We start from the raw sequence: 51,721 nt of genomic DNA, 5'->3' as shown, positions 1-51,721 counted from the left end.
GGTATGCGCGATCTCCTTCCGAGCGCGCCCGGCCCCCGCATCCGGAGGAGATCTGCGTACCGGAGGAGATCTGCGCACCGGAGGACGAACTCGCGAAGTTGATCCTCCCTTCCGTAGATCTCCTCCGCATCGAACGCGCCCCGCACATCCGCCTTGCTCAATCGAACGATTAACGATAGATTTCTGCTGTTGTTCGATGAGAGGTGGAGTCATGGCGAAGTCGACGATCATCGTGCTGCGGGTCGTGATCGAGCTGGCGCTGGTCGGATCCGTGGCCGTGCAGGCGCTCATCGTGCCGCTGCTGTGGCTCGACCTCGCCGACGAAGAGCTATGGGGGCGGATCGCCTTCGTGTCGATCGTCGTCCTCGGGGTCGGCACTCTGCAGGTCTTCGGCATCTGCGTGTGGTTGCTGCTCACGAAGGTGCGTCGCGGATCGATTTTCTCGACCTCGTCGTTCCGCTACATCGACGTGATCATCGGCGCGATCCTCGTGGCCGCGGCTCTTCTGTGGATCCTCGCGGCGATCCTCGCTCCGGGCTCGGCAGCTCCGGGTCTCGTCGCGCTCATCGGCGGAGCCGGCGTGGTGCTCGCCGGCGTCGCCCTGCTGGTCGCGGTGATGAAGGCGCTGCTGCGGCAGGCGATCGACCGCGATGTCGAGGCGCAGGCGCTGCGGTCCGAGCTCGACAACGAGGTCATCTGATGCCCGTCGTCGTCGACATCGACGTGATGATGGCGCGACGCAAGATGGGTGTCGGCGAGCTGGCCGAGCGCATCGGGATCACGCCGACGAACCTGGCCGTGCTGAAGAACGGGCGGGCGAAAGCCGTGCGGTTCTCGACCCTCGACGCACTGTGCGAAGTGCTGGAATGCCAGCCTGGCGACATCCTGCGCTGGGAGGCGTGAGGGGACCTCTTTCGTCGCGGCACCCACACACCCACACACCCACGCACCCACGCACCCACGCACCGGAGGAGTTCTGCGCTTCGGAAGGCCAGATCCCGGGATTCTCTCCTTCGGAAGCGCATTTCTCCTTCACAATGCGTGATGCGCGCGCTTCGAGACCTCGACACGGCAGCCATCGCACTCCTACGGTGCGGAGGAGAACAGCGCACCGGAGGATGGGATCGTCGATACGGCCCTCCGCATCGCAGATCTCCTCCGCATCGACGAGGTCAGCAAGAGAGGGACAGCACTGGATGCCGGACGTCGAAGCCCCCGGAGGCCGACGCCTACCGCCGCGCGAGCAGGTCGCGCAGTCGCGCGGCCTCGCCCTCGGGCATCCCGTAGCCGTGCTCGGGCGCCGGGTACTGCCCGCCTCGCACCTCGTCGGCATAGGCCGCGACCCCCGCGATGGACACACCGCGCACATCGGCGTAGCGCTTGACGAACTTGGCGGCCCCGCCGGCGTAGATGCCGAGCAGGTCGTGGAAGACGAGCACCTGGCCGTCGGCATCCGCTCCGGCTCCGATGCCGATCAGCGGAATGCGCAGCAGGGGCGCGAGAGCGGCGGTGACCTCGGACGGCACTGCTTCGATCACGAGCAGCGAGACTCCGGCATCCTGCAGTGCGAGGGCGTCATCGATCACTGCGAGCGCCGCCTCGGCGGTGCGTCCCTGGGCGCGGTATCCGCCGAGCGAGGTCGCAGTCTGCGGCGTGAGTCCGACATGGCCGACGACGGGGATGCCGGCATTCACGAGCGCTCGAGCACGGTCGACCGTGGTGCCGCCGCGCTCGATCTTGACCAGGTCGACGCCGGCCTCCTTGATGAAGCGCTGCGCGGTCGCGAGGGCGAGCTCATCCGACGCCTCGTACGAACCGAAGGGCAGGTCGCCGACGAGCAGTGGCTTCGTGAGTCCGCGCCGCACGGCTTTCGTCAGCATCAGCATCTCGTCGATCGTGACGGGCACGGTGCTGTCGTAGCCGAGCACGGTCATCGCGGCCGAATCGCCGACGAGCACCAGGTCGACGCCGGCCTCCTCGACGATCTGCGCACTCGGGAAGTCGTACGCGGTGACCATGACGATCGGCTCGCCGGCATGCTTCTTGGCGTCGAGATCGCGCAGGGTCAGTCGCTTCGTCGGGGCGGCGTGGGCGCTCATTGCGTGAACCCTCTCAGCAGGTGGTTGTCGATCAATCGGGCGGCGCCGACACGGGCGGCGACGAGCAGCAGGGCGTCGCGGTCGATGCGGGTGACGGGCTGAAGCGTCTCGGCATCCCGGAGTTCCAGGTACTCGACGTCGATTCCCGCCTCGGCGAGAACATCCCGGGCAGCGGACAGGATGCCATCGCCATCGCCGATACCGTCCCCGTCGCCCGAACGGTGCGCGGCATCCGCCGCGTCGAGCGCACGGTTCAGCGCGGTCGCCCGGGCGCGAGCATCCGCGTCGAGGTACACGTTGCGCGAGCTCATGGCGAGTCCGTCGGGTTCGCGGACGATGGGGCACGCCTCGATGCGGACGTCGAGGTTCAGGTCACGCACGACCCGGCGGACGACGAGCACCTGCTGCGCATCCTTCTGCCCGAAGTACGCGACGTCGGGCTGCACGATGCCGAACAGCTTCGTGACGACGGTCGCGACGCCGTCGAAGTGGTGGGGGCCGCGGCTCGCGCCGTCGAGCACCTCGGTGATGCCCGCCACGTGAATGTTCGTGGCGAAGCCGTCGGGGTAGATCTCGGCCGGCTCGGGGGCGAAGAGGATGTCGACGTCCTCCGCTTCAGCGAGCGCGGCGTCACGCGCTTCGTCGCGCGGGTAGGTGCTGAGGTCTTCGTTCGCGGCGAACTGGGTCGGATTGACGAAGAGCGAGACGACGACGAGGTCGTTCTGCGCCCTCGCCGCGCGCAGGAGCGAGAGGTGCCCCTCGTGGAAGGCGCCCATGGTCGGGACGAGCCCGACAATCCCGCCGTCACCGCGGGCGTCTCGAACCGCGGTGCGCACCTCGGCGATCGTACGGAGGATTCTCATGACCGGGGCTTTCTGTCGGCGACCGCTCGGGTGGCGGCGGCGAGTGCGTCGAAGAGGTCGGCGACGTCGGCGGATGCTGCGCGCTGCCGCGCGACGGTCGCCTCGTCGCCGCGAGCGATCGGACCGGTGAGGGCCGATGCCGCGCCGGACGCCACCCAGTTGTCGACCGTCTGCTGCACGAGCGGTGCGAGATGGGCGCGATCCAGCCCGGAGGGAGCCGCGAGGCGCTCGGCGGCGTCGAGCACCGTGAGCACGAAGTTCGAGGCGAAGGATGCGGCCGCGTGATACTCCGCGCGGTGGGCGTCTTCGACGCGGAAGGGTGTCGCACCGAGCGCTGCGGCGAGCTGCTCGGCCACCGCGAGCGCCTCGGGTGTGCGGCCGTCGACCGCGACGCCGATTCCGCGGAAGACCTCGGGCGTCTCGGTGCCGGTGAAGGTCTGCAGCGGGTGGATGCTGAAGTCGACGTCGGCGAGCGGCGTCGCACCTGAGACATGCGCGACGAGTCGAGCATGCGGTCGCGCGGCGAAGGCCACGGCTGCGATCGCCGAATCGGGAACGCAGAGCAGCGCGAGATCGGCATCCGGCATCCGGTCGTCGCGACGAAGCGGTCCGCGGACGCCGAAGCCCGCTGCGCGCAGGGCCCGGGCGAGAACGCCGCCGAGACGGCCGGCGCCGACGATGGCGATGGTCGTGTCAGGGGCGAGAGCAGGGGTGCTGTGCATGTCGATTCCCCGGCCGAGAAGGGCGGCGCGGATGGGATGAGTATCCGCCCGAGACCGGGTACGCGCAAAATCTCGGAGCATCGTGACAATCCCAACGCGCCCCGCCCTTGTCACTCTGCTGCACAGAACACGCAGATCCCTGCTCGCAATGACCTCTCGATCTCGCCACCCTCCCGCGACCCCACCGATCCGGAGGGGATCCTCGATACGGAGGGCCGATTCCCGGCATCCGCCCTCCGCACTGCAGAAATCCTCCGCATCGAGACCGAGGTCTTACGCTGGAACGTCTGCCCCATCCCCGGGCACCTTCTCTGGAGCATCCCCATGTCTGCACTCGCGGTCGACGATCGCGCCCGCTATCGGGCGAATCCCACTGTCCTCCAGGCGCTGAAGAGTCCGCGGATGCTGACGCGCGAGGTGCTCGCGGGTCTGGTGGTGGGTCTCGCGCTGATCCCCGAGGCGATCGCGTTCTCGGTGATCGCGGGCGTCGACCCGAAGGTCGGGCTGTTCTCGTCGTTCATCATGGCGGTGTCGATCGCGTTCCTCGGCGGGCGCCCCGCGATGGTGACCGCGGCGACCGGAGCCGTCGCGCTCGTGATCGCACCCGTCGCTCCGACCTACGGGATGGACTACTTCATCGCGACCGTGATCCTCGCGGGCATCTTCCAGGTGCTCCTCGGGGTGCTGGGCGTCGCGAAGCTGATGCGATTCATCCCACGCAGCGTCATGGTCGGGTTCGTCAACGCGCTCGCCATCTTCGTGTTCAGCTCGCAGTTCCCGCAGCTGATCGACGTGCCGTGGCTGGTGTATCCGCTGGTGGCACTGGGAATCGTCGTGATGATCGTGATGCCGAGGATCACCCGGGTCGTGCCGGCGCCACTCGTGTCGGTGATCATCGTGACCGGTGTCGTGCTGGCGTTCGCGATCACCGTGCCGACGGTCGGCGATCAGGGCGAGTTGCCGAAGAGCCTTCCCGAGCTGTTCATCCCGAACGTGCCGCTCACCTGGGAGACGTTCGCGATCATCGCTCCGTTCGCCCTCGGGGTCGCACTGGTCGGGCTCATGGAGTCACTGCTCACCGCCAAGCTCGTCGATGAGATCACCGACACCCACTCGAACAAGACGCGCGAGTCGTGGGCGCAGGGCGTGGCGAACATGCTCTCCGGAATCTTCGGAGGCATGGGCGGATGCGCGGTGATCGGCCAGACCATGATCGGCGTCAAGGCGTCCGGGGCGCGCACCCGCATCTCGACGTTCTGCGCCGGCATCTTCCTGTTCCTGCTGGTCGTCGTGTTCGGTGACTTCGTCGGCACGATCCCGATGGCCGCCCTCGTCGCCGTGATGATCATGGTCGCGATCGGCGCCTTCGACTGGCACAGCGTAAAGCCGTCGACCCTCAAGCGGATGCCGAAGAGCGAGACCTTCGTGATGGTGGCGACCGTCGTGCTCGTGCTCCTCACCCACAACCTCGCGGTCGGCGTCGTCGGCGGGGTGCTGGTCGCATCCGTGCTGTTCGTGCGCCGCGTGGCGCACTTCGTGTCGGTCGACCGCTCGGTCGAACGCGCGGTCTCGGGCGACGTCGCGCGCTACGTCGTGAACGGCGAGCTGTTCTTCGCCTCGAGCAACGACCTCACCACCCTCTTCGAGTACCCCGACGACCCCGAGCATGTCGTGATCGACCTGTCGGGATCGCACATCTGGGATGCGTCGACCGTCGCCGCTCTGGATGCGATCGAGACGAAGTACGCAGCGCTCGGCAAGAGCGTCGAGATCGTCGGGATGAACGAGAGCAGTCAGCGGATGCGGGGACGGTTGACCGGCGGGTTCGAGTAGCGATCCACCCGGACGCGCCTCAGCGCACGAGGGCGGGCCGCTTGCTGTCGAACTGCCAGTCGGGCACGAGGTACTGCATGCCGATCGCGTCGTCGCGGGCGCCGAGCCCGTGCTCGACATACAGCTCGTGGGCCTCGGCGAGCCGCACGCGGTCGATCGTCACACCGAGCCCCGGCCGGTCGGGCACGCGCACCGCGCCGTCGCGGATCTGCGGTGCATCGACCGTCAGCTGCTGACCGTCCTGCCAGATCCAGTGCGTGTCGAGTGCCGTGATCTCGCCGGGCGCGGCCGCACCGACCTGCGTGAACATCGCCAGCGAGATGTCGAAGTGGTTGTTCGAGTGCGAGCCCCATGTGAGGTCGAAGTCGTTGCACAGCTGCGCGACGCGCACCGACCCTGCCATCGTCCAGAAGTGCGGGTCAGCGAGCGGGATGTCGACGGCATCCGATCGGATCGCGTGCGCCATCTCGCGCCAGTCGGTCGCGATCATGTTCGTCGCGGTCCGCAGTCCGGTGCGCCGCCGGAACTCCGCCATCACCTCGCGGCCCGAGAACCGGCCCTCGGCACCGCACGGGTCCTCGGCGTAGGCGAGCACGTCGCGCAGTCGTCGACCGATGCGCACCGCATCCTCCAGCAGCCACCCGCCGTTCGGGTCGAGCGTGATGCGCGCGTCGGGAAAGCGCTGGGAGAGGGCGGTCACGACGTCGGCCTCGATCTCTCCGTCGAGCACGCCGCCCTTGAGCTTGAAGTCCGAGAATCCGTAGCGCTGCTGGGCGGCTTCGGCCAGGCGCACGACGCCCTCGGCCGTCATCGCCTCTTCGCGTCGCACGCTCTCCCAGCTGTCGCCGCTCTCGCGCAGATAGGGGAGGTCGGTCCTGTCGGCATCGCCGACGAAGAACAGATAGCCCAGCATCGGCACGCTGTCCCGCTGCTGACCGTCGCCGAGCAGTTCGGCGACCGGCACGCCGAGGTGCTGCGCATGGAGGTCGAGAAGCGCCGACTCGATGCCGGTGACGGCGTGCACGGTGGTGCGCAGGTCGAATGTCTGCAGCCCGCGGCCACCGGCGTCGCGATCGGCGAAGCGCGTAGCGATCGACCGCAGCAGCGAACGGTATCGGCCGACCGGCTGACCCGAGAGCATCTCGCCGGCCTCGGTGATGGTGCGGCGGATCGGCTCTCCGCCGGGGACCTCGCCGAGACCCTCGCGTCCGTCCGAATCCGTCACGATGACGATGTTGCGGGTGAAGAACGGCCCGTGCGCGCCCGAGAGGTTCAACAGCATCGAGTCGTGGCCGGCGACCGGAACGACCTCGACTCTGTCGACGGTGGGAACGGCGCTCATGCGGACGCCTCGCGCCGCCCGTCGATGAAGCGCGGGACGTGCCACGGGTTGGCGTCGCGCAGCGCCTCGGGCAGCAGCTCGTCGGGGATGTTCTGATAGGCGACGGGCCGCAGGAAGCGCTCGATCGCGAGAGTCCCGACGCTCGTGGTGCGCGAGTCGCTCGTCGCCGGGAACGGTCCGCCGTGAACCATGGCGTGCCCGACCTCGACCCCGGTCGGCCAGCCGTTCGCGAGGATGCGTCCGACCTTGCGCTCGAGCACCGGCAGCAGCGCCGCCGCGAGCTCATTGTCGTCCGCGCTGAGCTGCAGCGTGGCCGTCAGCTGACCCTCGAGACGCGACGCCGCCTGCACCAGCTCGGCGACATCGCCGTACCGCACCACCAGCGATGCCGCACCGAAGATCTCCTCGTGCAGCACGTGGTTCTCCTCGAACGATCCGAGGTCGGCGGCGTGGATCACCGGCGCGGGGGCATGCGGACCCTCTCCGTCGGATCCCCGCGCGAGGATCTCGGCGTTGGCGTCCCTCGTCTCGACGCCCTCGAGCCACGCGGCGGCGATGCTCGGCGAGAGCATGGTCTGCCCTGTGGCCGCGCGCAGCGCCTCGGATACAGCCTGCAGGAAGGCGTCGCCCTGCTCGCCCCGCGGGACGAAGACGATTCCGGGCTGCGTGCACAGCTGCCCGCTGGATCCGGTCGCGCTCTGCACGTACCCCGCGGCGAGTGCTCCGACATCGCCGCGCAGAGCGCCGGGCAGGATGAACACGGGGTTCACCGAGCTCATCTCGGCGTAGACGGGGATCGGCACCGGCCGCGCCTGCGAGGCGCGCACGAGGGCGAGACCGCCTTCGCGGGAGCCAGTGAACCCGACGGCCTGGATCTCGGGGTCGGAGACGAGCGCCTGTCCGACGCTGCGGCCCGGGCCGAAGATGTGCGAGAAGACTCCCGGGTGGAGTCCATGGGCGTCGATGGCACGCGCGATCGCCGCCGCCACGAGCTCGCTCGTGCCGGGGTGCGAGCTGTGCGCCTTGAACACGACCGGGCAGCCGGCTGCGAGGGCGGATGCGGTGTCGCCGCCGGCGGTGGAGAATGCGAACGGGAAATTCGACGCCCCGAACACCGCCACCGGCCCGAGAGGGATCTTGCGCTGACGGATGTCGACGCGGGGCACCGGCGTGCGGTCGGGCTGCGCCGGATCGATGCGCACGCCTCGGTGCTCGCCGGCTCGGACGACCTCGGCGAACAGCCGCAGCTGCCCGGTGGTGCGCGCACGCTCGCCGAGAAGACGCGCCTGCGGCAACCCGGTCTCCTGCATCGCCCGTTCGATCAGCGTGTCGCCGATCGCCTCGATCTCCTCCGCGACCGTCTCGAGGAAGGCTGCGTGGGCCTCGGGCTCGAGGCGCGAGAACGTCACGAACGCCTCGGCGGCGGCCGCCGTCGCCTCGCGGAGCTGGTCGACGTCGATCTGCGAGTAGGGCGGATCGAGCTGCTCGTCGGTGTCGGGCGCGATGGCGTGCAGTGCCGAGCCGGTGCCGGCGACGGAGCGCCCGGCGATCGAGGAATGCCCGGTGAGGACGGGAACGGTCATGTCACTCTCCTTGAATCGAGGGTGGGGATGGTGAGGATCAGACGGGGACGGACTCGAGCAGCCCGGCGCGGTCGAGAAGCTGCAGGAGGTCGGCATCATCCTGCTCCGACAGGTCGTGCAGCGGCGGGCGGACGGGTCCGACGCCGTGTCCGGTGAGACGCAGCCCCGCCTTGACGATCGAGACGCCGAAGCCGCGGCCCCGATCGCGGATCGCGATGTACGGCAGCACGAAGCGTCCCAGCTTCTCGGTCACCGCGACTCGGTCCTGGGCACGCACGTCACGGTAGAACTCGAGGGCGAACTCGGGAACGAAGTTGAACATCGCGGACGAGTAGGTGCTCATGCCCATCTGCAGCAGCGGCAGCGCATACGTCTCCGCCGTCGGCAGCCCGCCCAGGTAGAACAGCCGCTCGCCGTTGCGGACGTAGACCGAGGCGAGGTGCTCGATGTCGGCCGTCGCATCCTTGAAGCCGATGACGTTCTCGTGTCGGTCGGCGAGGATCGCCATCGTCTCGGCCGAGTAGATCGCATTGCCCCGGTTGTAGACGATGATCGCGAGACGGGTCGCTGCGGCGATCGCCGAGACATGCTCGACGAGACCGGGCTGGTCGCACTCGGTGAGATACGGGGGCAGCACGAGGATGCCCTCGGCACCGGCCTCCTCGGCTGCACGAGCGTTCGCGATCGCGTTGCGGGTCCAGCCTCCGGCCGACGCGAGCACCGGCACCTCGGGGCGGGATGCCTGCACGGCCGCGCGGACGACCGCGGCCGACTCTGCGGCATCGAGGCTGAAGCCCTCGCCGGTGCCGCCGGCGGCGAACAGACCGGCGACGCCGAATCCGGCCTGCCACTCGACGTGCTCGCGGTAGCGCTTCTCATCGAACTCGAGCTCCGGCGTGAATGCCGTCGCGGGGAACGAGAGGAGACCTTCGCGAAGGTGGTCGGCCAGCTCGGTGGGCGTGAATCGTGCCACGGTGCACTCCTGGGGTGTCGCGCCGGTGTCCGGCTCGGATCTGAACAATCGTCACGCTATGCGGGAAACGATGCGCCTACAAACCAAATGGTGGATAGATCAATGCACCGCCTGCATCAAAGCGCAGACATCTCCGGCACCGGCGTCGGGAGCGGCTCGCCTGCGAGGTACGCCCGAAGGTTCGCCAGCGTGAGGTCTCGCATGTCGCGCCGGGTCTCGTGCGTCCCGCTGCCGACGTGGGGCAGCAGCGTGACATCGTCGCGGATCAACCGCTCGGGCACGTGCGGCTCCTGCGCGAACACGTCGAGACCCGCCCCCGCGATCTCACCGGCCTCGAGAGCGGCGATCAGCGCGTCCTCGTCGACGACCGAGCCGCGGGCGATGTTGACCAGGAACCCGTCCGGTCCCAGCGCCCGGATGACCTCGGCATCCACGAGCCCCACGGTCGCCGCGCCGCCGGGAACCGCGATGACGAGCACGTCCGATCGGCGTGCGAGTTCGACGGCGGAAGCCACGTGCTCCCACGGCGCCTCCTCGACGGGGCGGCGGGTCGTGTAGAGGATCGTCGCGTCGAATGCCGCCGCGCGCCGGGCGATCGCCTGCCCGATGCGGCCGAGGCCGAGCACGCCGACCGTGCTGCCCGAGAACCGACGCGTCAGCGGGAAGCCGCCGGACTCCCAGCGGCCCTCGCGCAGGAACCTCTCGGATGCCCCGAACCGTCGGAACACGTCGAGCATGAGCCCGAGGGCCGTATCGGCGACGCAGTCGGTGAGCACATCGGGCGTGTGGGTGACCTGGATGCCACGTGCGACCGCCTGAGCCACATCGGTCGTGTCGTAGCCCACCCCGAAATTGGTCACGATCTCGAGGTTCGGGAGCGCAGCCATCAGAGCGGACGGGACACCGTTGCGACCGCTCGTGACGACGGCGCGCACCTTCGCGGCATCCGCGGGATCGAGGGTCGTGAGGTCGTCGGGAAGACGCACCACGGAGTACTCGTCCTGAAGCGTCCGCTCGAGAGAGTCGAGCAGTGGCCCCGCCTGGGCGACGGAGCCGGGGGCGACGGGCGAGGGGGCATCGATGATGTTCGTCATGGCGCGAGACTACGACCCGTCAACGATGCAGTTCCATAAGCGAAGTTGCATGGATTGATGCGTCCGCTGTATTCATCGGGCGAGAACGGCGGAATCCCGCGGATCGCCGCATGTCGCTCCACCGCTGCCGAGCGCCGAGCCCCGGTTCCGCCCGCCGATGCGTGCCGCGCATCGGTTGACGCTCGGGAAGCGGTCTGCGACATTCTGAACGAGCCGACGACCACTCTGGGCCTCGGCCGTCCCCTACCTGGAGGAACCGATGAAGCTTTCTTCCCCCCGACGCAGAGCGGCCCGCGCGTCCGCCGTCACCGCTGGAATCGCGTCGATCGCACTGCTCGCATCCTGCTCGGTCGCGAACTCGGAGTCGCAAGGCGGCGGCGAGGGTGGCACCGAAGACACCCTCCGCGTCGTGCTCACGCAGGAGCCGCCCACGCTCGAGGCATGCGACGCGAACCTCACCTCGACGGGTGTGGTCGTGCGCAGCACGGTGACCGAGCCGCTCGTCGAGCGCAACCCGTCGACCGGAGAGCTCGAGCCGCTGCTCGCCACCGAGTGGGAGCAGACCGGCGACTCCGAGTGGACGTTCACCGTCCGCGATGACGTCACCTTCCAGGACGGCACCCCCTTCGACGCCGAAGCGGCCGCCTACTCGATCGACCGCGCCGTGAACGGCGACCTCGGCTGCAACGTCGAGGGCTACATCTTCGGTGACGACGACCTCGAGGTCGCCGCCACCGATGCCACCACCCTCACCGTGACCACCCCGAGCCCCGACCCGATCCTCCCGCTGAAGCTCTCGTTCATCGAGATCGTCTCCCCCGAGACCTCGAACACCGAGTTCGTGCGCGAGCCCATCGGCACCGGCCCCTACGCGATCGGCGACTGGCAGGCCGGCACGAAGCTCACCCTCGACCGCAACGACGACTACTGGGGCGACGCTCCGCAGTTCGCCGAGGTCGAGTACCAGTGGCGGTCGGAGGGCGCCGTCCGTGCCGCGATGATCACCAGCGGCGAGGCAGACATCGCCCTCGGCCTCAGCGCCGAGGACGGCATCGGCGACTTCGGCGTGAGCTACCCGAACAACGAGACGATCGCACTGCGCTTCTCCGGGCAGACGGCGCCGCTCGACGACATCCGCATCCGCCAGGCGATCAACTACGCGATCGACCGCGAGGGCATCGTCTCCTCCCTCTACCCCGACGGCGACGTGGTCGCCGCGCAGCTGATCCCCGAGGGCATCGTCGGCTTCAACTCCGACCTCGAGCCCTGGGAGTACGACCCCGAGAAGGCGAAGGCCCTCGTCGAGGAGGCTGCGGCTGACGGTGTCCCGACGGACACGAAGATCCTCATGCCGGTGCGCACCGCGCAGTTCCCGAAGGTCAGCGAGCTCGGCGAGGTCCTGCGCGAGCAGCTCGCCGCCGCCGGCCTCAACGTCGAGCTCCGCATGGTCGACACCACGCAGCACCTGCAGTACCAGCTGAGCCCGTTCGTCACGAACGAGGGCCCCATCTCGATGCTCATCCAGCACGGCAACCAGGCGGGTGACGCGCAGTTCACGGTCGAGCAGTACATGCTCACGGGCGGTGCGCAGGCCGAGTTCGGCGACCCGGGTCTAGACGAGCTCATCAACACGGCACGCACCCTGACCGGCGATGAGCGTCAGGCGGCCTACGAGGACGTGTTCGCCTACGAGCGCGAGAACGTCGTGGCCCTCGCCCCGATCGCGCACCAGACGGTCATGCTCGGTCTCGCCGACCGCGTGACGTACGAGCCCAACTCGTCGACCGGCGACGAGCTGCGCATCAAGGAGGTCTCGCTCGCGGGCTGACCGCGAGCGAGAGTGAGAGGCGGGCGACCATGTGGACCTACCTGAGAAAACGGATCCTGCAGAGCGCGCTGCCGCTGATCGCCGTCGTACTGGGTGTCTTCGTGCTCGCCCGTCTCACCGGCGATCCGTCGCAGCTGTACCTTCCGCTGAACGCCACCGACCAGATGCGCGAGGACTTCGCCGCCCGCAACGGCTTCGACCAGCCGCTGTGGAAGCAGATGGGCGACTACTTCCTCGGTGTCCTGCAGCTGGACTTCGGTCAGTCGCTGCGCACCGGGGAACCCGCCGCCGAGATGGCGCTGCGTGCCTTCCCCGCCACCCTGCAGCTCGCCGCGGTGACGATGGTCCTCGCGATCGTCATCGCCATCGTGCTCGGCAGCTGGGCATCGCTGAAGCCGAACGGCATCGCCGACCGCATCGTGAGCTTCTTCTCGATGACGGCGGCCAGCGTGCCCGACTTCTGGGTGGCGATCCTCGGCATCTGGATCTTCGCGATCACCCTCGGCTGGCTGCCGACATCCGGAACCTCCGGCGCTCTCGTCTGGATCCTGCCGGTCGCGACGCTCATGCTGCGACCGGTCGGGGTGCTCGCCCAGGTGATCCGCGGGTCGATGGTGACCGTGCTCGGGCAGCCGTACATCCAGGTCGCCCGCAGTCGCGGCGCCGGCCAGATGCACATCGTCTCGAAGCACGCGCTGCGCAACGCCGCAGCACCCGCCCTGACCGTCGCCGGCGACCTGACCGTCGGACTCATCAACGGCGCGGTCGTGGTGGAGTCGATCTTCGGCTGGCCGGGCATCGGCAAGCTCATGATCGACTCGATCCTGCAGCGCGACTTCGCGGTGCTGCAGGCCGCGGTGCTCATCACCGCTCTGGCGATCTTCGCCCTCAACATCATCATCGACCTCGGTTACGCGCTGCTGGATCCCCGCGTGCGGCCGACCTCGGGAGCCAAGGCCCGTCGCCGCGGTCCCGGGGCACTCTCCGACACGAAGGCAGAGGTGCTGACGAATGTCTGACAACGCATCGACCGTCACCGTCCTCACGCAGAAGGCGCGCGGAGCCCGCTCGTCGGGTCGCGCCAACCTCTGGCAGCTGCTGCTGAAGGACAAGGTCGCCACCGCCGCCGCCATCGTGCTGTCGTTCATCGTGCTCACCGCGATCATCGGTCCGCCGCTGTTCGGCGAGATGGCCCAGCGACAGGACCTCGGCGCGCGCAACATGCCGCCGTTCAGCTTCCAGCTCGGCTGGGAGTACGTCCTCGGCAGCGACTCGCTGGGTCGCAGCCTGCTCGCCCGCATCATCACCGCGGCGGGAACCACGCTCGGTGTCGCGGCGGCCGCCGTGGTCGTCTCGGCGGTCGTCGGCTCGATCTGGGGCATGTGGGCCGGATTCCACCGCGGATGGCGCGAGTCGGTGTCGATGCGCATCGCCGACGTCATCATGAGCTTCCCCTCGCTGCTGCTCGCCGTCGTGATCCTGTACGTGTTCAACCCGAGTGCGGCCAACATCGTGCTCGTGCTCGCGATCACCCGCATCCCTCTCTACCTGCGCACGGCGCGAGCGGATGCCGCCGAGCTGCGCTCGAGGATGTTCGTCGACGCCGCGACGAACTTCGGAGCCACGAACAAGGCCATCGTCTTCCGGCACATCGTCCCGAACGTCCTGCCCACGTTGGTCACGCTGGCGACGCTGGAGTTCTGCTACGTGATGCTGGCCGAGTCGTCGCTGAGCTTCCTCGGCATCGGCATCCAGCCGCCCGATGTCAGCTGGGGCCTCATGGTCTCGCAGGGACGCCAGTACCTCGCCGAGGCGTGGTGGCAGTCGGTGCTCCCCGGTCTCGCGATCGTCATCACCACGGTGTGCGCGAACGTCCTGGCCGCGTGGCTGCGTCTCGCGACCGACCCGGGCCAGCGCTGGCGTCTGCAGAGCAAGAAGCGCCGTCGTATGATCGGCTCGATCGCCCCGCGTCGCTGAGTCCGCGGTGACGCCGCTCGAGTTCGTGCTGCTGGGGGCTGTCATCCTCGTCGCCGGCTGCCTGCAGGGCTCGATCGGCTTCGGAATGGGGATGCTGGCCGCACCGTTCATCGCCCTGATCGACACGACGCTGCTGCCGGTGCTCGTGATCATGCTGGCCATGGTCGTGACGCTGATCGTGGCGGTGATGGATCGCGCGGCGCTCGACCTGCGCGGGGCCGGCTGGGCGTTGGCGGGGCGGGTGCCCGGGACCGTCGTCGGCGCGGGTCTCGTCACCGTGATGTCGACGACCGTGCTCTCCTGGGCGGTCGCGGTCGTCGTGCTGCTCGGAGTCGTCGTCTCGCTGCGGGGCTGGCGCCCGAGAGTGACGAGGACGACGCAGGCGGTGGCCGGGGCACTGTCGGGTGTCATGGGCACGACCACGTCGGTCGGAGGGGCGCCGATGGCGATCATCTGGCAGGGCTCCGACGGGCCGCGGCTGCGCGGCACGATGTCGGCGTTCTTCCTCGTCGGATCATCGCTGTCGCTCGTCGCGCTGTTCCTGTGGGGCGCGGTGCCGACGCACGCGCTCGCCACGGCGGCCTGGATGGCGCCGTTCGCCGTGGCCGGGGTGGTGCTGTCGCGGTTCGTGAACAGGTTCCTCAACCGCCGGCGCACGCGCGCGATCGCTCTCGGAGCATCCGCCCTCGGTGCGGTGACGCTGATCGTCACCCGCCTGTTCGAGCTCGGCTGAGCGGATGCCGGAGCGACCCGCCCACGGCCAGCCGCCTCAGCGCACCTGACGCTCGAGTGGGAGGCCCGCGTCGAGCAGGTCGATGTTGCGGGCGATGTCGGCTGCCCGCGCCGTGAAGACCTCGCGGGCATGACCCGAGTGGTGCGGGGTGAGCACGACCCGATCGAGCGCGGCGAATCTCTGCACGACGGGTGGAGCCTGCGCGCCCTGCGGCGCCTCCCACCACACGTCGATCGCCGCTCCCCCGATGCGTCCTTCGCTGAGGGCCGAGAACAGTGCGTCCTCATCGATGAGCGCCCCGCGGGCGACGTTGATGACCAGGGCGTCGGCGTTCAGCTGCGCGAGCGCGTCGGCGTCGATCATCCCTCGCGTGCTCTCGGTGAGGGGCGCGGTGACGACGACGACATCGCTCTCTCGCAGCAGCGGATGCAGCTGATCCTCGCCGTACACCTGATCGAGCAGCTCGGTTCCGGGGCCGCCCGCATCCGGATGCCGGCGCATCGCGACGACGCGCATGCCGAAGGCCTTCGCGAGGTGGGCGACGGAGCGGCCGATCTCGCCGTAGCCGACCAGTCCGAGGGTGCTGCCGGCGAGCGAGCGATGGTACGAGGCGCCTGCCGTCGCGATCGTCCGCCACTCCCCCCGACGCATCTCGGCATCGGCGTCGATCGCGTGACGGCGCAGCATGAGTGCGGTCATGATCACGTGCTCGGCGATCGCGGCGCCGTGGTGACCGGTGTTGCACAGCGGCACATCGTCGGGCACGGCACCGGCTTCCACCCGGTCGACGCCCGCACCCGTCGCATGCACGAGTCGCACGTGATCGGCGCCGGCCATCTCGGCGACCGTGAGCCGCGAGCAGATCACCACGTCGGCGCCCTCGATCGCCGCTCGCGTCGAACCGGGCACGTCGAGGTCGGCGAACACCCACTCGTGCGGGCGCGCGGTGCGGCGCAGATCGTCGGCGAACGCCGACATGATCGGATCGGTGACCGCGATGCGCAGCGGCGCGTTCACCAGCGGGGGCTCTCGAGCACGTATCCGGGGTCGACGCGCTGCATGTAGCCGGTGTCGTCGCGCTCCCGGATGCCGCCGTCGAGGTACTGCCTGTGCAGCCGCGCGAGCGCCTCGGGGTCGAGCTCGACGCCGAGTCCTGGCGCGGTCGGCACTGCCAGCGATCCGTCCCTGAAGGTCAGGGCGCCGGGGGCGATGACGTCTTCGTCCTCGCGCTTCCACGGCCAGTGCGTGTCGCACGCGTAGCCGACGCCGGGGGTGGCACCGGCGAGGTGGGTCATCGCCGCGAGGCTGATGCCGAGGTGCGAGTTCGAGTGCATGGAAAGCCCCCACCCGAGCGTCTCGGCGAAGCCGGCGAGCAGCCGGGATCGTTCGAGACCTCCCCAGAAGTGGTGGTCGGAGAGCACGATGTCGATCGCGCCGAGGCGCACGGCATCTGCGATGTGCGAGAACGCGACGACGCACATGTTGGTGGCGAGCGGCAGGTCGGTGTGGCGGCGCACCTCGGCCATGCCCTCGAGACCCGGGGTGGGGTCTTCGAGGTACTCGAGCACGTCCTTCAGCGCATCGGCGACCCGCAGCGAGGTCTCGACGGTCCAGGCGCCGTTCGGATCGATGCGCAGGGGGTGGTCGGGGAACTCCTCGCGCAGCGCGAGGATCGCGGCGATCTCATCGTCGGGCGCGAAGACACCGGCCTTGAGCTTGAGCGCTGTGAAGCCGTAGGCGTCGACGATGCGACGCGCCTGCCTGACGATGCCGTCCGGCGTCAGCGCCTCGCCCCATTCGTCGGATGCCTCACCCGGGTGGCCTGCCCACTTGTAGAAGAGGTAGCCGCTGAACGGCACGGCGTCCCGCACCCGTCCGCCCAGCAGCTCACTGGCGGGCATGCCGAGCAGCTTGCCGCGGATGTCGATGGCGGCCACGTCGAACGGCGAGAGCACGCGGTCGCCGGTGCTCGTGCCGGTGACCATGCCCGACATGCCGTGTCCGCCCTGCACCCCGTCGCCGGCCACACTGCGTTCGACCCGCGCTCGCAGGTCGTTCGCGGCGAACACGTCGCAGCCGAGCACGGCGTCGGCGGCGACCCGCAATCGCTGCAGGTGCGCGCTGTCGCCGTAGGTCTCGCCGAGTCCGACGACGCCCGATTCGGTGGTCACCTGCACGATGGCGCGCAGCGCGAGCGGCTCGTGCACGCCGACGGTGTTGAGCAGGGGTGGGTCGTGGAATGCGACCGGAGTGATGCGGACGGACCGCACCGCGTTCTCGGACAACCGCGTGGCAGCCGGGACAGACAGCAGGAACTCTTCGGACATCACGCCTCCGTTGGTGAGACTCCGGGACTCCGCTTCGACGGATTCCGCGTCATCGAGTTTCTCCGACACTATGGTGGGGACAGATGCGCGGACAAACCAAAACTCGCACTGATTGATGTCGGGAGTGGATCGATGATCTCGCTGGTACAGCTCGAATGCTTCATCGCCGTCGCGGAGGAACTGCACTTCGGTGCGGCCGCGACCCGACTCAAGATGACGCAGCCACCGCTCAGTCGGCAGATCCAGCAGCTCGAGCGCGAGCTGTCGACCCGACTGTTCGATCGCACCAGCCGTCGCGTCGCGCTGACTCAGGCCGGGCGCGCGCTGCTGCCCAACGCGCGGCGCCTGATCGACCTCGCGGCGAAGGCGGTCTCGGACGTGCGCTCGGTCGGCGAGGGCGCCGCCGGAACCGTCACGATCGCCTACACCGCGATGGCCGGGCAGGCCGTCGTGCCCGATCTGCTGCGGCGCGCGTCGGCCGAGCTGCCCGGCGTCACCCTGCTGCTGCGCGAACTCGTCTCGCTCGACCAGGTGGAAGAGCTCGAGAAGGGCACGGTCGACATCGGCCTCATGCGGCCACTGCTCGCCCGACCGCAGATCAGCAGCCGCGCGGTGTACCGCGAGCGGCTGGCGGTGGCGCTGCCCAGCGACTCGGCACTGGCACAGCGCGCGGAGCCCGTGAAGCTCATCGACCTCAAGGACGAGTCGCTGCTCATGTACTCCCCGAGCGGCGCGCGCTACTTCCACGACCTGCTGCTCTCGATGTTCGTGGCGAGCGGGGTGCATCCGCACATCGTGCAGTATGCCGGGCAGGTGCCCGCCCTGCTGGCGATGGTCAGCGCCGGCATCGGGTTCACGCTCGTGCCGCAGTCGGCCGAGCGGATCTCTCCCGACACCGTGACGATGCTGCCGATCAGCGAGGCCGATCCGTCGTCGCGGGTGAACAGCGTCGAGCTCGACATCGCGTGGAACTCGGAGTCGCACAATCCTCTCGTCGAACGGCTGCTGAATCTGATCGACGACGTGGATCACGACGACTGATCTATGCAGTGGGCGCATTGCCCAATGCCGATGTAGTGCTTGATCGGGATGAATCCTCACGCCTAGCGTGAACGAGAAGATGATCAGTGCTGATGACACGACCCGTGCTCGACGAGGAGGACGCATGCCGAAGGACATCGCCGCGACCGCCGATGAGTCCGCCCGACTCGGTGAGGCCGTGAACCCGACACCCGGCGGCCGACCCGCCGCGCGTGACGACATCCTGCGCGTCGAGGATCTGCGCGTCGCCTACCGGATCGGCGACCGCGAGGTCGATGCGGTGCGCGGGGTGAATCTCAGCGTGGGCCGCGGAGAAGTGGTCGCGATCGTCGGCGAATCCGGATCCGGCAAGAGCACGGTCGCGCAGTCGATCATGAACCTCCTCGCGCCGAACGCCGAGGTCACCGGCGGGCGCATCGAGTTCGACGGCGAAGACCTGATCCCGCTGAGCGAGCGCCGCTGGCGCAGCATCCGGGGCCGTCTGATCGGGCTGGTCCCCCAGGACCCCGCGCTCTCTCTCAACCCGGTGCGACGCGTGGGGGTGCAGGTGGCGGAGCCGCTGCTCGTGCACGGACTCGCGACCAAGCACGACGCGCATGATCGTGCCGTCGAGCTGCTCGAGATGGCAGGACTGACGTATCCGGCCGAGCGGGCGAAGCAGCATCCGCACCAGTTCTCGGGCGGCATGAAGCAGCGCGCGCTGATCGCGGGAGCGCTGGCCGCGCAGCCGAGCCTGATCATCGCCGACGAGCCGACGAGCGCCCTCGACGTCACCGTGCAGAAGCAGATCCTCGACCACCTCGCGAACCTCACGCAGGAGCTGGGCACCGCGATCCTGCTCATCACCCACGACCTGGGCATGGCGGCCGAGCGGGCCGACCGGGTCGTCGTCATGAAGCAGGGCGAGATCGTGGACTCCGGACCGGCGGCGCAGGTGATGACCGCGCCGACGCACGAGTACACCCGCAAGCTCATCGCCGCCGCACCGCGGCTGAGCGCACACGAGCGGCGGACGGCATCCACCCAGGCCCGCATCGAGTTCGGCGGCGAGCCGATCGTGCGGGTCTCCGAGCTCACCAAGGTCTTCCCGCTGCCCAAGGGCGAGGGCGAGCGCCGCTCGCTGACCGCCGTCGACTCCGTCTCTCTCGAGGTGCGCCGCGGCGAGACGCTCGCCGTCGTGGGCGAGTCGGGGTCGGGCAAGAGCACGCTCGCGCGACTCGTGCTGAGGCTGGAGGAGCCGACCTCGGGATCCATCTCGTTCGCCGGCGAAGACATCACCCACCTCAAGGGCGAGAAGCTGCGTCAGCTGCGGCGGCGGTTCCAGATGGTCTACCAGAGCCCGTTCGACTCCCTGAATCCGCGAATGACGATCGAGCAGCTCATCACCGAGCCCCTGCTGTCGTTCGGCGAGGGCGACCGATCGTCACGGTCGAAGCGCGCCGTCGAGCTGTCGGAGCAGGTCGCCCTTCCCGACGGGATGCTGGGCCGGTTCCCCGACGAGCTGTCGGGCGGCCAGCGGCAGCGCGTGGCCATCGCCCGCGCTCTCGCGCTCGACCCGGAGTTCCTCGTGCTCGACGAGGCCGTCTCGGCGCTCGACGTGTCGGTGCAGGCGCAGATCCTCGCGCTGCTCGACGAACTGCAGCGCGAGCGCGAACTGAGCTACCTCTTCATCACGCACGACCTCGGTGTCGTCGCCGAGACCGCCGACCGCGTCGCCGTGCTCAAGCACGGCAAGCTCGTGGAGTGCGGCGATGCCGCGCAGATCTTCACGAGCCCGCAGGAGGAGTACACGCGGATGCTGATCGAGGCCGTTCCGGCGTTCTCCGCCTGACGCTCGCCCTCGGTTCGACCGGCGGGCGAGTGGCCACTTTCGCACCCCTCGCGGCCATTTCAGGTGCATTACTGACCACCCACGGAACAGGCGTCAGGCGTCAGGCGTCAGGCGTCAGGCGAGGCACAGCGTCGACAGTTCACTTCGCACTCCCCGTGCGTTCACCTCGGACGCCTATCTTGAGTGCGGTCGCGCGAACGCGGCTAAGAATCAGACAGATCGTTGTACGTAAACCACAACATCGCGGTAAAGTCGGATCAGACATACCTCGATGACGAGAAAGGCGACCATGGTCGACATCCGAAAGAAGCGCTGGTCTCTCCTGGGAATCGCTGCGGTGGCGGCCGTGACCCTGACCGGCTGCGCAGGCGGCAGCACCGAGTCCGACGGCGGTTCGAGCGACGGCGGGTCGGATGCGACCCTCATCGTCTACACGAACTCGAACAGCGACGGCCGTGGCGAGTGGATCACCGAGAAGGCCGCGGATGCCGGCATCGACATCGAGATCGTGGGTCTCGGCGGCGCCGACCTCACCAACCGCATCATCGCCGAGAAGAACAACCCCGTCGGCGACGTGGTGTTCGGTCTGAACAACATGTTCTTCGAGCAGCTCAAGGCCGAAGAGGCGATCACCGCCTACGAGCCCGAGTGGAGCGGCGAGGTCCCGGCCGATGCCGGCGACCCCGCTGACGGAGCGTTCTGGCCGCTCGTCGAGCAGGCCATCGTCACGGTCTACGACGAGAACACCATCACCGACGCCCCCTCCGATGAGGAGGACCTGTGGACCGACGAGGAGTACGCGGGCCGCTACGAGGTCAACCCGGCGCTCGGCCAGGCCACCCCGCAGCTCGTGCTCGCCAGCATCCTGTCGCGTCACCTCGACGAAGGCGGAGACCTCGGCGTCAGCGACGAGGGCTGGGACCTGGTGAAGTCGTACTACGCCAACGGATCGCCCGCGGTCGAGGGCACCGACCTCTACGCCCGCATCACGCGTGACGAGATCGACTACGGCGTGCTGCCCTCGAGCGGCATCGCCGCGCGCGACGAGGAGTACGGCACGAAGACCGGCATGATCGTGCCCGACTACGGCGTGCCGTATGTCACCGAGCAGATCGCGCAGATCAACGGCACCGGCAACGAGGAGAAGGCCCAGGAGTTCATCGACTGGTTCGGCAGCGCCGAGGTGCAGGGCGAGTTCGCGGCCGAGTTCAACTCGATGCCCGTCAACGAGGGTGCGGTCGAGCAGGCCAACCCCGAGGTCGTCGAACTCATGGGCACCCTCGACCGTCAGGACATCGACTTCGGCTTCGTGAGCGAGAACCTCGGCGCCTGGGTCGAGAAGGTCACGCTCGAGTACATCGGCTGATCGAGCCCGACACCACCACTCCTCTCGCACTAGCCGGAAAGACACCATGATCCGTTTCGAAGATGTCGAGGTCGCGTTCGGCGATCACCGCGCGGTCTCGCACCTCGATCTGGAGATCCAGGAGGGTGAGTTCTTCACCCTCCTGGGTCCGTCCGGATGCGGCAAGACCACCGCCCTCCGCACACTCGCCGGGTTCGTCGAGCCGACGGGCGGTCGCATCCACATCAACGGCCGTGACGTCACTCGCGTGCCCAGTGAGAAGCGCGGCGTGGGGATGGTGTTCCAGAACTACGCCCTCTTCCCCAGCATGAACGTGCGCGAGAACATCGCGTTCGGGCTGTCGATCCAGAAGACGTCGAAGGCCGAGCAGCGCCGCCGCGTCGACGAGATCGCCGACCGCACGGGCCTCGCGCCGTCGCAGCTCGAGAAGAACGTCTCGGAGCTCTCGGGCGGGCAGCAGCAGCGTGTGGCCATCGCCCGCGCGCTCGCGCTGACCCCCAGCATCCTCTTGCTCGACGAGCCGCTGTCGAACCTCGACGCGAAGCTGCGCGTGCAGCTGCGTGAACAGCTGAAAGACTTGCAGCACGAGGTCGGCGTGACCACGGTCTACGTCACGCACGATCAAGAAGAGGCGCTCACCCTCAGCGACCGCATCGCCGTGCTCGACGCCGGAACCCTGCAGCAGGTGGGCACGCCGGAGGAGATCTACGACCGCAGCGCGACGCCGTTCGTCTGCAGGTTCATCGGCGAGAACAACCGTCTCAGCCCGGCGCAGATCACGAGCCTCGGCGGCGGACTCGACGCCACGGCCGAGAGCTACGTGCGGCCCGAGAAGCTGCACCTCGCCGAGGCGGGCGACAGCTCGACGGCATCCGCGTCGCTCGCCGGCACGATTGTCGACCGCACGTACCACGGCAGCCACAGCGTCTACACGGTGACGGCAGAGGATGCTGCGCTGCGCGTCAGCGTTCCCGCCGCGGCGAGCGCACGCCAGTGGAACCCCGGCGACGCGGTGCGTGTCGACGTGGACCCGCGCTGGATCCTGCAGTATCCGGCGGCGTGACATGTCGGATCAGAACCCCCAGAACCCCTCACACCCCGCGGTCCCGCCCTCAGCGGCCGTGACCGGAGAAGCCGGCTCCTTGACGACCGAAGCTGTCGTCGAGGGTCAGACGGCGGGACCGCGGCTCAACAAGAGAGGGCGCCCCGGCAGCGTCAAGGCGATGCTCCGCTCGCCCCTCGCCTGGATCACGGGCATCATCGTGATCTGGTTCGCCGCGGCGTTCCTCGTACTTCCCAACGCCGCCCTGCTCGGGGTCACGTTCTTCCCCGACGGGCAGTTCAGCATCCGTGCCGTCGAGAAGCTGTTCGGCAGCGAGCGTGCGCTGAAGACACTCGGCAACAGCTTCCTGCTCGCGGTCACGCTGTCGATCACGGTCAACGTGGTCGGTGTGTTCATCGTGCTGGTGACGAAGTACTTCCAGGTGCGCGGCGCGAAGATCCTCTGGCTCGGCTATGCCACCACCCTGATCTACGGCGGCATCGTGCTGGCCGCGGGATACAACTTCATCTACGGCCGGTTCGGGTTCTTCACGAACATGATGGTCAACTGGTGGCCCGACATGGACCGCGACTGGTTCTCGGGATACTTCGCGGTCGTCTTCGTGATGACGTTCGCGACCACCACCAACCACATGCTGTTCCTCTCGTCATCGCTCGGCAAAGTCGACTACGCGTCGATCGAGGCGGCGAAGCTCATGGGGGCGTCGACCTGGACTATCCTCCGCCGCATCGTGCTGCCGGTGATGAAGCCGATGCTGTTCGCCGTCACGGTGCTCACATTCCTCATCGGGCTCGGGGCGCTGACGGCTCCGCTCGTGCTCGGCGGGCCCGACTTCCAGACGGTCGCGCCGCTGATCATCGACCTGTCGCGCAGCCCCATCACGCGTGACATCGCAGCTCTCCTGGCGATCGTGCTCGGCATCGCGACGATCATCCTGCTCGCGATCATGAACCGCTTCGAGAAGTCGGGCGTGTACTTCTCGGTCGCGAAGGTGGCGACCCCGATCCAGAAGCAGAGGATCCGCAACCCGTTCGCGAATGTCGTCGTGCACGTCATCGCGTACCTGCTGTGGGTGATCTATCTGATCCCGGTCGTGCTGATCGTGATCTTCTCGTTCGTCGATGCGCGCAGCATCCTCGCCGGTTCCATCACCCTCGACAGCTTCACGCTCGACAACTACGTCACCGTGTTCTCGAGCGCCGAGGCGATCCGTCCGTTCATCGTCAGCGTCGTCTACAGCACCGTCGCGTCGCTCGTCGTGGTCGGCGGTCTGCTGTTCGTGGCGCGGATGCTGCAGAAGCACCGTAACCTGCTGACGACCGCGATCGAGTACGTGCTGCACATTCCATGGATCCTGCCGATCGTGCTGATCGCGCTCGCCCTGGTGACCGCGTTCGATGAGCCGCGGGCGATCGTGGGCGGCTTCGTGCTCACCGGCACGCCGATCCTGCTGCTCATCGCCTACATCTGCGTGAAGATCCCGTTCACGCTGCGCCTGCTCAAGGCCGGGTTCGCGTCGGTGCCCGATTCGCTCGAAGACGCCTCGCGCATCCTCGGAGCGAAGTCGCTGACGACGTTCCGCAAGGTGCTGGTGCCGCTGGTGCTGCCGACGGCCGCGGCGATCACGGCGCTGAACTTCAACAGCCTGCTCGACGACTACGACGCGGCGATCTTCCTCTACCACCCGCTGTTCAAGCCGCTGGGTGTGGCGATTCAAGAGAGCACGCGCGGCGAGAACAATCTCGACGCGATGCCGATCACGTTCGTCTACACAGTGCTGCTGATGATCATCATGGGTGTCACCATGTATCTCGTGTATGGACGAGGTTCGCGCGCCGGAGCGCCCCGCAAGGCCAAGAAGGCGCGCGCGTGAGTGGTGCATCGCCTTCGGATGCTCCGGGGCTGCGCGTCACGGTCAGTGATGTGGCCGCCGCCGCCGGGGTCTCCCGGGCCACCGCGACGAGGGCGCTGAAGGGCGAGGGACGATTCGCGCCCGAGACCCAGGAGCGGATCCTCGCCGAGGCCGAGCGCCTCGGATACGTGCGCAACACGATGGCCGCCGAGCTCGCCGCCGGGCGCACCGGAACCGTCGGACTGATGCTGCGCGATGCGAGCAACCCGGCCTACGGTCTGCTGTTCTCGCGGTTGCAGGATGAGGCACACAGGCGTGGCCTCGACCTCGTGACCGTGACGATCGGCGCCGACGAGCAGGGAGCCGAGCAGGTCAACGCGCTGCACCGGCTGCTCGGCATGCGCGTCGCCGGACTCATCGTCGCGACCGGTGGCATCACGGCCGCACAGCTCGAGCCGTTCGCCGACCAGGTGCCCATCGTGCGCGCGGGGCGGGTTGAGACGGCGGAGGGGATTCATACGGCGCACTACGACGATCCCTCGCATGGGCGGATGTTGGCGTCGCATGTTCTGTCGTTGGGGCACCGGCGCGTCGTGGTGCTTTCCGGCGCGGAGGATGTGTCTTTTGCGGAGCATCTGCGGGCTTCGGCAATGGAGTCGACGTTGGTCGCTGGTGGGGCGACGGTGACTCGGGTGTCTGCGGGGGCTGCGCCGACCGATGGAGTGGATGAGGCGCTGGATGCCGTGCGCGATGGGGCCACGGCTGTGATGTGCGCGTCGGACTATCGGCAGCTCGCGGTCATGCGCGCTCTGCGTGCTGCGGGGTTGTCTGTACCCGGAGATGTGAGCGTGACGGGGTGCGACGGCATCCTGCCCGGTGCCGACCTGCTGGGGCTCACGACGCTGCGGATTCCGGTCGAGGCCGTTGCCGCCGCGGCTGTGGAGACGATGCAGCGGTTGCTTTCGGGATCGGATGCTGAGTCGGATTCTTCGGAGACCGTGCGGCAGCCGTTCGTCGGAACTCTCGTGCCCGGATCGACCGCCGCCGCCGTCTGACTTCTGTCCTGTACTTGTTCGTCGTCTCACTGGAAGAGAAATGATCCTCACCGAGCACTCTCGCCCATCGCACACCTTCGTGCACATCTCCGATACGCACCTTCCGGGTGAACGCGCTCCGCTGTATGGCAGTGGGGCGGATGCCGATGCGAACCTGGCTTCTGTGCTGGACCGGTTGGTGTCTTCGGGGCTTCGCCCTGATGCTCTGCTGTTCACAGGGGATCTCGCTGATCGAGGGGACGCGTCGTCGTACCGGCGGTTGCGGGAGCTGGTGGCGCCGGCCGTGGAGGCGCTGGGGTGCGAGGTCGTGTGGGCCATGGGCAACCATGACGAGCGCGGGGCGATGCGGGCGGAGTTGGGGCTCGCGGGAGGGCCTTCGGATGCCGTGGTCGAGGTGCAGTGGTTCGGCGGGATGCGGGTGATCGTGCTGGATTCGACGGTTCCCGGGGAGCACTGGGGGCGGGTCGATGAAGCGCAGCTGTCATGGTTGGCGGCTGAGCTGGCCACGCCCGCGCCGGAAGGTTCGCTGCTGCTGATCCATCACCCGCCACTGCCGACGGTGCTCGACCTTGCGGTCACGGTAGAGCTGCGTGAGCAGGCGGCGCTGGCCGCGGTGCTGGCGGGGTCGGATGTGCGGGGGATTCTCTCGGGGCACGTGCATCACCCGTCGTTCGGGACGTTCGCGGGGATTGCTGTGGCGGCAGCGTCATCGAGTGCGTACGGGCAGGATCTCGCTCAGCCGGTCGGGGCTACTCGTGGCCAGGATGCTGCGCAGGGGTACAACCTCGTGCATGTGTACGACGGGACGATCGTGCACTCGGTCGTGGGGCTCGAGGTCGGTGCGGATGTCGGCGAGCCGGTTGCGGCGGAAGAGGCCGGGAGGCGGATCGCTGGGCGTGGGATCAGCTGGCGGGAGCGCCCCCTTGCCCCCTGAGCGGGTCGGATGCGTCAAGGGGACGCGAGGCGGTCAGAGTGGTTGGGCTGTCGCAGCAAAGCACATATGACGCGTTACCGTTCAGGAGGTGTCCGTAGACTTCATGCCATAATTTCGTCACCGGTGTGCCACAGATGGGAATTTCGTTGCTCGCGTTGAGGACTCACTACAACGGCGGCTTCGTTGCAGTGGATGCCGTGCCCTCGATGGCGAACGCTGACGACTGGCTTGTGTGGCACTTCACTCGCATCGAATATCTCGCGGAGATTGTTGCCGCGGGTGCTCTCGCATGTGACGACGACGTTGCTGAGCGATCGGGAAGCGTGGCGGACCCGGGGATCAAGGCGGAGCGTCGCCGCCGGATGGTGTCTGCCGTGGGCTACCCGGAGGGAAGGGCAGTCAGCGCGCACGTGCCCTGGTACATCGCAGCGAAGTCACCAATGCTCTACCGCGTGTCCAAGAATCATCCACCGGAGGTGCTGGACGGCCTCGTATTCTTTGGAATCCGCTTGGGAGACATCCCGGGATCGGGCATGGAGTGGGTCGCGAGCAACGCAAACGCAGCGAGCGCACTCAGTCGGTTCACGACCGACCTTGATAGTCTCGGATCGTTCGTGGACTTCGAGCTTCTCAAGGCGCAGTTCTGGTACAACGTCCCGGAGGACCTTGCTCGCGCCTCACGTCGAGCCGCCGAAGTTCTCGTTCATAAGCGCGTGCCGCTGAGCGCGATGTCCGTGGTTGCCGCTAGGAATGACTCAACTCTCATCAAGGCCCGCGAGATGCTGACGTCGGCGGGCTACTCCTCGTTCGAGTACCGCAATGCAACAAAGATCACATACTGAGGAAACGACATGATCACGTATACCACCGGAGACATCCTCCAGGCGGACGTTGATGCTGTCATCAACACCGTCAATACTGTCGGCGTAATGGGGAAGGGCCTGGCACTTCAGTTCAAGCGCCGTTATCCCGAGAACTTCAAACAGTACAAGCGGGCGTGCGACAGGGGCATCGTTCAGATCGGGTCGATGTTCGTGACGGAAACCTATGAGTTGCGCGGCCCCCGTTACGTCATCAACTTCCCAACTAAGAAACACTGGCGCGCGGATTCCCGGCTCGATTACATTCGCGCCGGTCTGACCGATCTGATTCGTGTGATCGACGATCTGAAGATCCGTTCGATCGCTGTGCCCCCTCTGGGCGCTGGCAATGGCGGTCTCAACTGGGCGGAGGTCCGGACGCTGGTCGATCAGGCCCTGGCGGATCTCCCAGGGGTTGAGATCCAGGTCTTCGAGCCGGTCAACGCTCACTTCAGTGTTGCTCCTTCGGTGGCACCGAAGATGACCAACTCGCGCGCGCTGGTTGTTGCACTCATTCTGGAGTACACAAGGCGGCGTCAAATTATTGAACCCTGGGAAGATTCAAGAGGCGCGTCGCACCTTGAGGTCCAGAAGCTGATGTACTTCGCGTCTCAGCTGATGCCTAAGATGCGACTTCGTTTCGTCGAAGGTAAATACGGCCCCTACAGTGACGTCGTTCGAGCGATGCTCCAGGAGATGGAAGGTAGCTATCTTCATGGCTACGGGGACGGCAACGATCGAGTGCTTGCGCTTGAGCCGATCCAGGTAACCGAGCAAGGGCTTGTGGCGATCGAGGCTTTTGAACCTGACGGCGAGGCTGGTGAATACGAATGGGTTATCCGTGCTGTCATGGACAGAGTCGCGGGCTTCGAGGGTGCATACCCGATTGAACTACTCGCGAGCGTTGATTGGGCGATGAAGAAGCTTGAATCGGATGATGTCAAGAGGGTGACTGAATACGTCCAGAACTGGACAACTCGAAAAGGACGTCTGTTTACAGCCGAGGACATCGAGACGGGGCTGGGGCAACTCGCGAGCGCGTGAAAAAACCGCTGGATGAACGCGTGATCCGCGCCTTAGCTCCTAGTACTCGATTCGACGCGAATAGCCGAAACGGCACTACTGCTGGCGAGCAAAGAAACAGATCCCGGCGCTTCAGTACGGTTTACGTAGCGAACTACGTCCCACTCTTCTAGCAACCGCAGGGCATGGGTGTGGTCGCTCCCGACGATTTCGATCATGACGTGAGGCGCGATGATCGCGTCTTCCCTCAGGGTGATCCGCTGAAGATAGCGCGTGGCTGAGATTCCGATCTCGCGTGCGTGGTCAAGCGTGCGGATTGATCGATCTTCAGCAGCGCGACGCGATCCGAGGTGGATCGGTCCGTGCAGGTGTAGATTCGCTTCGTCGCTCGAGTGCCACCAGTTGTCAATCAATGTGCGGTTCGTATCAACAACGAGTGGGACGTCTTCAGCAAGGATCGCTGGGTACTCAGCTCTGGAGCCGCAACATTGGTAGAAACCGTTCCTGGGAGAAGGGTCGGTCATCGGAAAGCGGTGGCTCCCCAAGCAGTTGATACCCCATTCGTCGGGATCCGCGATGTCCAGCTCGCCGCTTGGATGGACGAAGGCGCCTCCTACTCCGGAGATTAGGAAGTCTCCGTGTGGATTACGCAAGGTACCAATCACACGCGAAGCTTAATCCGAGTCCGCGGACTCGCACCAGCACCCGCCCAGCAAGCTGGACATCGCGCTACGCGGGAGACACGTTTCCGCGATGAATGCCCCAAGCACGCGAGACGGGCCCCAGCAACATCGGAGGCACATCCTTAACGTCGGTGCTGTCGATGAAGGGTCGGTACTCATAACCAGCCGGCGTTCTCCTGAAGAACTCGGCCATCGTGCGTGCACGACCGTCTCTTGAGAGTGCGTAGACGATGAGCGCTTCATCGCGGCCCCCTAGAGGGTCCTTGCCGTAGAACTCGTTCGGCCCCGACGAACCATTCTTCCAAGGCTTCTCAGGTCGCCCGGTTCGTGGGTTCACGGTCGTGACCCACGTCTCTGAGGCGAACATGACTCCGTCGTAGGTTAGCGCACCGAGCATTTCGATAGCCTGCTCGATCGTCAACTCTCGTGGTTGGTCCAGCGCTATACGAATCGGTATACCACGGACGACCTCATTGCTCCGATAAAACAAGAGGACCGAGCCCGCATACCCGTCCTTTTCTAGAAATACCTTCGACATCGACATGCGGGCGGCGACATCATCTATCACCCCCTTGTCGAATGCTAGGGGCTCCCCGTAGCGTTCGAGCGAGCGTTGAGCCGCAGACTCATCCATCTCAATGATCCCGTACTCGACGTCGTAGATGTTGCCGGTTGCGATATCGATAGTTGCGGACGGCGGAGCGAGTGGAAAGCACCGCGGGGCATCGCTCGTGCTTGCGTCAATGCAGGCACGCCGGAACCCACCAAGTTCGCACACTTCGATCCCGGACTGTTCGTGCGCGATGCGAATCAGGCGGGCAACGCCCGCATAAAGCTCGCGGAGCGCCGCGACGAGTTCGTGTTGCGGGAGTTGATCGTCAAACCATTTGCGGGAGACCCGGATTGTCCCTGTTCCGGTAGGACGATCGCGAGTGATCAAATCCTCGAAAATGTTGATTATGTCGTCGGGAGTGAAGGATGGGGGTACGGGTATTACCTCCTCAGCCTCGCGGAGGCGCGGCCCGTAGTACGTGACCTCGGCGACGCTCAACGTGCGAAGGTCTTCTTCCTTGACGATGCGGTTCCTTGATTGAACGCCCCAGCTCATGACCTCGTTCGCGCGCGCCTCGTCCTGCCATTTAGAATACCAGTCGTCGAAGTTGCTCCATCGAGACTTACGCTTCTGTAGCAGGAAGCTCACTCCCCGAGAGTTCTGTATGGCTGAGTTGAGGAAGCGGCGAAACTCCTCCGCGTCGAAGTACGACTCGCTCGCGCGATGGATATCTTCATGGACGTCCATGAGTCGACGATGTGCGTCTTGGCACGGGCAGGCAGGCGGCATCTCGATCTCCACGATGGGGGGTTCAGTTGATCCGCTCAGACTAGTGGCACCGCTCGCGACACCTCACTTCCAACCGTCATGCCTCAGTAGCAATGCGCGGGTCGCGTACATGGACGCACGTGTGCGGGAACCTCGGGGCATACAGATCGATACAACCCCAAACGGCGAGTTCCGGACTCACCTTGACGCCGCGCTGGTTCAGCGGGAACGTGGGGATGATCGGCCTCCGCACGCGGGAGGGCATGGCGCAGCGGAGGACTGAAGGAAAGCACATGGGCCGCAGTGTCGAAGTTGAGTTCCTGCCGACCTACCGGCGGGTGCTCTCAATGAGCGCGGACGGGCACAGCCTCAACGCCATCACCCGCATGCTTAGCGACGAGCACGTGCCGACTGCGAAGGGTGGCAAATGGGACCCGTCGACCGTGCGGGCCATCGTCATCAGCGGGACGGCGAAGACGCTCTAGGCCAGGTGTCGTGACCTGTATGGATTGTGGAGCGGCACTCACAGACTCATTGGACGTAATCTGTGCTCATGGCCAAGTACCTGACTATAGATCACGACGACCTCCAACCGGACGTCGCACTTGACAAACCGGTGGGCTACGAATTCATTATCGAGTTCCGCGGTGAGGTGAAAGACGTAGAGGTCAGCGTGTTGCGAACCGGTGAACACGAATGGCAGGCACGTCGACAGTTCGGACTTCAGGCGACGATCTACCAGCTAGAGGACGAGTCTTTTGATCCCCGGCAGCATGGGTACCCGTCACAGCCGACGTTGCACGATGCGATCCGCGTCAGGTTCAGTCCTTTCTGAGGCCGATTACACGGCTCCGCCGCCTAACGGGTTTAACAGCCCGGGGTACGCGTCCAAGCGGTAGTAGCACCGTGAGGCGGGATCATAGGTGTAGCCGCACGCCGTCATCAGGCGCGTTGCGTCGGTGGGCGAAAGCGCGAACCTTTTGGTCAGGTCGTCGACGCTCCAAGCATCTGAGCGCGCAACCGCCTCCCGTAGCAAACCCCACACTTCTTTACTGCCGGATCTCAGCCATGACTCTGCCTCGCGACGCAGTTCTCGGTTCTTCCTGGCTTCGACTGCACGACCAGCAACCTTGATGAACTCGACGGCCCCATAGGCCTCCAGGAAGGTGCCTCCGAATGGCAACAGGTCACTGAGCACCCAGTCGTACATCTCGGGAAGGCCCATGCCGCCCCACCCGCCGGTGCGCAGGAACACCGCGTCGTCCTCCGGGCCGATCAGGAATCGAAGATCACGCGCTGTCTCGTGTCCTTCAAGAAGTAGAAACTGCGAGTCCTGAATGCCTCTGTCGTGGTCGAATGCGTCTGACGGCGACAGTAGGAAGCCGGTCGTTCCATCTTCGCGTCGCCCCAACCTGGCGAATGCGTCGGCGATAAGTGGGAACACTGGTTCATCGCCATCACCATCGAACTTCAGGCGAATACGCTCACCGGGGGGACCGGTCGGGTACGTCAGATCGAATGAGTAGCGTTGCTCCATGCTTGCGAATATATCGGAGGCATCTTCGCGGGTATGGGGTCACGGTGTGCAGTCGGTGCTCGAAGAGCACGCTTGCATCGAACATGCGAGGGACTAGACCGGTTGCCGAACGCGACTGCATTGATGGGTTTGGGGCTGATTCTGCCAACGCCCCGCCCTCCCACTCGAGCCGAGTGCCTGTAACGCGCTCGAATCATGGCCCGCTGTACATCTAGGCACGCGCCCTCACATACAGCCCAGAATCGACGGTTCCAATCTTCGATATCGGCCTCGTTCGAGAATCCTACGCCACGGGTCCGCCACTCAGCCATAAACGCGGCGAGCGCGCCGCCGTCCACCGTTTGAGCTAGCAGCGTGTCCCATTCCTACTCAAGGGCGGCGCGTTCTGATTTCGAGCGCTATGAGCTCTCCCCGCGCTTAGCTGTGCACGCTCTTTAGACTTGCGTCCAACAGGACGTGACCTATGTGCGCGATGCTCTCCGCCAAGCTCGCCAGGCGGGCTGTGACGGCTTCGAGCGCCGCTGTCCGGTCGTCAGTCTCCGGGGAGTCGAGTTCACCGACGAACAGATCATTCGCAATGGGAGCTTGAATGCTCGCGTGGCGACTGGCGATCCTGGCATATCGATATGCTGCGACTCGTGAGCACCACTCCTGCGCAGCTATCGCTCGAACTCAACGTTGATCAGAAGCGCATCCGAGACGTTCTTCGTGAGCGCTACGGCACGCTTCCCGAAGGAGTCGCTCGATGGGACCTTGACGACGAACAAGCAGAGTTTGTTCGGTCTCGATTCGGGAGCGCGTCTAGGGGCCTCGACCCAAAGCAGTGGACGCTGGAGATCGGCGATACCGTCCTCAGACGCGAGATCCACGCGGCATACGGTGGTCAAGAACAGGGTGGAATCGTCACGCCCAAGTCCATCCCAGACATCCTGGTCATCACGAGCCCCGAGAGTGGTGCGAGGCATGGGTACGACGCGTTCGAGGGGCTTAAAGAGGACGGATCGTTCCTCTACACCGGCGAGGGCCAGTACGGGAACCAGGTGTTTGCGCGAGGAAACTCGGCACTCCGTGACGCGACCGCGACCGGACGGCCCATTCGCCTGTTCACCAAGCAAGGAACCTCGGTCACGTACGTAGGCGAGTTCACCACTGGCGACCCTGCGTTCACGATTGCGATGATCCCGGACTCTGACAAGAACCCCCGTGAGGGGATCATCTTCAAGCTTGTGCCCGTGGTTGCCGACGTTGAGGCGCTCGCCTCACGGCCGGAAGCCCTCATCGAGACTGACAGAGCGACCTCCTGGATTCCTCCCGAATCTTCGCCCTACGTTGTTGGTGCAGCGCCGGTTCCCAGCGACCGCCTCGCGTCGCGGATCGAGTTCGCGCTGCAGGCCGACTTTGGGCGCTGGATTGAGGAGCGTGGGGAAACGCCTCAGACGCTTGCACTTGCATCTGCTGGCGCCACCATCAAGCCCGATCTCTACGTCGAAGAATCCGGTTGGATTGTCGAGGCCAAGAAGTCACCCGCGCGCGAGTACGTCCGCGCGGCAATCGGTCAGGTCCTCGACTACGCCCTGCTAGCTCGCGAGTCGGGGCGGGCCGCAATTCCGGTGATCCTGCTCCCCAGTCGGCCGGTGGCACATCTTGAGCGGCTGCTGTCAGAGTTGGAGATCATCCTCATCGTGCGCGACGGCGATGGATTCTCAGTCATCGAGTAGTCGTGGAGCGTGAGAGCTCAGCCACAGCCGGGAGATCTGGAGCCGCCCAGTCAAGCGCCACCAAATCGCCACGACTGACCCAACGGAGCTCGTCATGGTCGAGGCTCGTCGTAGGCGCTTCTTCTCGTAGACGTGCGCGAAGACAAACGAGTCGGATGACGTTGCTTCCCACCTCCGTATCGTCGGTGCGGAGCGGGCCGGTTACCTCGATGGAGACTCCAAGCTCTTCCTGAATCTCCCGCACGAGGGCTTCTGCGTCGGTCTCACCTTGCTCCACCTTGCCCCCGGGAAACTCCCACTTCCCGCCGGCCGCTTTTTCGGGACGACGCCGGCAAGCGAGCAGCAGACCGTCGTTCTCGATGACGGCAGCAACGACTTCGATCACTCGACCCTCAGTCATGAATGCCTCCGTGAGCACGCTAACAGTAGCCAGGTTCCACCTCGACGAGGCCGCGCACTGGTGCCGATTGTCGGCGAGAGAGCGCAGGTTGACGGCTCCTAGCACTCGCTCAAGGCGCCTGAGTGCAAAAGTCGCAGACCTTCCTCGGCTCGACTACTCCGCAGCGGACACGAGAACTGCGGGGGAACGGGATCGTTCGCGACGCCCCGATGCTTTTGCCGAGCCTGCTAGCGTCGCTCACATGCCGTCGAATCAAACGCTCAGCGCCCTGCGCGCGTTCGTGGCCGAACGCGATTGGGACCAATTTCACTCGCCAGACAATCTGGCTAAGAGTATCTCGATTGAAGCTGGCGAGCTCCTCGAGTGCTTCCAGTGGTCCCCAAACTTCGACCAGGAACAGGTGGAGGCGGAGCTGGCGGATGTCGTAACCTATTGCATCCACCTCGCGAACAAGATCGGCGTCGACCTCGACGAGATCGTCATGAAGAAGTTGGAGTCGACGAAGGCGAAATACCCCGTCGATCTAGCCAAGGGCCGCATGACGAAGTACACCAAGCTCGCTGAGGCGCCGGAGTGACAGAGTTCAGCATCCAGCGCCTTCCCTTCCGCCGTGACGCTGTTGATACCTGGGCGCGTGATGACAAGCGGCACACCAACTGGCCGGTTGTCTACGTGCTTGAAGGCGACGCTCAGCGCAGTTCGCCCGGTCTCTACGTAGGTGAGACGGTGAGTGCCGCTACCCGGATGCGTCAGCATCTCGCGGGCTCCAAGAAGAACGAATCCCTCGAATCGATCCGCGTCGTCGTGGATCACAAGTTCAACAAGTCAGTCTGCCTCGACCTTGAATCCCATCTCATCCGTTGGTTTTCGGGCGACGGTCGTTACCGCATCCTCAACGGCAACGACGGCCTGACAGACGCGCAGTACTACGACCGCGACCTCTATCGTGAGTCTTTTCGTGACGTGTTCGAGGCGATGCGAGCAGAGGGGCTCTTCTCGCGGAGCATCCCGCAGATCGAGAATTCGGACCTCTTCAAACTGTCGCCCTTCAAAGCGCTGACAGATGACCAGGGCATCGCGATCATGGACATCTTGGAGGGTCTGCTCGAAGATCTTCAGGACGCCGACGCCCGATCAACACTCGTAGTCCAGGGCAACCCGGGAACAGGGAAGACGATCATCGCGATCTTCCTGATGAAGTTGCTCGCCGACATCCGCGACTACGACGATCGCGACGGCATCGAGCCAGACTCAATGTTCTCGGATTTCTTCATCCCCGAGAATCGCGAGTTGCTCAAGGCAATTCGTATGGCGCTCGTGATCCCGCAACAGTCTCTGCGGATGTCGGTGAAGAAGGTCTTCAAGAAGACCCCCAAGCTCGATGCCGCAATGGTGATGTCGCCGTTCCAACTCGGTGAATCCGAAGAGACGTACGACCTCGTGCTCGTCGACGAGACCCACCGTCTCGGGCAGCGAGCCAACCAGGCGTCGGGGGTTCAGAACAAGAAGTTTCGAGAGATCAACGAGGCTCTATTCGGAGGCGATGACCCTCGCTATACCCAGCTTGACTGGATCAAGGCTCGGAGCAAGCATCAGGTTCTGCTCGTCGATGGTGAGCAGAGTGTGCGGCCTCACGACCTTTCTCCGGCGGCTCTCAACGCCGAAATCAATGGGTCCAAGGATGCGCATCGCTTTTTCCGCCTGACGACTCAGATGCGCGTGCGGGCTGGCGCAGACTACGTCGAGTTCGTCCGCGCCCTTCTGCGGGATGAAGCGCCATCGCTCCCCGAACTCGGTGAGTATGAACTCCGTCTCTTCGACGATCTCGGAGAGATGCGCGGCGCCATTCGACAGAAGGATGCTGAGGTCGGTCTTTCCCGCCTCGTCGCAGGCTACGCGTGGGATTGGGCATCGAAGAAGAACCCGGACGCATTCGACATCGAGCTTGACGGTGAGCGAATGCGGTGGAACGGCACGGACAAGGACTGGATTAACTCGAAGGGCTCCCTCGAAGAGGTTGGGTCGATCCACACCGTTCAGGGGTACGACCTGAACTATGCAGGCGTCATCATCGGACCGGACCTCCGCCTCGACCCGGCAACGGGTCGGATTGTGGCGGATCGTGAGAGCTATCGCGACAAGAAGGGTAAGGAGAACACCGGGCACCTCAAGGGTACGTTTGGGGACGATGATCTGTTAACGTTCATCCGAAACATCTACGGCGTGCTACTAACACGCGGGATGCGGGGCACGTACGTGTACGTGTGCGATCCAGTGCTGAGAAGGCGGCTCGCTGCTGCTCTAACGCGCTAGGTCGCGTCCCACGAGCCCGCTCCCCCAAGCTAGCCTGCTGCGCCACCCGCGCGAGAGTCACTCCCTCGGGCCGAGCGAGCCCGGCAGATCGCCGAGAGTCACGCCCGCAGATTCGCCCGACGTCGGTCGTCGTCGACGCCGACAGATCGGCTCCCCGTAAGGTCCGCTCGAGCAGCGTCTCGCCAAAGAATGCGACCGTCGACGGCCAACACCGGTATCTCGTCTGCTTCGATGCCTCCGCAGAATCCCCGAGGCCCTCGATCGTCGCGGCCTCGTACCCTTCTGCGGTGCGTGCGCCGCATCGCCTCAAGCAAGGAGTGACGGGCTTCCTCACGACGAGGACAGGGCGCCTTCCGAACGGACTAGGCGTAGACTTCCCATAAGTAGACGCACCGTTGCGAAACCAAGCCTCAAGGAGCACCCCCATGGCCCTCACCGCACACTCCACCATCGGCGACTGGCTGAACGACCCGACCGGCGGGCCGATCATCCGCGCTCTCTTCGAGCAGACGGGCGCCGACCCCGAGCTCCTCACCCCCGTGCTCGGACTCCCGCTGCAGCAGCTCGTCGCCATGAGCCAGGGCGCACTCCCGCAGACGGTCGTCGACGACCTCGTGCGCGCAGCCAACGACGGCGAGATCCCCGAGGCCGACGAGTCCGAGGGCTGGGCCGAGAAGCCCACCGCCGGACGCTTCGCCGGCAAGACCGTGATCGTCACGGGCGCAGCATCCGGAATCGGCAAGGCCACCGCATCCCGCATCGCCCGCGAAGGCGGACGCGTCATCGCCTCCGACATCGCCGCCGACAAGCTCGACGCGCTGAAGGCCGAACTGCCGGATGCCGACATCACCACCGTCGCCGGAGACCTCACCAAGCAGGACGCGATCGACGCCGTCATCGCCGCTGCGGGCGACCGCATCGACGCCCTCGCGAACGTCGCCGGCATCAACGACGACTTCTCCCCCGCGGGCGAGACGACGGATGCCGTCTGGGACCGCGTCATCGCCATCAACCTCACCGCCCCGTTCAAGCTCATGCGCGCGGTGCTGCCGATCATGGAGAAGGCCGGCCGCGGCTCCATCCTCAACGTTTCGAGCGAAGCGGGTCTGCGCGGCAACTCCTCGGGCAACGCCTACACGGCCAGCAAGCACGGCATCATCGGCGTCACGAAGTCCGCCGCGTTCATGTACGGGCCGAAGGGCATCCGCGTGAACTCCGTCGCACCGGGCGGCGTCGCCACCGGCATCCCGATGCCGCCGAACATGTCGGAGTACGGCTCCGGCCGTCTGGCCCCGTTCCAGCAGGCGATCCCCACGGTCGCGACCGCCGAGCACCTCGCCGCGTCGATCACGTTCCTGCTGTCGGACGACGCCGTGAACATCAACGGTGCCGTGCTGGCATCCGATGGCGGATGGTCGGTGCAGTAAGCGTCAGTCTTGGAGGCCGGCACGGCTACCGTGCCGGCCTTCGAACTCGCCGATCGCTCGACGAGCCCTGCGCAGCTCGAAGATCCCGACGCCCACTCCGGCGCCGAAGACGACGAGGCTGATCCACCGGTAGACCGCGCTCGGATCCAGCGCGATCGCGACGGCCCATCCTGCGAGCAGGACAGTCGAGAACACGATCGTGTAGAGCGCGAAGTTCTTGCGGCGTTGCAACGCGATGCGCTGCTGAATCAGGGAGGGCTCGGCGTTGGGCTCGCTCATGAGCTGAGCCTAGACCGCGGCTCCTCGAGTGGGCTCAGGCGGCCCGCTCTCAGAGCGGTGAGAGACTGAACCCGTGCCTGAGCGTCCGGAGATCGTCTGCATCTGCGGCTCCATGCGGTTCATCGAGGACATGCGCGTGGTGAGTCAAAGCCTGACGCTCGCTGGCGCCATCGTCCTCATGCCCGCGGAGATGGACACCCCGATCACCGACGAGCAGAAGGCCGTGCTCGGAGAGCTGCACCTGCGCAGGATCGACCTCGCCAATCGGGTCGTGGTGGTGAACCGCGGCGAGCGCATCGGCGAGTTCACGACGCGGGAGATCGAATATGCGCGCGCAACCGGCAAGCCTGTGACCTTCGTCGGCCCTGTCTACGGCGACGCGTAGTCCTCACATCTCCCCCGCCTACCCTGGCTCTATGAAGAAGCTCCCCGCGCTCGCGACGCTCGCCGTCGGCATCCTGCTGCTGTCCGGGTGCTCGCAGGCGTCGACCATCGCGGCCTGCGGTCAAGTCGCAGCACAGGCCGCGCAGGTGACCCGCGTGATCGGCAGCGTGAGCTCGCCGACTCCCGAGGCCGCGCAGGCAGCGCTCGACGAGGTCAAGAGTGTCGCCGAGAACATCCGCGGTGTCGACGGACCTGAAGAGTTCGTCACACTCCGCGACTCGTGGACGACGAGCATCGACGCCTTCGCCGCCGAGGGCGAGAAGGCCATCGCCGGTGACATAACGGGCCTGGATGCGGCGACGACGGAGATGCGCACAGCGACCGACGCGATGCTCGCCTACTGCACCCCGTAGCTATCGCCCGTCACTCTTCTTGCTGAACGCTCATCGCGATCTCGAAGCTGTCACCGATCACGCGACCTCCGTCGAACACGGGATCTTCATCGAGCGTCTCGAGCACACGAGGATCGCTCGTCACGTCAGCGGTTCCGCGATCACGAACCTCGCGCGACGGCCAGGTCGTCACCGTGACCACGACGGACTCCTCGGCGTTCGTGCCCGCGAGATCAGCGATGCTCTTCAGCTCCCCCGGCTCGTACGATGCCCCGTCTGCGTGAAAGTCACCCGGGTCGGCCGAGTCGCTCGACTGCCAGTAGTCCACGACACTGATCGCACCGTGATCGCGGTAGACCTCCGCCATGCGCTTCGAGAAGTCCAGGTATGCGGCCTTGCGTTCCGTCGGCACCGGAACGACGGTGATGTCAGCGATGACCATTGTCTGCTCCAGTCCTCAGCGGTGAGTGTCCGTCGCCAGGCTATCCAGCGTCGGATCGCCGGACCAGAGCTGCCCTATTGAGCGATGCCTCGCAGCAGCCGCGTCACCGTCTCCTCGACGCGCTCGGCACTCAAGGGCTGACCGATGAGCGCCGCGTATGACGCCATGGCGATGAGCTGGTCGGCGATCGCGTCAGCATCCACGTCGGCCCGGATCTCGCCGGCCGACTGTCCGCGCGCGATCCGTTCGGCGACCCACGAGCGGATCGGCGCCGCGAGACGCTCGTTGAGCGCCAGGCCGAGTTCGTGGTCGGTCGCCGTCACCGCGATCAGCGCCCGGGCGAGTGCGACACCCTCGGGCCTCGCGAGCCCGGCGGACATCGCGGAGAACCACGCGTGCAGGTCGGCGCGGATGTCGTCACTCATCGCGACGGCGGGGTCGGCTCCGGGCAGGTCTCCCTCGAGCAGTGCCTCGCCGAGGATCGCGGCCTTCGACGGCCACCAGCGGTAGATCGTCTGCTTGGAGACTGCGGCTGTCTCAGCGAGTCCCTCGATGGTCACCGCTTCGTAGGTGCCGGCGATGACGGCCGCGCGCATCGCCTCGAGCACGGACTGGCGCGCGGCTTCACTTCGGGGACGGGGCACTAGGACAGGCTACCGAGGCTGTGGGTGGCGCGTTTCGTCTCGGGCCGCTTCGCGGGCCCCGCTCAATGGCTGAGGGCGCAACCGCGGGCTCCGCGCGACGACGCGTGTGGCTGCGCAGCTTGGATAGAGTCGCGGGATGAGGGAGACACGAGGGCCGTTGAGAATGGGCCTGTTGACTCTCGCGCTCACGGTGTTCGGACTCGTGTTCTTCGTCGTGACGATGCTGATCATCCACGGCGCGCCCTACGTCACCGACTCGCTCGGCCCCGCGAACAACCAACACTGGATCAATTGGTACTGGCTGGCCCTGCTCATCGTGGTGCCGACTGTCGTCACCGGCGCCGCATCCGGACTGACCTCAGCCTTCGGCGCGTACATCGGCAAGCGCATCTCGGCGACCACCGACGGCGCGCCAGCGGATCGCATGAAGGTCAGCGTCGGCGCCGGGCTCGGTGGCGCCTTGGGCAGCGCCTTGTTCCTGATCTACATGAGCTGGCTTTACCAGAACGGGCTGGGCCCGTGGATCCTGGTGCTCGGGTCCACGGCGGTATTCGGCGCCTACGCGGGCTTCACCGCACTGTGGATGGGCCGCAGATCGGGGAGCCCTCAGGCGCTCGCAGCTCCGGTCACGTTCGCGGACGATATGTGACGGCCACGGCTCCAGAGCCGAACTCCCGACGATCCACGACGTCGAGCTCGAGCGGTCCGTTCAGCCCGTCGAGCAACCGCGGCCCGTGCCCGGCAACAAGTGGATGCACGACGAAGATGTACTCGTCGATCAGCCCCAGCTCGGCGAGCGCGAGCGGCAGCGTCACGCCGCCGACCGACAGCCCCTCGCCCGGCTGCTGCTTCAGCTGGCGGACCGTCTCGGACAGGTCGCCCCGGATGAGCTCGGCGTTCCAGTCGACGGCATCCAGCGTGCGCGACACGACGTACTTCGGCACGCGGTCGATGGCCTCGGCGAACGGGACCTCCCACTCGCTCATCCAGTCGGGCCACTGACCGGATGCCGGGCGACGCCACGCGCCCTCCATCATCTCGTAGGTGGTTCGGCCGTAGATCACGGCATCCGCCCGCTCCATCTCGGCGGTCCAGAAGCGCATCAGCTCCTCGTCGGGAGCGACACCCGCCTCGTGGTGAACACACCCGTCGAGCGTGACGTTGATCGAATAGCGCAGTGGTCTCATCTCGCCGATCTCCTTCGATACGGGCGGTGGATGGTACGGGGTGGGACTCAGAGTACTGTCGGGCCGCAGTCGGGCGACACCTCGCCGCGGCTGAGGCGGCCACAGCGAATATGGTGAACGCATGCCCTCCAGCCAGCCTCGCGTCATCTCCGTTCGGGGCGGTCGCGTACGTCCCACTGGGTCGTGGCTGTACGTCTGGCTGGACTCCGCCACGGGAGAGATCGTTCACGTAGGTGGCACAGGGTTCGATCCGGAATTGCGGGCGCATCTGCATCTGACGGGCGACGACCCGCAGCTCGGACGAGTGCGTGCCACTGTGCCTCGATCCAGCGAGCGCGACTTCGACGTCCTCGCCTTCGAGCTGAGTGAACGAATCGACCGGCCACGTGCGAAGGAAGCCCTCACCCTCCGCCTCCTGGACTCCTTCAACGAGGTCGAACACCGAGAGCAGCCGTCGAGCGAGATGAGCGAACTCATCGATTCGATCGCTCAAGAGGTGAAGAAGTATGTGGACAGCTTGCCAGGGAGCACGGACGGCTGATTGCTCGTCACCGCGATCTCCACTGCGTCCGTGATCCAGTTCAAGCCCCTGTTCAGCACGTGTCAGTCGCCCTAACCTGACCGGCATGTTGAAGATCGTGTCGATCGTGATCCGCGTGAACGACCTCCCGGCGCAGTCCCGCTTCTGGCAGGCGGCCCTCGACTATGTCGAGCGAGACCCGGCATCCGATGACTGGGTCGTGCTCAAGCCGCGCGATGCCGACGCGCCCTGCATCGCCCTCGACGCTCACCACTCCGAGCGGGTGCTGCCGCCGCGCATCCACCTCGACATCTATGCCCAGGATCAGGATGCCGAGGTGCGACGCCTCACCGAACTCGGCGCTCGCGAGGTGCACTGGGACAACCTGCCGGACGATGCCGACTACGTGATCATGGAGGACCCCGAGGGCAACCGGTTCTGCATCGTGGACCGGCCGGACTGGGTGGGGTGGGAGCGCCCGACGGCGTGACGCGGCTTCTCGAGCTGTGATGCGACCAACCCCTGTGTGCCGTTGCTGCTCGGCGCCCTACCCGAACAGCCATTGTCACGTTTCAGATTCGGCTGTTGCCGCCCGGCGATTCGAACCGATATACAGGTCGAGGCGCTCTGGGGGCGCCGGCGATTCGTCGCCTCATCGTCGAGGGGAACTCTCATGTCACAGCCGCCTGCCGCCTGGCATCCCGATCCGGAGAATCCGCATCAGCTGCGCTGGTGGGACGGCCATCGTTGGACCGCCTCGACCGCTCCGTCCCCGGCGGCTGTCGCGACGACGCAGATCGCGTCCGCCACCGCACCCCCACCCGCACTCGCACTCGCGAAGCGCAAGACCGGTTGGCGCACTGCCGGGATCGTCGTCGCCGCACTCGTCGTCGGCGGCGTGCTCGCCCGCCTGTCGCCGATCGCGATCCTGCTCGTCGCCACCGCCGTCGTCGGCATCGCTCTCTATGTCATGATCGCGCGCCCCCTCCCGGCTCTAGGACTCCGATCACGGATGTCGGGCGTGATCGCCCTCGGCCTGGCCGCTCTGCTCGTCACCGGCGGCGGAATCGCGAGTGCCAGCAGCGGCACCGCCCCAACGGCATCCGAACCTCAGACCTTCGCCGCGGTGACGACGTCGGCTCCGACGCCGACGCCCACTCCCACTCCCACTCCGACGACGTTCGAGACCGCGACCGAAGAGGTGCCCGTGCCGTTCACGGCGACCACGGTCGACGACCCGCAGCTCGACCAGGGCGCCACGGCGCTCGTCGCCGCGGGCGTGAACGGCGTGAAGGTGATCACCTATCGCCTGACTCTGATCGACGGCGTCGAGGTGTCGCGTGAGGTGGTCAGCGAGGCGATCTCCGTGCAGCCGGTGAACGAGGTCACGGCGATCGGAAGCAAAGCGCCGGCACCGGTCGCGGCCCCGGCACCCGCGCCCGCCCCCGTGCCGCTCGTCCAGCAGGGTGGCGGAGGGTGCGACTCGAACTACACGGGAGCGTGTGTTCCGATCACTAGCGACGTCGATTGCGCCGGCGGCAGCGGAGACGGACCCGGATATGTGCAGGGCCCCGTGCAGGTCGTCGGCTCGGACATCTACGACCTCGACCGCGACGGAGACGGCATCGCCTGCGACTGAGCGCTAGTCCACCGGGCCGAAGACCTCAGCCCAGGCCTCGAGGATCTCGCCGTCGAGCCCTGCCGCGTCCGACCCCGAGAGGGTCGTGACAGAGACCATTCGTCAGCGCCCGGAGTAGCGCTGCGCCGGTCTTCCCTCTTCCGCCAGCGCCTGACGATTCGACGTCAAGGCCGACCGCACGGCCGTGTAGATCACGAGCCACAGGATCAGGATGCCGATCAGGAACCCGGCGACGTAGAAGAGGACGATGGTGAGGAAAGGATCCATGGCGTCAGGATAGCCACCGGGGTGCGCGACACCTCCAGCCCCGGCAGCTAGTCCCCGACCTCCAGCGACCGATAGAAGTAGAACGCCCGCTCGCCGGAATCGGGGTCGACACCGCTGAACCCGTGTCGTTCGTAGAAGCGCATCGCCGCGGCATCCGATTCATCGACGTTGATCTCGATCGCCGCGACGCCGAGTTCCCGGCAGATCTCGACCATGTGCCGGAGGACCGCGCCGCCGACACCACCACCGCGGTGCGCGGGCTCGACGTACATCTCGTCGAGCAGCGCGACCGGCCCGTCCGACCACACGTTCGGACGCAGAGTCACGAGCGCGACACCGACCGCAGGATCACCGCCGAGCACCGCGAATGTGGAGGTTCCGCCCAGCAGGGTCCGCAATCGCCCGGCGAGCACCTCGACCCCCGGCGTCTCGGTGTCGAACTCCGTATTGAACGCGTGCAGGAGTTCGGCGAGACGGGCGGCGTCGAGCGGGGTAGCTTGACGTGTGGCGGCGGTCATCGGATGCCTTTCTCGGGTCGGGGGCTTCGGCTCGGGCGGACGGCGGAGGTGTTCCGCCGGTTCACAACTCCGGAAGAACGAACGGGCCGACGCATCGATCCCCCGGGATTCCAGGGCCGAGCCGGCGGACGCAGTCGCTTCTTCCGGAGTTGTGGACGTGAACCTCCGCGCGCCACGCTCGACGAACCGCAAGAACTCGATCAGGCGCTGTCGGAATCCGCCTTGCGCGATCCGGCCTCGAGCACGTCTCCTGCCGGCAGCTCCTGGTGCCCGCCGAACTGCAGACGCATCGCCGACAGCACCTGGTTCGCGAACTTGTCTTCGTCGCGCGAGGCGAAGCGCTCGAACAGCGACGCCGCGAGCACCGGCACGGGCACTCCGACATCGACGGCGGCCTTGACCGTCCAGCGCCCCTCGCCCGAGTCGGAGACCCGGCCGGCGAGACCGTCGAGCTGCGGGTTGTCGGCGAGCGCGGCAGCGGTCAGGTCGAGCAGCCACGACGAGATCACCGATCCGCGGCGCCACAGCTCGGCGACCTTCGAGGTGTCGATGGGGAACTGGTAGAACTCCGGCTCTTCCAGCGGAGCGATCTCCGCCGAGTGCTCGGCCTCGCGCACCCCGGCATCCGCGTTGTGCAGCAGGTTCAGCCCCTCGGCGATCGACGCCATGATGCCGTACTCGATGCCGTTGTGCACCATCTTCACGAAGTGCCCCGCACCCGACGGTCCGCAGTGCAGGTAGCCCTGCTCCTCGGGGGTGAGGTCTCCGGTGCGGCCCGGCGTGCGCTCGATCTCGCCGACACCCGGAGCGATCGTGCGCAGCACCGGCTCGATGCGCTGCACGGCCTCGTCGGGTCCGCCGACCATCAGGCAGTATCCGCGGTCGAGTCCGAACACCCCACCGCTCGTGCCGACATCGACGTAGTGGATGCCGCGCTCGCGGAACGCCTTCGCCCGGCGGACGTCGTCGCGGTAGTTCGAGTTGCCGCCGTCGATCAGGATGTCGCCCTCGTCGAGCACCTCCGCCGCCTGATCCGCCACCATGCCCGTGAGTGAGGCGGGCACCATCATCCACACGGCGCGCGGCGCCTCGAGCTTCGACGCCAGGTCGGCCATGCTGTCGGCACCGGTGGCTCCCTCGGCGACCAGCGCCTGCACGGCATCCGTGTTGACGTCGTAGACCACGCATTCGTGCCCCGCCCGCATGAGGCGGCGCACGATGTTGGCGCCCATCCGGCCGAGTCCGATCATCGCCAGCTGCATGAGAATCCCTTCGTCTCAGCCCCGGTGGGCCGAGTCGGGGCAATCCTGGCACGGGTACCGATGACGCTCAATGGTGTTGCGGGGTGGCGTGGGGTCGTGCGGGGGGGGTGCGGGGTCGTGCGGGCGGTCGTGCGGGGTCAGTTGTGCACCCGAAACAGCGGTCTCGGATGCCGAAGTGACCCCGCACGCGGCTCGACTCCGTGCGGGGTCAGTTGTGCACCCGAAACGGTGCCCGCGCCCGGCATCCGGAGCCGCGCGCGAGCCTGGTGTCGCCGACGGGTGGAAGGATTGAGACATGACTTCCCCCGCGTTCGACCAGATCACGCAAGACGACCTGCGCGCTGCGGGCAGCGTCAAATGGACGGCCTTCCCCGACACGATCGGCGCGTTCGTCGCCGAGATGGACTTCGGCCTCGCCCCCGCGATCACCGGCGCGGTGAAGGATGCCCTCGACCTCGGCGTGACCGGGTACCTGCCCGAGAAGCTCGCGAAGGACCTCTCGGCGGCCACGGCGCGCTGGTACTCCGACTCGTACGGGTGGGAGATCCCCGCCGAGCGCGTGCACCACGTGCCCGATGTGATCGCCGCCTTCGAGCTGGCGATCAAGCACTTCACCACCCCCGGCTCGGCCGTGATCGTGCCGACTCCTGCATACATGCCGTTCCTGCTGGTGCCGCCGATGCACGACCGTCGGGTCATCGAGGTGCCGAGCATCGAGGTCGACGGACGCTGGGTCATGGACCTGGATGCCGTCGCCCAGGCCTTCCGCGACGGCGGCGAGATGCTGGTGCTCTGCAACCCGCACAACCCGCTCGGCACCGTCGCGACCCGCGACGAGCTGCTCGCCATCGCGTCGGTCGTGACGGATGCCGGCGGACGCGTGTTCGCCGATGAGATCCACGCGCCCGTCGTCTACGCCCCGGCCCGACACATCCCCTACGCCTCGGTGTCGGATGCCGCCGCAGCCCACACCCTCACCGCCACCTCCGCCTCGAAGGCGTGGAACCTCGCGGGCCTCAAGTGCGCGCAGATCATCCTCTCGAACGACGCCGACGCCGAACTCTGGGAGAGCCTGGGATTCTGGGCCGGACACGGCACATCGACGCTCGGCGTCATCGCGAACATCGCCGCTTACACCGGCGGGCGCGAATGGCTCGACGACGTGGTCGACTACCTCGACGGCAACCGCCGGACGCTGGCGCAGCTCGTCGACGAGAAGCTCCCCGGCGTGCGGATGGTCGTGCCGGAGGGGAGCTACATCGCCCTGCTCGACTTCCGCGAGACCGGGCTGACGGGCGATCTCGGCGAGTGGTTCCGCGAGCACGCCGGAGTCGCGATGACGGACGGCGCGGCATGCGGTGTGGCCGCGATCGGGTACACGCGATTCGTCTTCGCGATGCCCCGTCCGGTGCTGGTCGAGGCGGTTGAGCGGATCGCGTCGGCGCTGCGCGACCGAGGCTGAGCCGCATTCGGCCCGCTGGCCCCGGCGCGTGCGGGGTCAATAACGCATCGGAACTCAGCGTTTCCGGTGCGTTTTTGACCACGCATCCGACGAGAGTTGCGGAACCGACCACTCACCTGCCCTCACGGTGCAACGAACGACGCGTCACCGAGTGCGAACGGCATCCCCCATCGCCGCGAAGGCCTCTCGCAGGACCGGGCGAGGCGTCGCGAACACGATCCGCACGAAGTTCTCGTATCCCCGTCCGAGCAGCGCGCCCTCGGTCAGCACGACGCCGGCCTCCTCGCGGAAGTACGCGGCCGGCGGGCCGGGGATCTCGAGCGCCGTCGTGTCGATCCATCCGATGTAGGTCGCCTCAGGCTCGCGATACACCGCGCCAGGCAGGTGCTCCGTGATGAGGTCGCCGACAAGGCGGCGCGACTCCGAGAGATACCCGAGCACGCCGTCGAGCCACGGCTTGCCCTCCCGATATGCCGCCGTCGACGCCACGACACCGAGCGTCGCTGCACCGTGCTGCACCGAGAACCCGAAGCGGCGGTACAGCTCCTGGTCGGCGTCGTTCGAGGTGATCAGTTGCGCGGTCTTGAGGCCGGGGATGTTCCACGCCTTCGACGCGCTGGTGCCGGTGACGGTGTGGGCGGCGGTCGCCTCGGACACCGACGCATAGGGGATGAACGGTCTCCCGTCGAAGCGCAGCGGCGCGTGGATCTCATCCGCGAACACCCGTCCGCCGTGGCGTTCGACGATCTCCGCGAGCGCCTCGAGCTCGGAGCGGTCCACGACCGTGCCGGTGGGGTTGTGCGGGTTGCAGAGCACGAGCGTACGGGCACCGGCGGCGAACGCCTCGTCGATGCGCTGCAGGTCGTGGTGCCAGCGTCCGTCGATGTCGACGCCGGGGATCTCGATCACCGGATGCCCGACGGTCGGCAGATATGTCAGGAACGGCATATATGCGGGAGTCGGCACGATCACGGGCGATCCGGCGGGGGCATACTCCTCGACCGCAACCCTCAGGGCCGCCATCACGTCGGAGACCGGATGCACGCGTTCCGGATCGACGGCCCAGCCGTATTCGCTGCGCATCCACTCGGACGTCGCGTCGCCGAGTCGGGCGGCGAGCGGCGGCGACAGGTATCCGAGGTTCTCCTCGTCGATCGCCCGGTGCATGGCGTCGGCGATCACCGGCGCGACGCCGAAGTCCATCTCCGCCACCCACGCGCCGATGTGGCCGGGGTGCAGGCTCCACTTGCGGCTTTCGGGCCGGTCGAGGTCGAGCCTCGTGCGGGAGTCGAACGGGTGCGGGTCAGCGGGCGCGCGGTGGTCGGTCATGGCAGACGTCCCTCAGCCCACGAGCCGACATCGAACGGCACCGGCGCGGCGGGTCTGGATCTCGGACACGCGTACTCCTTCTCAGCGGGAGCTTCCACCCTAAGGAAGCGGCGGATCGGTCGCGAGTCGCATGACGGCGGGTGACGATGAGGCTGCAGGGCGAGCCGACCCCGGACCCCGACTCAGGCGTTGATGAAAGCCACAGCCGCTCGCACCAGGGCCGCGTTGTCGGGTGCCGTCCGTCCATCGGGCAGCTGCAGGGTGTCTTCGAGGCCGATGCGCGAATCGAGGCCCAGCTCGACCGCCAGGGTGAACGCCGGCCAGGCGGACCGCTGCTCGCCGTGCAGCAGGATCGGAATGTCCGGGTCGTCGAGGCGCACGTGCGCGATGAGCCCCTCGGCGTGCCGCCGCACGACATCCGCCGCCTCGTCAGGCAGCTCGACCAGCACCCGCAGCGTGTCGTCGTGAACGGGCGAGCGTTGCCAGGCGTCGAGTCCGGTGGCATCCCAGATGCCCACCTCCACGCTGATGCCGCGGCTCACGAGCAGCGCCGCGACCTCGTCAGCACCGGCTTCGTGCCAGTTCACCGACGCGAAGTCGGGCAGGACGCTCCATTCGCGGATCGCCGCGAGGCGCTCCCCGACATCGGGCTCGATCCATGCACCGGTCGTCACCCCGATCTGCACACCAGGGCACGCCGAGCGCAGTGCTCTCACCCACCGGTCGACATCCGCGGCACGCAAGCTGTCGTCGCCCGCGGCATCCTTCGGGTGCACGTGGATCTCGCGGGCACCCGCCGCGACGGCACGCGCGGCGTCGGCGCCGGCGAGGGTCGTATCGGCGGTGAGGGCAGGATGCTGCGCCGCGGGTCGCGCACCGTTGAGGCACGCCTGCAACAGCATCCGCCCGTGTCTGTCGTTGCCGGTCACCGGCCCTCAGTTCATGAGATCGCGCGGGTGCCAGTCGTAGAGGTTGCCCGTGCCCGAAGGCCCCTCTTCGACACGCACGGTGTGCTTGACCTGACGTGCCGTCGCGGCACCCCGACCGACTCGAACCGCCTCGGCCTCGGTCTCGAAGCTGGACCCCAGAGTGCGGGATTCGCCCTCGATGCGGTTGAACCAGATCCCGTCTCGCTGGAACGTCTCGATGTCACCTGCGGCCATGCCACATCCTTTCGATCTGACTCATTTCTACCCGAGGCCGCCGACGCTCGAGGAGGGCCTTGACAGCCTCCGCGCACGCGCTCGCCCGGCGCGAGAGCACGCGAATCATCGACCGCATCCACTTCTTCGTCCATACGTCAACCCCGATGACACACTCCCGTCAGCCGTGGTTATGTCGAACGATGCATGACCCGGGTGCATCTGCAAGGAGCAAGTGATGACGCTGGAAGTGATGTCGCCGACGGCGGCACTGCTCGACGGACGGTACGTACTGCACGACCGCGTCGGACGAGGCGGCATGGCGACCGTGTACCGCGCCGAGGACACCCACCTCGGACGCATCGTCGCGATCAAGATGATCCACGAGAGCGACGGTCCGGTCGCCTCGATCGAGCGCGCGCATACCGAGAAGGCGCTGCTCGCCTCGCTGAGCCACCCGTCGCTCGTGACGCTGTACGACGCGCAGCTCGTGCCCGGTCGTCCGCAGTACCTGGTGATGGAGTTCGTCGACGGACCCACCCTCGCCGCGCGCATGGCCGAAAGTCCGATGACGCCGCGCGACGTGGCCCGCATCGTCCGCGATCTCGCCGAGGGACTCACCGCCGTGCACGCGGCTGGCATCGTGCATCGCGACATCAAACCGTCGAACGTGCTGCTCGCGCACGCCCGGTCCGGCCGCCCGGTCGCGGCGAAACTTGCGGATTTCGGCATCGCCTGCTCCATCGAGGACACCCGCCTCACCACGCCGGGGATCGTACTCGGCACACTCACCTATATGGCGCCGGAGCAGCTGCGCGACGCCGACCCCGGAACCCCGGTCGACATCTTCTCGCTCGGACTCGTCGCTCTCGAGGCGCTCAGCGGATACCCCGGCTACCCCTCCCTCGCTTCCGGGCGCGCGGCGGCGGTCGCTCGCCTGCTCAACCCGCCGACCATCTCCGACACGGTTCCCGACGAGTGGCGCGACCTCCTCACCCGCATGACACGGCTCGAGCCCGAGGAACGCCCGACCGCCGTCGAGGTGGCGCGCGCCGCCCGGGCTCTGCTGCGCGACTACGCCGCGAACAGCAACGGCACCGCCGTCGCCGCGGCGGCTGCGGCCATCGTCGCATCGGCCGGCACGGAGCCGGCGGCCGACGCGACACCGGGGGCGGCGGGCGCGGAATCGGATGCCGTCGCCGCGGCGCCAGACGCGGGCGCCGGAATCCAGCAGGCGCGTCCCGCATCCGCCGCCTCATCCGCGAGCGTCGACGCGGAGTCGTCGGCCCTCGACGCTGATTCCGCGCCGACCGGAGCGACCGCTGTGATCCCTGCGACGGAGGTCACGGATCCCGCACCCCGCTTGCGGACCCGCGACCGCACCCGCCCCGGCACACGCACCCGCACCCGCACCCGCGTGATCGCCGGCGCCGCGGGGCTTCTTGCCGCCGGTGCGATCGTCACCGGCATCGCGGCGTTCAGCGCGCCACCGGCATCCGAGTTGGGACGCACCGCCTCAGGCGTCGTCGCCCGCACGGCGTCGACCCCGGCGGATACCTCCCCCATCGACACCCCCGCAGCGCCCGTCGAGGTGGTCACAGAGCCCGTGGACCCGAGCAACAACGGGAACTCCGGGAACTCGGGCAACTCCGGCAACTCCGGCAACTCCGGCAACTCAGGCAACTCCGGGAATAACGGGAACAACGGGAACTCCGGCAAGGGCGACAAGGGCAAGCCGGACAAGGGCTAGGACCGTCCCGTCCGTAACTCCGGAAGAACGTGGCCGATCGCGCCGAGACCCCCGGTCTCGGCCCGATCGAGCGCACATCTTCCTGAGTCCTGAACGGCGCCCGCCTCAGCCCGCGTAGGCGGCGCGCACGTCGAGCACCCAGGTGACGCCGAATCGGTCGGTCAGCATGCCGAATCCGGGTGACCACGCCGATGCAGCCAACGGCTCGACGATCGAGGCGCCGTCCGCGAGGGCGTCCCAGTACCCGGTGAGCTCGTCGAGCGAATCGGCGCGCAGCGACTGGAAGAACGTGCGGTCGGTGACGGTCGTCCCGTTCTCCCTCGAGGTGGTTCCCGCGGTGGCGTCAGCGTCGTCCGCGCCGGGGATGTCGTATGCCATCAGCCGGAAGCCGTCGGCGTTCTCGACCTGGCCGAACACGATCTTGTCGGCGCCGGGAACTCCCGCCGGCATGCCGAAATCCGCATAGGTCGCCCGCGTGACCTCGCCGCCGAAGACGGACTGGTAGAAGTCGAGCGCCTGGTGCGCGGTGCCGCGGAAGTTCAGGTGGGTGGTGGTCGCGATGGTCATGGGATCTCCTCGGATCTGTGTGGGCGGCGGATGCCGGTGAGACCAACACTCACAGCAGAAGAGGTCAGTTTCGGTCCTCTACTCGGAGCACAATGGAGTCATGACCGGCAGCTCCTCTCGCATGCTCGCCCTGCTGTCC

54 protein-coding genes (1 of these 54 running past the window's edge) are annotated in these 51,721 nt (G+C 66.9%); 31 read left to right on the top strand and 23 right to left on the bottom strand.

What is annotated here, in order from left to right:
• Nucleotides 1-211: 211 nt before the first annotated feature.
• Together AB0P11_RS01375 and AB0P11_RS01370 are read left to right on the top strand one after the other, a co-directional pair.
• On the top strand, nucleotides 212-700 hold the full coding sequence (locus tag AB0P11_RS01375; protein ID WP_363519135.1) for a DUF2975 domain-containing protein: 489 nt from the start codon (nucleotides 212-214) through the stop codon (nucleotides 698-700).
• Complete coding sequence (locus AB0P11_RS01370) at nucleotides 700-903, top strand: helix-turn-helix transcriptional regulator (protein WP_042540715.1); 204 nt, start codon at nucleotides 700-702, stop codon at nucleotides 901-903. Before AB0P11_RS01375 ends, AB0P11_RS01370 begins: the two co-directional genes overlap by 1 nt.
• A 326-nt stretch (nucleotides 904-1,229) precedes the next feature.
• Here the strand turns inward: AB0P11_RS01370 and panB are convergent, their stop codons facing one another.
• From panB to AB0P11_RS01355, 3 genes are read right to left on the bottom strand one after another with little or no spacing between them, the layout of a single operon-like run.
• Complete coding sequence (gene panB, locus AB0P11_RS01365) at nucleotides 1,230-2,099, bottom strand: 3-methyl-2-oxobutanoate hydroxymethyltransferase (protein WP_053098442.1); 870 nt, start codon at nucleotides 2,097-2,099, stop codon at nucleotides 1,230-1,232.
• Nucleotides 2,096-2,962 (bottom strand): pantoate--beta-alanine ligase, encoded by an 867-nt coding sequence (gene panC, locus AB0P11_RS01360; RefSeq protein ID WP_363519131.1) that lies wholly within the window; start codon nucleotides 2,960-2,962, stop codon nucleotides 2,096-2,098. The genes panB and panC overlap by 4 nt, the downstream gene beginning before the upstream one ends.
• Nucleotides 2,959-3,684: a Rossmann-like and DUF2520 domain-containing protein gene (locus tag AB0P11_RS01355; RefSeq protein WP_363519128.1), complete on the bottom strand. Its 726-nt coding sequence runs from the start codon at nucleotides 3,682-3,684 to the stop codon at nucleotides 2,959-2,961. The genes panC and AB0P11_RS01355 overlap by 4 nt, the downstream gene beginning before the upstream one ends.
• Before the next feature lie 324 nt (nucleotides 3,685-4,008).
• Between AB0P11_RS01355 and AB0P11_RS01350 the strand changes: the two genes are divergently transcribed.
• Nucleotides 4,009-5,517 (top strand): SulP family inorganic anion transporter, encoded by a 1,509-nt coding sequence (locus AB0P11_RS01350; RefSeq protein WP_363519125.1) that lies wholly within the window; start codon nucleotides 4,009-4,011, stop codon nucleotides 5,515-5,517.
• A 19-nt stretch (nucleotides 5,518-5,536) separates the two neighbouring features.
• Here the strand turns inward: AB0P11_RS01350 and AB0P11_RS01345 are convergent, their stop codons facing one another.
• The 4 genes from AB0P11_RS01345 to AB0P11_RS01330 form a co-directional block, all read right to left on the bottom strand.
• Nucleotides 5,537-6,859 carry an enolase C-terminal domain-like protein gene (locus tag AB0P11_RS01345; protein WP_363519122.1) on the bottom strand — a complete coding sequence of 441 codons (1,323 nt, stop codon included), beginning with the start codon at nucleotides 6,857-6,859 and terminating at the stop codon, nucleotides 5,537-5,539.
• Nucleotides 6,856-8,442 carry an aldehyde dehydrogenase (NADP(+)) gene (locus AB0P11_RS01340; RefSeq protein ID WP_056276161.1) on the bottom strand — a complete coding sequence of 529 codons (1,587 nt, stop codon included), beginning with the start codon at nucleotides 8,440-8,442 and terminating at the stop codon, nucleotides 6,856-6,858. Before AB0P11_RS01340 ends, AB0P11_RS01345 begins: the two co-directional genes overlap by 4 nt.
• A 37-nt stretch (nucleotides 8,443-8,479) precedes the next feature.
• Nucleotides 8,480-9,415 (bottom strand): 5-dehydro-4-deoxyglucarate dehydratase, encoded by a 936-nt coding sequence (locus AB0P11_RS01335; protein ID WP_053098437.1) that lies wholly within the window; start codon nucleotides 9,413-9,415, stop codon nucleotides 8,480-8,482.
• A 116-nt stretch (nucleotides 9,416-9,531) separates the two neighbouring features.
• Nucleotides 9,532-10,509, bottom strand: coding sequence for a 2-hydroxyacid dehydrogenase (locus AB0P11_RS01330; protein ID WP_363519118.1), 978 nt, complete (start codon nucleotides 10,507-10,509; stop codon nucleotides 9,532-9,534).
• 259 nt (nucleotides 10,510-10,768) lie between these two features.
• Between AB0P11_RS01330 and AB0P11_RS01325 the strand changes: the two genes are divergently transcribed.
• The 4 genes from AB0P11_RS01325 to AB0P11_RS01310 are packed head-to-tail and all read left to right on the top strand — an operon-like array spanning nucleotide 10,769 to nucleotide 15,047.
• The gene (locus tag AB0P11_RS01325; protein WP_363519115.1) at nucleotides 10,769-12,337 is read left to right on the top strand and encodes an ABC transporter substrate-binding protein; all 1,569 of its coding nucleotides are present in this window, start codon (nucleotides 10,769-10,771) and stop codon (nucleotides 12,335-12,337) included.
• A gap of 29 nt (nucleotides 12,338-12,366) precedes the next feature.
• Nucleotides 12,367-13,356 (top strand): ABC transporter permease, encoded by a 990-nt coding sequence (locus AB0P11_RS01320; protein WP_056510877.1) that lies wholly within the window; start codon nucleotides 12,367-12,369, stop codon nucleotides 13,354-13,356.
• On the top strand, nucleotides 13,349-14,314 hold the full coding sequence (locus AB0P11_RS01315; RefSeq protein ID WP_363519111.1) for an ABC transporter permease: 966 nt from the start codon (nucleotides 13,349-13,351) through the stop codon (nucleotides 14,312-14,314). Before AB0P11_RS01320 ends, AB0P11_RS01315 begins: the two co-directional genes overlap by 8 nt.
• 7 nt (nucleotides 14,315-14,321) lie before the next feature.
• Nucleotides 14,322-15,047, top strand: coding sequence for a sulfite exporter TauE/SafE family protein (locus tag AB0P11_RS01310; protein WP_363519108.1), 726 nt, complete (start codon nucleotides 14,322-14,324; stop codon nucleotides 15,045-15,047).
• Nucleotides 15,048-15,083: 36 nt separating this feature from the next.
• Here the strand turns inward: AB0P11_RS01310 and AB0P11_RS01305 are convergent, their stop codons facing one another.
• Both AB0P11_RS01305 and AB0P11_RS01300 read right to left on the bottom strand, forming a co-directional pair.
• Nucleotides 15,084-16,064: a 2-hydroxyacid dehydrogenase gene (locus AB0P11_RS01305; protein ID WP_363519105.1), complete on the bottom strand. Its 981-nt coding sequence runs from the start codon at nucleotides 16,062-16,064 to the stop codon at nucleotides 15,084-15,086.
• On the bottom strand, nucleotides 16,061-17,374 hold the full coding sequence (locus AB0P11_RS01300; RefSeq protein ID WP_363519102.1) for a glucarate dehydratase family protein: 1,314 nt from the start codon (nucleotides 17,372-17,374) through the stop codon (nucleotides 16,061-16,063). The genes AB0P11_RS01305 and AB0P11_RS01300 overlap by 4 nt, the downstream gene beginning before the upstream one ends.
• A gap of 132 nt (nucleotides 17,375-17,506) precedes the next feature.
• On the opposite strand from AB0P11_RS01300, the gene AB0P11_RS01295 reads away from it, so the two are divergent.
• The 9 genes from AB0P11_RS01295 (at nucleotide 17,507) to AB0P11_RS01255 (ending at nucleotide 28,420) form a co-directional block, all read left to right on the top strand.
• Nucleotides 17,507-18,415, top strand: coding sequence for a LysR family transcriptional regulator (locus AB0P11_RS01295; protein ID WP_363519099.1), 909 nt, complete (start codon nucleotides 17,507-17,509; stop codon nucleotides 18,413-18,415).
• Between the two features lie 124 nt (nucleotides 18,416-18,539).
• On the top strand, nucleotides 18,540-20,246 hold the full coding sequence (locus AB0P11_RS01290) for an ABC transporter ATP-binding protein (RefSeq protein WP_363519096.1): 1,707 nt from the start codon (nucleotides 18,540-18,542) through the stop codon (nucleotides 20,244-20,246).
• A gap of 289 nt (nucleotides 20,247-20,535) precedes the next feature.
• Nucleotides 20,536-21,612, top strand: a complete 1,077-nt coding sequence (locus AB0P11_RS01285; RefSeq protein ID WP_363519093.1) for an extracellular solute-binding protein — start codon at nucleotides 20,536-20,538, stop codon at nucleotides 21,610-21,612.
• Between the two features lie 46 nt (nucleotides 21,613-21,658).
• The gene (locus AB0P11_RS01280) at nucleotides 21,659-22,675 is read left to right on the top strand and encodes an ABC transporter ATP-binding protein (RefSeq protein WP_295100967.1); all 1,017 of its coding nucleotides are present in this window, start codon (nucleotides 21,659-21,661) and stop codon (nucleotides 22,673-22,675) included.
• A gap of 79 nt (nucleotides 22,676-22,754) precedes the next feature.
• On the top strand, nucleotides 22,755-24,548 hold the full coding sequence (locus tag AB0P11_RS01275; protein ID WP_363519089.1) for an iron ABC transporter permease: 1,794 nt from the start codon (nucleotides 22,755-22,757) through the stop codon (nucleotides 24,546-24,548).
• The gene (locus tag AB0P11_RS01270) at nucleotides 24,545-25,582 is read left to right on the top strand and encodes a LacI family DNA-binding transcriptional regulator (protein WP_363519086.1); all 1,038 of its coding nucleotides are present in this window, start codon (nucleotides 24,545-24,547) and stop codon (nucleotides 25,580-25,582) included. The genes AB0P11_RS01275 and AB0P11_RS01270 overlap by 4 nt, the downstream gene beginning before the upstream one ends.
• Nucleotides 25,583-25,622: 40 nt before the next feature.
• Complete coding sequence (locus tag AB0P11_RS01265) at nucleotides 25,623-26,516, top strand: metallophosphoesterase (protein WP_363519083.1); 894 nt, start codon at nucleotides 25,623-25,625, stop codon at nucleotides 26,514-26,516.
• Nucleotides 26,517-26,650: 134 nt separating this feature from the next.
• Nucleotides 26,651-27,358 carry a DUF4433 domain-containing protein gene (locus AB0P11_RS01260; RefSeq protein ID WP_363519938.1) on the top strand — a complete coding sequence of 236 codons (708 nt, stop codon included), beginning with the start codon at nucleotides 26,651-26,653 and terminating at the stop codon, nucleotides 27,356-27,358.
• A gap of 9 nt (nucleotides 27,359-27,367) precedes the next feature.
• Nucleotides 27,368-28,420 carry a macro domain-containing protein gene (locus AB0P11_RS01255; protein ID WP_363519080.1) on the top strand — a complete coding sequence of 351 codons (1,053 nt, stop codon included), beginning with the start codon at nucleotides 27,368-27,370 and terminating at the stop codon, nucleotides 28,418-28,420.
• A gap of 708 nt (nucleotides 28,421-29,128) precedes the next feature.
• On the opposite strand, the gene AB0P11_RS01250 is transcribed toward AB0P11_RS01255, so the two are convergent.
• Nucleotides 29,129-30,382, bottom strand: coding sequence for a hypothetical protein (locus tag AB0P11_RS01250; RefSeq protein ID WP_363519077.1), 1,254 nt, complete (start codon nucleotides 30,380-30,382; stop codon nucleotides 29,129-29,131).
• 314 nt (nucleotides 30,383-30,696) lie between these two features.
• On the opposite strand from AB0P11_RS01250, the gene AB0P11_RS01245 reads away from it, so the two are divergent.
• Both AB0P11_RS01245 and AB0P11_RS01240 read left to right on the top strand, forming a co-directional pair.
• Entirely contained in the window at nucleotides 30,697-30,888 is a 192-nt protein-coding gene (locus AB0P11_RS01245) for a recombinase family protein (RefSeq protein ID WP_363519074.1), read from the top strand.
• A gap of 68 nt (nucleotides 30,889-30,956) precedes the next feature.
• Nucleotides 30,957-31,238, top strand: a complete 282-nt coding sequence (locus AB0P11_RS01240; RefSeq protein ID WP_363519071.1) for a hypothetical protein — start codon at nucleotides 30,957-30,959, stop codon at nucleotides 31,236-31,238.
• 6 nt (nucleotides 31,239-31,244) lie between these two features.
• Here the strand turns inward: AB0P11_RS01240 and AB0P11_RS01235 are convergent, their stop codons facing one another.
• Entirely contained in the window at nucleotides 31,245-31,940 is a 696-nt protein-coding gene (locus AB0P11_RS01235; protein ID WP_363519068.1) for a hypothetical protein, read from the bottom strand.
• 638 nt (nucleotides 31,941-32,578) lie between these two features.
• Between AB0P11_RS01235 and AB0P11_RS01230 the strand changes: the two genes are divergently transcribed.
• Complete coding sequence (locus AB0P11_RS01230; RefSeq protein ID WP_363519065.1) at nucleotides 32,579-33,658, top strand: hypothetical protein; 1,080 nt, start codon at nucleotides 32,579-32,581, stop codon at nucleotides 33,656-33,658.
• Here the strand turns inward: AB0P11_RS01230 and AB0P11_RS01225 are convergent.
• The gene (locus AB0P11_RS01225) at nucleotides 33,648-34,058 is read right to left on the bottom strand and encodes a (deoxy)nucleoside triphosphate pyrophosphohydrolase (protein ID WP_363519062.1); all 411 of its coding nucleotides are present in this window, start codon (nucleotides 34,056-34,058) and stop codon (nucleotides 33,648-33,650) included. The genes AB0P11_RS01230 and AB0P11_RS01225 overlap by 11 nt on opposite strands.
• A 241-nt stretch (nucleotides 34,059-34,299) precedes the next feature.
• Here AB0P11_RS01225 and AB0P11_RS01220 point away from each other — a divergent pair, with 241 nt between their 5' ends.
• The 3 genes from AB0P11_RS01220 (at nucleotide 34,300) to AB0P11_RS01210 (ending at nucleotide 37,798) form a co-directional block, all read left to right on the top strand.
• On the top strand, nucleotides 34,300-34,635 hold the full coding sequence (locus tag AB0P11_RS01220; RefSeq protein WP_363519059.1) for a nucleotide pyrophosphohydrolase: 336 nt from the start codon (nucleotides 34,300-34,302) through the stop codon (nucleotides 34,633-34,635).
• Nucleotides 34,632-36,371, top strand: a complete 1,740-nt coding sequence (locus tag AB0P11_RS01215) for a DNA/RNA helicase domain-containing protein (RefSeq protein ID WP_363519056.1) — start codon at nucleotides 34,632-34,634, stop codon at nucleotides 36,369-36,371. The genes AB0P11_RS01220 and AB0P11_RS01215 overlap by 4 nt, the downstream gene beginning before the upstream one ends.
• A 425-nt stretch (nucleotides 36,372-36,796) precedes the next feature.
• The gene (locus AB0P11_RS01210; protein ID WP_363519053.1) at nucleotides 36,797-37,798 is read left to right on the top strand and encodes an SDR family NAD(P)-dependent oxidoreductase; all 1,002 of its coding nucleotides are present in this window, start codon (nucleotides 36,797-36,799) and stop codon (nucleotides 37,796-37,798) included.
• 3 nt (nucleotides 37,799-37,801) lie between these two features.
• Here AB0P11_RS01210 and AB0P11_RS01205 read toward each other — a convergent pair whose 3' ends face one another.
• A complete protein-coding gene (locus AB0P11_RS01205) occupies nucleotides 37,802-38,077 on the bottom strand; it encodes a hypothetical protein (RefSeq protein ID WP_363519050.1) in 276 nt (91 codons plus the stop codon).
• A 73-nt stretch (nucleotides 38,078-38,150) separates the two neighbouring features.
• Here AB0P11_RS01205 and AB0P11_RS01200 point away from each other — a divergent pair, with 73 nt between their 5' ends.
• Nucleotides 38,151-38,462 (top strand): hypothetical protein, encoded by a 312-nt coding sequence (locus tag AB0P11_RS01200; protein ID WP_363519047.1) that lies wholly within the window; start codon nucleotides 38,151-38,153, stop codon nucleotides 38,460-38,462.
• A gap of 31 nt (nucleotides 38,463-38,493) precedes the next feature.
• On the top strand, nucleotides 38,494-38,874 hold the full coding sequence (locus tag AB0P11_RS01195) for a hypothetical protein (protein WP_363519044.1): 381 nt from the start codon (nucleotides 38,494-38,496) through the stop codon (nucleotides 38,872-38,874).
• Between the two features lie 10 nt (nucleotides 38,875-38,884).
• Here the strand turns inward: AB0P11_RS01195 and AB0P11_RS01190 are convergent, their stop codons facing one another.
• Both AB0P11_RS01190 and AB0P11_RS01185 read right to left on the bottom strand, forming a co-directional pair.
• Nucleotides 38,885-39,295, bottom strand: coding sequence for a DUF1428 family protein (locus AB0P11_RS01190; RefSeq protein ID WP_363519041.1), 411 nt, complete (start codon nucleotides 39,293-39,295; stop codon nucleotides 38,885-38,887).
• Between the two features lie 74 nt (nucleotides 39,296-39,369).
• Nucleotides 39,370-39,939, bottom strand: coding sequence for a TetR/AcrR family transcriptional regulator (locus AB0P11_RS01185; protein ID WP_363519038.1), 570 nt, complete (start codon nucleotides 39,937-39,939; stop codon nucleotides 39,370-39,372).
• A gap of 136 nt (nucleotides 39,940-40,075) precedes the next feature.
• On the opposite strand from AB0P11_RS01185, the gene AB0P11_RS01180 reads away from it, so the two are divergent.
• On the top strand, nucleotides 40,076-40,588 hold the full coding sequence (locus AB0P11_RS01180; protein ID WP_363519035.1) for a hypothetical protein: 513 nt from the start codon (nucleotides 40,076-40,078) through the stop codon (nucleotides 40,586-40,588).
• Here the strand turns inward: AB0P11_RS01180 and AB0P11_RS01175 are convergent.
• Nucleotides 40,566-41,126 (bottom strand): dihydrofolate reductase family protein, encoded by a 561-nt coding sequence (locus AB0P11_RS01175; RefSeq protein ID WP_363519032.1) that lies wholly within the window; start codon nucleotides 41,124-41,126, stop codon nucleotides 40,566-40,568. The two genes, AB0P11_RS01180 and AB0P11_RS01175, sit on opposite strands and share 23 nt — an antisense overlap.
• A 121-nt stretch (nucleotides 41,127-41,247) precedes the next feature.
• Between AB0P11_RS01175 and AB0P11_RS01170 the strand changes: the two genes are divergently transcribed.
• The 3 genes from AB0P11_RS01170 to AB0P11_RS01160 all read left to right on the top strand — a co-directional run bounded on the left by AB0P11_RS01170 (nucleotide 41,248) and on the right by AB0P11_RS01160 (nucleotide 43,285).
• Nucleotides 41,248-41,667 carry a hypothetical protein gene (locus tag AB0P11_RS01170; RefSeq protein ID WP_363519029.1) on the top strand — a complete coding sequence of 140 codons (420 nt, stop codon included), beginning with the start codon at nucleotides 41,248-41,250 and terminating at the stop codon, nucleotides 41,665-41,667.
• 85 nt (nucleotides 41,668-41,752) lie between these two features.
• Nucleotides 41,753-42,136 (top strand): VOC family protein, encoded by a 384-nt coding sequence (locus tag AB0P11_RS01165; RefSeq protein WP_363519026.1) that lies wholly within the window; start codon nucleotides 41,753-41,755, stop codon nucleotides 42,134-42,136.
• A 183-nt stretch (nucleotides 42,137-42,319) separates the two neighbouring features.
• Nucleotides 42,320-43,285 (top strand): G5 domain-containing protein, encoded by a 966-nt coding sequence (locus tag AB0P11_RS01160; RefSeq protein ID WP_363519023.1) that lies wholly within the window; start codon nucleotides 42,320-42,322, stop codon nucleotides 43,283-43,285.
• A 102-nt stretch (nucleotides 43,286-43,387) separates the two neighbouring features.
• On the opposite strand, the gene AB0P11_RS01155 is transcribed toward AB0P11_RS01160, so the two are convergent.
• From AB0P11_RS01155 to gnd, 3 genes are all read right to left on the bottom strand, one after another.
• Complete coding sequence (locus tag AB0P11_RS01155; RefSeq protein WP_363519020.1) at nucleotides 43,388-43,552, bottom strand: hypothetical protein; 165 nt, start codon at nucleotides 43,550-43,552, stop codon at nucleotides 43,388-43,390.
• A gap of 47 nt (nucleotides 43,553-43,599) precedes the next feature.
• A complete protein-coding gene (locus AB0P11_RS01150) occupies nucleotides 43,600-44,070 on the bottom strand; it encodes a GNAT family N-acetyltransferase (protein WP_056276030.1) in 471 nt (156 codons plus the stop codon).
• A 200-nt stretch (nucleotides 44,071-44,270) separates the two neighbouring features.
• Nucleotides 44,271-45,332 carry a phosphogluconate dehydrogenase (NAD(+)-dependent, decarboxylating) gene (gnd, locus tag AB0P11_RS01145; RefSeq protein ID WP_056276027.1) on the bottom strand — a complete coding sequence of 354 codons (1,062 nt, stop codon included), beginning with the start codon at nucleotides 45,330-45,332 and terminating at the stop codon, nucleotides 44,271-44,273.
• A 295-nt stretch (nucleotides 45,333-45,627) separates the two neighbouring features.
• On the opposite strand from gnd, the gene AB0P11_RS01140 reads away from it, so the two are divergent.
• The gene (locus AB0P11_RS01140) at nucleotides 45,628-46,794 is read left to right on the top strand and encodes an aminotransferase class I/II-fold pyridoxal phosphate-dependent enzyme (RefSeq protein WP_363519015.1); all 1,167 of its coding nucleotides are present in this window, start codon (nucleotides 45,628-45,630) and stop codon (nucleotides 46,792-46,794) included.
• Nucleotides 46,795-46,938: 144 nt separating this feature from the next.
• On the opposite strand, the gene AB0P11_RS01135 is transcribed toward AB0P11_RS01140, so the two are convergent.
• The 3 genes from AB0P11_RS01135 to AB0P11_RS01125 form a co-directional block, all read right to left on the bottom strand.
• A complete protein-coding gene (locus AB0P11_RS01135) occupies nucleotides 46,939-48,123 on the bottom strand; it encodes an aminotransferase class I/II-fold pyridoxal phosphate-dependent enzyme (protein WP_363519012.1) in 1,185 nt (394 codons plus the stop codon).
• 182 nt (nucleotides 48,124-48,305) lie between these two features.
• Entirely contained in the window at nucleotides 48,306-49,052 is a 747-nt protein-coding gene (locus AB0P11_RS01130; RefSeq protein WP_230101068.1) for a 3-keto-5-aminohexanoate cleavage protein, read from the bottom strand.
• A gap of 6 nt (nucleotides 49,053-49,058) precedes the next feature.
• Nucleotides 49,059-49,286 (bottom strand): DUF2188 domain-containing protein, encoded by a 228-nt coding sequence (locus AB0P11_RS01125; RefSeq protein ID WP_053098394.1) that lies wholly within the window; start codon nucleotides 49,284-49,286, stop codon nucleotides 49,059-49,061.
• A 217-nt stretch (nucleotides 49,287-49,503) separates the two neighbouring features.
• Here AB0P11_RS01125 and AB0P11_RS01120 point away from each other — a divergent pair, with 217 nt between their 5' ends.
• The gene (locus tag AB0P11_RS01120) at nucleotides 49,504-51,015 is read left to right on the top strand and encodes a serine/threonine-protein kinase (RefSeq protein WP_363519008.1); all 1,512 of its coding nucleotides are present in this window, start codon (nucleotides 49,504-49,506) and stop codon (nucleotides 51,013-51,015) included.
• 105 nt (nucleotides 51,016-51,120) lie between these two features.
• Here the strand turns inward: AB0P11_RS01120 and AB0P11_RS01115 are convergent, their stop codons facing one another.
• Complete coding sequence (locus tag AB0P11_RS01115) at nucleotides 51,121-51,582, bottom strand: VOC family protein (RefSeq protein WP_363519006.1); 462 nt, start codon at nucleotides 51,580-51,582, stop codon at nucleotides 51,121-51,123.
• 100 nt (nucleotides 51,583-51,682) lie between these two features.
• Here AB0P11_RS01115 and AB0P11_RS01110 point away from each other — a divergent pair, with 100 nt between their 5' ends.
• Nucleotides 51,683-51,721: the start of a WYL domain-containing protein gene (locus AB0P11_RS01110; RefSeq protein WP_363519003.1), read on the top strand. 915 nt of this gene lie beyond the right edge of the window; only the first 39 of its 954 coding nucleotides appear in the window; its start codon is at nucleotides 51,683-51,685; its stop codon lies beyond the right edge, outside the window.

This window comes from Microbacterium sp. NPDC079176 (assembly GCF_040686675.1).
Taxonomy (GTDB): Bacteria; Actinomycetota; Actinomycetes; order Actinomycetales; family Microbacteriaceae; genus Microbacterium.
The sequence above is the reverse complement of the archived record's forward strand: the minus strand, read 5'-3'. Positions and strand labels throughout refer to the sequence as shown.

Coding starts and splice junctions, on each gene's coding strand:
- AB0P11_RS01375 (WP_363519135.1), top strand. CDS start 212: ATGGCGAAGTCGACGATCATCGTGCTGCGGGTCGTGATCGAGCTGGCG.
- AB0P11_RS01370 (WP_042540715.1), top strand. CDS start 700: ATGCCCGTCGTCGTCGACATCGACGTGATGATGGCGCGACGCAAGATG.
- panB (WP_053098442.1), bottom strand. CDS start 2,099: ATGAGCGCCCACGCCGCCCCGACGAAGCGACTGACCCTGCGCGATCTC.
- panC (WP_363519131.1), bottom strand. CDS start 2,962: ATGAGAATCCTCCGTACGATCGCCGAGGTGCGCACCGCGGTTCGAGAC.
- AB0P11_RS01355 (WP_363519128.1), bottom strand. CDS start 3,684: ATGCACAGCACCCCTGCTCTCGCCCCTGACACGACCATCGCCATCGTC.
- AB0P11_RS01350 (WP_363519125.1), top strand. CDS start 4,009: ATGTCTGCACTCGCGGTCGACGATCGCGCCCGCTATCGGGCGAATCCC.
- AB0P11_RS01345 (WP_363519122.1), bottom strand. CDS start 6,859: ATGAGCGCCGTTCCCACCGTCGACAGAGTCGAGGTCGTTCCGGTCGCC.
- AB0P11_RS01340 (WP_056276161.1), bottom strand. CDS start 8,442: ATGACCGTTCCCGTCCTCACCGGGCATTCCTCGATCGCCGGGCGCTCC.
- AB0P11_RS01330 (WP_363519118.1), bottom strand. CDS start 10,509: ATGACGAACATCATCGATGCCCCCTCGCCCGTCGCCCCCGGCTCCGTC.
- AB0P11_RS01325 (WP_363519115.1), top strand. CDS start 10,769: ATGAAGCTTTCTTCCCCCCGACGCAGAGCGGCCCGCGCGTCCGCCGTC.
- AB0P11_RS01320 (WP_056510877.1), top strand. CDS start 12,367: ATGTGGACCTACCTGAGAAAACGGATCCTGCAGAGCGCGCTGCCGCTG.
- AB0P11_RS01315 (WP_363519111.1), top strand. CDS start 13,349: ATGTCTGACAACGCATCGACCGTCACCGTCCTCACGCAGAAGGCGCGC.
- AB0P11_RS01300 (WP_363519102.1), bottom strand. CDS start 17,374: ATGTCCGAAGAGTTCCTGCTGTCTGTCCCGGCTGCCACGCGGTTGTCC.
- AB0P11_RS01295 (WP_363519099.1), top strand. CDS start 17,507: ATGATCTCGCTGGTACAGCTCGAATGCTTCATCGCCGTCGCGGAGGAA.
- AB0P11_RS01290 (WP_363519096.1), top strand. CDS start 18,540: ATGCCGAAGGACATCGCCGCGACCGCCGATGAGTCCGCCCGACTCGGT.
- AB0P11_RS01285 (WP_363519093.1), top strand. CDS start 20,536: ATGGTCGACATCCGAAAGAAGCGCTGGTCTCTCCTGGGAATCGCTGCG.
- AB0P11_RS01280 (WP_295100967.1), top strand. CDS start 21,659: ATGATCCGTTTCGAAGATGTCGAGGTCGCGTTCGGCGATCACCGCGCG.
- AB0P11_RS01265 (WP_363519083.1), top strand. CDS start 25,623: ATGATCCTCACCGAGCACTCTCGCCCATCGCACACCTTCGTGCACATC.
- AB0P11_RS01260 (WP_363519938.1), top strand. CDS start 26,651: ATGGGAATTTCGTTGCTCGCGTTGAGGACTCACTACAACGGCGGCTTC.
- AB0P11_RS01255 (WP_363519080.1), top strand. CDS start 27,368: ATGATCACGTATACCACCGGAGACATCCTCCAGGCGGACGTTGATGCT.
- AB0P11_RS01250 (WP_363519077.1), bottom strand. CDS start 30,382: ATGGACGTCCATGAAGATATCCATCGCGCGAGCGAGTCGTACTTCGAC.
- AB0P11_RS01245 (WP_363519074.1), top strand. CDS start 30,697: ATGGGCCGCAGTGTCGAAGTTGAGTTCCTGCCGACCTACCGGCGGGTG.
- AB0P11_RS01240 (WP_363519071.1), top strand. CDS start 30,957: ATGGCCAAGTACCTGACTATAGATCACGACGACCTCCAACCGGACGTC.
- AB0P11_RS01235 (WP_363519068.1), bottom strand. CDS start 31,940: ATGGAGCAACGCTACTCATTCGATCTGACGTACCCGACCGGTCCCCCC.
- AB0P11_RS01225 (WP_363519062.1), bottom strand. CDS start 34,058: ATGACTGAGGGTCGAGTGATCGAAGTCGTTGCTGCCGTCATCGAGAAC.
- AB0P11_RS01220 (WP_363519059.1), top strand. CDS start 34,300: ATGCCGTCGAATCAAACGCTCAGCGCCCTGCGCGCGTTCGTGGCCGAA.
- AB0P11_RS01210 (WP_363519053.1), top strand. CDS start 36,797: ATGGCCCTCACCGCACACTCCACCATCGGCGACTGGCTGAACGACCCG.
- AB0P11_RS01205 (WP_363519050.1), bottom strand. CDS start 38,077: ATGAGCGAGCCCAACGCCGAGCCCTCCCTGATTCAGCAGCGCATCGCG.
- AB0P11_RS01195 (WP_363519044.1), top strand. CDS start 38,494: ATGAAGAAGCTCCCCGCGCTCGCGACGCTCGCCGTCGGCATCCTGCTG.
- AB0P11_RS01190 (WP_363519041.1), bottom strand. CDS start 39,295: ATGGTCATCGCTGACATCACCGTCGTTCCGGTGCCGACGGAACGCAAG.
- AB0P11_RS01180 (WP_363519035.1), top strand. CDS start 40,076: ATGAGGGAGACACGAGGGCCGTTGAGAATGGGCCTGTTGACTCTCGCG.
- AB0P11_RS01175 (WP_363519032.1), bottom strand. CDS start 41,126: ATGAGACCACTGCGCTATTCGATCAACGTCACGCTCGACGGGTGTGTT.
- AB0P11_RS01170 (WP_363519029.1), top strand. CDS start 41,248: ATGCCCTCCAGCCAGCCTCGCGTCATCTCCGTTCGGGGCGGTCGCGTA.
- AB0P11_RS01165 (WP_363519026.1), top strand. CDS start 41,753: ATGTTGAAGATCGTGTCGATCGTGATCCGCGTGAACGACCTCCCGGCG.
- AB0P11_RS01160 (WP_363519023.1), top strand. CDS start 42,320: ATGTCACAGCCGCCTGCCGCCTGGCATCCCGATCCGGAGAATCCGCAT.
- AB0P11_RS01155 (WP_363519020.1), bottom strand. CDS start 43,552: ATGGATCCTTTCCTCACCATCGTCCTCTTCTACGTCGCCGGGTTCCTG.
- AB0P11_RS01150 (WP_056276030.1), bottom strand. CDS start 44,070: ATGACCGCCGCCACACGTCAAGCTACCCCGCTCGACGCCGCCCGTCTC.
- gnd (WP_056276027.1), bottom strand. CDS start 45,332: ATGCAGCTGGCGATGATCGGACTCGGCCGGATGGGCGCCAACATCGTG.
- AB0P11_RS01140 (WP_363519015.1), top strand. CDS start 45,628: ATGACTTCCCCCGCGTTCGACCAGATCACGCAAGACGACCTGCGCGCT.
- AB0P11_RS01135 (WP_363519012.1), bottom strand. CDS start 48,123: ATGACCGACCACCGCGCGCCCGCTGACCCGCACCCGTTCGACTCCCGC.
- AB0P11_RS01125 (WP_053098394.1), bottom strand. CDS start 49,286: ATGGCCGCAGGTGACATCGAGACGTTCCAGCGAGACGGGATCTGGTTC.
- AB0P11_RS01120 (WP_363519008.1), top strand. CDS start 49,504: ATGACGCTGGAAGTGATGTCGCCGACGGCGGCACTGCTCGACGGACGG.
- AB0P11_RS01115 (WP_363519006.1), bottom strand. CDS start 51,582: ATGACCATCGCGACCACCACCCACCTGAACTTCCGCGGCACCGCGCAC.